This is a genomic window from Pseudaeromonas sp. HNCC25DJ180, assembly GCF_055413345.1.
In genome coordinates, this window is record NZ_JBVAYF010000007.1 from 1 (window position 1) to 57,671 (window position 57,671).

Annotated in this window: 46 protein-coding genes (1 of these 46 running past the window's edge); 26 read left to right on the top strand and 20 right to left on the bottom strand. The window is 54.8% G+C overall.

Annotated features, from left to right (window positions below; all coding sequences use genetic code 11):
- Positions 1 to 34 precede the first annotated feature (34 nt).
- From ACZYTD_RS07700 to ACZYTD_RS07725, 6 genes are all read right to left on the bottom strand, one after another.
- Positions 35 to 880 carry a TIR domain-containing protein gene (locus tag ACZYTD_RS07700; protein ID WP_463890926.1) on the bottom strand — a complete coding sequence of 282 codons (846 nt, stop codon included), beginning with the start codon at positions 878 to 880 and terminating at the stop codon, positions 35 to 37.
- A 102-nt stretch (positions 881 to 982) separates the two neighbouring features.
- Complete coding sequence (locus ACZYTD_RS07705; RefSeq protein WP_463890928.1) at positions 983 to 1,378, bottom strand: hypothetical protein; 396 nt, start codon at positions 1,376 to 1,378, stop codon at positions 983 to 985.
- A 400-nt stretch (positions 1,379 to 1,778) separates the two neighbouring features.
- Positions 1,779 to 2,372, bottom strand: coding sequence for a hypothetical protein (locus ACZYTD_RS07710; protein ID WP_463890930.1), 594 nt, complete (start codon positions 2,370 to 2,372; stop codon positions 1,779 to 1,781).
- 1,792 nt (positions 2,373 to 4,164) lie between these two features.
- A complete protein-coding gene (locus ACZYTD_RS07715) occupies positions 4,165 to 4,419 on the bottom strand; it encodes a hypothetical protein (RefSeq protein WP_463890937.1) in 255 nt (84 codons plus the stop codon).
- A gap of 176 nt (positions 4,420 to 4,595) precedes the next feature.
- Complete coding sequence (locus tag ACZYTD_RS07720) at positions 4,596 to 5,060, bottom strand: hypothetical protein (protein ID WP_463890939.1); 465 nt, start codon at positions 5,058 to 5,060, stop codon at positions 4,596 to 4,598.
- A gap of 848 nt (positions 5,061 to 5,908) precedes the next feature.
- Positions 5,909 to 6,364 (bottom strand): hypothetical protein, encoded by a 456-nt coding sequence (locus ACZYTD_RS07725; RefSeq protein WP_463890941.1) that lies wholly within the window; start codon positions 6,362 to 6,364, stop codon positions 5,909 to 5,911.
- A 243-nt stretch (positions 6,365 to 6,607) separates the two neighbouring features.
- Between ACZYTD_RS07725 and ACZYTD_RS07730 the strand changes: the two genes are divergently transcribed.
- From ACZYTD_RS07730 to urtE, 9 genes are all read left to right on the top strand, one after another.
- The gene (locus tag ACZYTD_RS07730) at positions 6,608 to 7,579 is read left to right on the top strand and encodes an integron integrase (protein WP_463890943.1); all 972 of its coding nucleotides are present in this window, start codon (positions 6,608 to 6,610) and stop codon (positions 7,577 to 7,579) included.
- Positions 7,580 to 8,048: 469 nt separating this feature from the next.
- Positions 8,049 to 9,839 carry an allophanate hydrolase gene (gene atzF / locus ACZYTD_RS07735; protein ID WP_463890946.1) on the top strand — a complete coding sequence of 597 codons (1,791 nt, stop codon included), beginning with the start codon at positions 8,049 to 8,051 and terminating at the stop codon, positions 9,837 to 9,839.
- Between the two features lie 64 nt (positions 9,840 to 9,903).
- On the top strand, positions 9,904 to 13,596 hold the full coding sequence (uca, locus tag ACZYTD_RS07740; protein WP_463890949.1) for an urea carboxylase: 3,693 nt from the start codon (positions 9,904 to 9,906) through the stop codon (positions 13,594 to 13,596).
- Positions 13,597 to 13,610: 14 nt separating this feature from the next.
- A complete protein-coding gene (locus ACZYTD_RS07745) occupies positions 13,611 to 14,378 on the top strand; it encodes a GntR family transcriptional regulator (protein ID WP_463890952.1) in 768 nt (255 codons plus the stop codon).
- A 133-nt stretch (positions 14,379 to 14,511) separates the two neighbouring features.
- Positions 14,512 to 15,801: an urea ABC transporter substrate-binding protein gene (gene urtA, locus ACZYTD_RS07750; RefSeq protein WP_463890955.1), complete on the top strand. Its 1,290-nt coding sequence runs from the start codon at positions 14,512 to 14,514 to the stop codon at positions 15,799 to 15,801.
- Between the two features lie 70 nt (positions 15,802 to 15,871).
- The gene (gene urtB / locus ACZYTD_RS07755; RefSeq protein ID WP_463890957.1) at positions 15,872 to 17,536 is read left to right on the top strand and encodes an urea ABC transporter permease subunit UrtB; all 1,665 of its coding nucleotides are present in this window, start codon (positions 15,872 to 15,874) and stop codon (positions 17,534 to 17,536) included.
- 3 nt (positions 17,537 to 17,539) lie between these two features.
- Positions 17,540 to 18,634, top strand: coding sequence for an urea ABC transporter permease subunit UrtC (gene urtC, locus ACZYTD_RS07760; protein ID WP_463890959.1), 1,095 nt, complete (start codon positions 17,540 to 17,542; stop codon positions 18,632 to 18,634).
- Positions 18,631 to 19,470, top strand: coding sequence for an urea ABC transporter ATP-binding protein UrtD (gene urtD / locus ACZYTD_RS07765; RefSeq protein ID WP_463890962.1), 840 nt, complete (start codon positions 18,631 to 18,633; stop codon positions 19,468 to 19,470). Before urtC ends, urtD begins: the two co-directional genes overlap by 4 nt.
- Positions 19,464 to 20,159, top strand: coding sequence for an urea ABC transporter ATP-binding subunit UrtE (urtE, locus tag ACZYTD_RS07770; RefSeq protein ID WP_463890965.1), 696 nt, complete (start codon positions 19,464 to 19,466; stop codon positions 20,157 to 20,159). Before urtD ends, urtE begins: the two co-directional genes overlap by 7 nt.
- Positions 20,160 to 20,247: 88 nt before the next feature.
- Here the strand turns inward: urtE and ACZYTD_RS07775 are convergent, their stop codons facing one another.
- From ACZYTD_RS07775 to ACZYTD_RS07785, 3 genes are all read right to left on the bottom strand, one after another.
- Positions 20,248 to 21,546, bottom strand: coding sequence for a dicarboxylate/amino acid:cation symporter (locus ACZYTD_RS07775; RefSeq protein WP_463890967.1), 1,299 nt, complete (start codon positions 21,544 to 21,546; stop codon positions 20,248 to 20,250).
- Positions 21,547 to 21,814: 268 nt separating this feature from the next.
- A complete protein-coding gene (fabA, locus tag ACZYTD_RS07780) occupies positions 21,815 to 22,372 on the bottom strand; it encodes a 3-hydroxyacyl-[acyl-carrier-protein] dehydratase FabA (RefSeq protein ID WP_463890970.1) in 558 nt (185 codons plus the stop codon).
- 64 nt (positions 22,373 to 22,436) lie between these two features.
- Complete coding sequence (locus ACZYTD_RS07785; RefSeq protein WP_463890972.1) at positions 22,437 to 24,425, bottom strand: Lon protease family protein; 1,989 nt, start codon at positions 24,423 to 24,425, stop codon at positions 22,437 to 22,439.
- Positions 24,426 to 24,780: 355 nt separating this feature from the next.
- On the opposite strand from ACZYTD_RS07785, the gene ACZYTD_RS07790 reads away from it, so the two are divergent.
- The 3 genes from ACZYTD_RS07790 to ACZYTD_RS07800 all read left to right on the top strand — a co-directional run bounded on the left by ACZYTD_RS07790 (position 24,781) and on the right by ACZYTD_RS07800 (position 27,807).
- Complete coding sequence (locus tag ACZYTD_RS07790) at positions 24,781 to 24,903, top strand: hypothetical protein (RefSeq protein ID WP_463890974.1); 123 nt, start codon at positions 24,781 to 24,783, stop codon at positions 24,901 to 24,903.
- A 227-nt stretch (positions 24,904 to 25,130) separates the two neighbouring features.
- Positions 25,131 to 25,895, top strand: coding sequence for a TSUP family transporter (locus ACZYTD_RS07795; RefSeq protein WP_463890976.1), 765 nt, complete (start codon positions 25,131 to 25,133; stop codon positions 25,893 to 25,895).
- Positions 25,896 to 26,163: 268 nt separating this feature from the next.
- Positions 26,164 to 27,807: a DUF2813 domain-containing protein gene (locus ACZYTD_RS07800; RefSeq protein ID WP_463890977.1), complete on the top strand. Its 1,644-nt coding sequence runs from the start codon at positions 26,164 to 26,166 to the stop codon at positions 27,805 to 27,807.
- A 3-nt stretch (positions 27,808 to 27,810) separates the two neighbouring features.
- Here the strand turns inward: ACZYTD_RS07800 and glgX are convergent, their stop codons facing one another.
- The 4 genes from glgX to paeA all read right to left on the bottom strand — a co-directional run bounded on the left by glgX (position 27,811) and on the right by paeA (position 35,263).
- A complete protein-coding gene (gene glgX, locus ACZYTD_RS07805) occupies positions 27,811 to 29,889 on the bottom strand; it encodes a glycogen debranching protein GlgX (RefSeq protein ID WP_463890980.1) in 2,079 nt (692 codons plus the stop codon).
- 140 nt (positions 29,890 to 30,029) lie between these two features.
- A complete protein-coding gene (lon, locus tag ACZYTD_RS07810; RefSeq protein WP_463890982.1) occupies positions 30,030 to 32,432 on the bottom strand; it encodes an endopeptidase La in 2,403 nt (800 codons plus the stop codon).
- Between the two features lie 194 nt (positions 32,433 to 32,626).
- Positions 32,627 to 33,910: an amidohydrolase gene (locus ACZYTD_RS07815; protein ID WP_463890984.1), complete on the bottom strand. Its 1,284-nt coding sequence runs from the start codon at positions 33,908 to 33,910 to the stop codon at positions 32,627 to 32,629.
- A gap of 42 nt (positions 33,911 to 33,952) precedes the next feature.
- On the bottom strand, positions 33,953 to 35,263 hold the full coding sequence (gene paeA / locus ACZYTD_RS07820) for a polyamine export protein PaeA (protein WP_463890986.1): 1,311 nt from the start codon (positions 35,261 to 35,263) through the stop codon (positions 33,953 to 33,955).
- Positions 35,264 to 36,383: 1,120 nt separating this feature from the next.
- On the opposite strand from paeA, the gene ACZYTD_RS07825 reads away from it, so the two are divergent.
- The 4 genes from ACZYTD_RS07825 to ACZYTD_RS07840 are packed head-to-tail and all read left to right on the top strand — an operon-like array spanning position 36,384 to position 38,583.
- The gene (locus ACZYTD_RS07825; RefSeq protein ID WP_463890988.1) at positions 36,384 to 36,518 is read left to right on the top strand and encodes a hypothetical protein; all 135 of its coding nucleotides are present in this window, start codon (positions 36,384 to 36,386) and stop codon (positions 36,516 to 36,518) included.
- A 31-nt stretch (positions 36,519 to 36,549) separates the two neighbouring features.
- Complete coding sequence (locus tag ACZYTD_RS07830; RefSeq protein ID WP_463890989.1) at positions 36,550 to 36,786, top strand: thioredoxin family protein; 237 nt, start codon at positions 36,550 to 36,552, stop codon at positions 36,784 to 36,786.
- Positions 36,787 to 36,806: 20 nt separating this feature from the next.
- Positions 36,807 to 37,193 carry a DUF2703 domain-containing protein gene (locus tag ACZYTD_RS07835; RefSeq protein ID WP_463890991.1) on the top strand — a complete coding sequence of 129 codons (387 nt, stop codon included), beginning with the start codon at positions 36,807 to 36,809 and terminating at the stop codon, positions 37,191 to 37,193.
- Between the two features lie 19 nt (positions 37,194 to 37,212).
- A complete protein-coding gene (locus ACZYTD_RS07840; RefSeq protein ID WP_463890994.1) occupies positions 37,213 to 38,583 on the top strand; it encodes a permease in 1,371 nt (456 codons plus the stop codon).
- 27 nt (positions 38,584 to 38,610) lie between these two features.
- Here ACZYTD_RS07840 and ACZYTD_RS07845 read toward each other — a convergent pair whose 3' ends face one another.
- Both ACZYTD_RS07845 and ACZYTD_RS07850 read right to left on the bottom strand, forming a co-directional pair.
- Entirely contained in the window at positions 38,611 to 38,871 is a 261-nt protein-coding gene (locus tag ACZYTD_RS07845; RefSeq protein WP_463890997.1) for a zinc ribbon domain-containing protein, read from the bottom strand.
- A 216-nt stretch (positions 38,872 to 39,087) separates the two neighbouring features.
- Positions 39,088 to 40,386: a tyrosine-type recombinase/integrase gene (locus tag ACZYTD_RS07850; protein WP_463890999.1), complete on the bottom strand. Its 1,299-nt coding sequence runs from the start codon at positions 40,384 to 40,386 to the stop codon at positions 39,088 to 39,090.
- A gap of 302 nt (positions 40,387 to 40,688) precedes the next feature.
- Between ACZYTD_RS07850 and ACZYTD_RS07855 the strand changes: the two genes are divergently transcribed.
- Both ACZYTD_RS07855 and queE read left to right on the top strand, forming a co-directional pair.
- The gene (locus tag ACZYTD_RS07855; protein ID WP_463891002.1) at positions 40,689 to 43,880 is read left to right on the top strand and encodes a diguanylate cyclase; all 3,192 of its coding nucleotides are present in this window, start codon (positions 40,689 to 40,691) and stop codon (positions 43,878 to 43,880) included.
- A 94-nt stretch (positions 43,881 to 43,974) separates the two neighbouring features.
- Positions 43,975 to 44,661, top strand: coding sequence for a 7-carboxy-7-deazaguanine synthase QueE (gene queE / locus ACZYTD_RS07860; RefSeq protein ID WP_463891004.1), 687 nt, complete (start codon positions 43,975 to 43,977; stop codon positions 44,659 to 44,661).
- A 72-nt stretch (positions 44,662 to 44,733) separates the two neighbouring features.
- Here queE and ACZYTD_RS07865 read toward each other — a convergent pair whose 3' ends face one another.
- Positions 44,734 to 46,395, bottom strand: a complete 1,662-nt coding sequence (locus tag ACZYTD_RS07865; protein WP_463891006.1) for a putative transporter — start codon at positions 46,393 to 46,395, stop codon at positions 44,734 to 44,736.
- 594 nt (positions 46,396 to 46,989) lie between these two features.
- Between ACZYTD_RS07865 and ACZYTD_RS07870 the strand changes: the two genes are divergently transcribed.
- From ACZYTD_RS07870 to ACZYTD_RS07880, 3 genes are all read left to right on the top strand, one after another.
- Positions 46,990 to 47,298 (top strand): YkgJ family cysteine cluster protein, encoded by a 309-nt coding sequence (locus ACZYTD_RS07870; RefSeq protein ID WP_463891009.1) that lies wholly within the window; start codon positions 46,990 to 46,992, stop codon positions 47,296 to 47,298.
- A gap of 112 nt (positions 47,299 to 47,410) precedes the next feature.
- Positions 47,411 to 48,001 (top strand): GDSL-type esterase/lipase family protein, encoded by a 591-nt coding sequence (locus ACZYTD_RS07875; RefSeq protein ID WP_463891012.1) that lies wholly within the window; start codon positions 47,411 to 47,413, stop codon positions 47,999 to 48,001.
- A 72-nt stretch (positions 48,002 to 48,073) separates the two neighbouring features.
- Positions 48,074 to 48,718, top strand: a complete 645-nt coding sequence (locus tag ACZYTD_RS07880) for an MBL fold metallo-hydrolase (RefSeq protein WP_463891015.1) — start codon at positions 48,074 to 48,076, stop codon at positions 48,716 to 48,718.
- Between the two features lie 69 nt (positions 48,719 to 48,787).
- On the opposite strand, the gene secF is transcribed toward ACZYTD_RS07880, so the two are convergent.
- The 3 genes from secF to ACZYTD_RS07895 all read right to left on the bottom strand — a co-directional run bounded on the left by secF (position 48,788) and on the right by ACZYTD_RS07895 (position 52,172).
- Positions 48,788 to 49,708, bottom strand: a complete 921-nt coding sequence (gene secF, locus ACZYTD_RS07885) for a protein translocase subunit SecF (RefSeq protein ID WP_463891017.1) — start codon at positions 49,706 to 49,708, stop codon at positions 48,788 to 48,790.
- A 2-nt stretch (positions 49,709 to 49,710) separates the two neighbouring features.
- Positions 49,711 to 51,510: a protein translocase subunit SecD gene (secD, locus tag ACZYTD_RS07890; protein WP_463891020.1), complete on the bottom strand. Its 1,800-nt coding sequence runs from the start codon at positions 51,508 to 51,510 to the stop codon at positions 49,711 to 49,713.
- A gap of 239 nt (positions 51,511 to 51,749) precedes the next feature.
- Positions 51,750 to 52,172: a hypothetical protein gene (locus ACZYTD_RS07895; protein ID WP_463891023.1), complete on the bottom strand. Its 423-nt coding sequence runs from the start codon at positions 52,170 to 52,172 to the stop codon at positions 51,750 to 51,752.
- Between the two features lie 214 nt (positions 52,173 to 52,386).
- Between ACZYTD_RS07895 and ACZYTD_RS07900 the strand changes: the two genes are divergently transcribed.
- Together ACZYTD_RS07900 and ACZYTD_RS07905 are read left to right on the top strand one after the other, a co-directional pair.
- Positions 52,387 to 53,232, top strand: a complete 846-nt coding sequence (locus tag ACZYTD_RS07900; protein WP_463891025.1) for a helix-turn-helix transcriptional regulator — start codon at positions 52,387 to 52,389, stop codon at positions 53,230 to 53,232.
- 140 nt (positions 53,233 to 53,372) lie between these two features.
- The gene (locus ACZYTD_RS07905; protein ID WP_463891027.1) at positions 53,373 to 53,948 is read left to right on the top strand and encodes a YbhB/YbcL family Raf kinase inhibitor-like protein; all 576 of its coding nucleotides are present in this window, start codon (positions 53,373 to 53,375) and stop codon (positions 53,946 to 53,948) included.
- Positions 53,949 to 54,021: 73 nt separating this feature from the next.
- Here ACZYTD_RS07905 and mscL read toward each other — a convergent pair whose 3' ends face one another.
- Positions 54,022 to 54,474, bottom strand: coding sequence for a large-conductance mechanosensitive channel protein MscL (gene mscL / locus ACZYTD_RS07910; RefSeq protein WP_463891029.1), 453 nt, complete (start codon positions 54,472 to 54,474; stop codon positions 54,022 to 54,024).
- Between the two features lie 195 nt (positions 54,475 to 54,669).
- Between mscL and phoP the strand changes: the two genes are divergently transcribed.
- The 3 genes from phoP to ACZYTD_RS07925 form a co-directional block, all read left to right on the top strand.
- Positions 54,670 to 55,344 (top strand): two-component system response regulator PhoP, encoded by a 675-nt coding sequence (gene phoP, locus ACZYTD_RS07915; RefSeq protein ID WP_463891031.1) that lies wholly within the window; start codon positions 54,670 to 54,672, stop codon positions 55,342 to 55,344.
- Positions 55,341 to 56,762 (top strand): two-component system sensor histidine kinase PhoQ, encoded by a 1,422-nt coding sequence (gene phoQ, locus ACZYTD_RS07920; protein ID WP_463891032.1) that lies wholly within the window; start codon positions 55,341 to 55,343, stop codon positions 56,760 to 56,762. Before phoP ends, phoQ begins: the two co-directional genes overlap by 4 nt.
- A 147-nt stretch (positions 56,763 to 56,909) precedes the next feature.
- Positions 56,910 to 57,671 carry the 5' portion of a Gfo/Idh/MocA family protein gene (locus ACZYTD_RS07925; protein ID WP_463891034.1) on the top strand. Its footprint extends 234 nt past the window's final position, so the window shows 762 of its 996 coding nt (coding positions 1-762); it begins with the start codon at positions 56,910 to 56,912; its stop codon lies off the right edge, out of view.

Sequence of the window (57,671 nt, forward strand, 5' to 3'; positions counted from 1 at the left end):
TTCGAATTGTGCGGTGGCTGAAAGCCATCCGACACTAATTTTTTGTTAGCTGCTGTTGCCAAGATTTATTAGCTATTGGTGTTGCTTCGCATAGTTTTTCGATGCGGTTTTGATGAGAAATGCAGCTGTCTATACCATATTCAGATAGTTTGAACGCAAAATATTCATTTCCGTTAAAATCAGAACAATTGGATTTCTCGATCATGCCTGCTCGAGTTAACTTAATTACCGCTAAATTTATTTGTGCGGTTGACATGTTGAATTTGTTTAATTTATTCGATAAATCCCAACTAGTGCACCCTTCAACATCGTTATTTAGAGATTCCAATAATGCTGACATCACAATTAAATCTATATCAGTCAATTGTGATAATACCTGATTTATATCGATACGTTGTTGAGGTGTATTGGCTTGTGCTGTGAGTAAGCCTTGTTGATTGAAGGCACGTTTAATTTGTGTGGCTGCATAATTTAAAGATGAAGATAAATCACCATCACGACGGTTTGCGTCATAATCTGTTGGTGTAATACCCAATAAGTCGCTAGGGAAATGTAACTCAACATCTCGAGGTTTAACAATAAAGCATCTTCGTTTGCCTATTGCACCAATAAACAAACCTAACTCGAAAACAACATTATCGCGAACAACATATTTTTCACGAGATCGCATAGTTGTTAGGTCGTCGGGCGAAAAGATGAAAATCGCAAAATCTACATATCTGGTTTTATCTATTAAATCATCAAGTGCATTACTTGCTAGATTGAAAGTGCCGGTACGCCAAACAGTAACTTCTGCATCGAACTCTAGATTTTCAGCAATGGCATCTGCGATTGGAAGACTCTCAACTGATGAGCCGATAAATACGCGAGGCTTCGTCATTCTTTCTCCATCAAGTTAAATATCTAATGTTGGTAAGCAGCTAACACTTTAGTTATGGGGCGCCGCTTGCGGCGTCCCAGTGAGCGAAGCGAACGACTTAAACTATTTGTTAGGTTGTTCTCGAATTCGATCTCGGATAAATGCAATTAATGATTCAGGCTCTTGGTATGCCCAAGGTGCAATGATAATTCTTTTACTGCCTTCATGAATGTGAATGCCATAACCAATAGTTTCAATTTTGGTGATATTACTCCATTTGATAACTGTTTTGTTCAATTTAATGTCATCACCGGTCACTAGAATTCTTGATGCAGAATGCACTGAGAAAATTGATCCGCCGATTGCAAGGCTAGCGAAAGACAGTAATATAGCTGCTGTCGGAGCATCTGTTGATTTAGAAATGGCATAATAAAAAAACAAACAGCCACTCGATGCACCAATTAATATTATGAAAGCTGCATATTTTTTGTTAAGTGATGGGTATTTCTCGATGTTCATTTATGCCGTTTCCATCTCGACTGTAACCGCCACATTGAAAAAATGGTGATTGGGTGCGTAATCCAAAGTGAATAAGTATGAATCTTGCTGTACCAAAAAAAGAGGCGACTTGTTTCGGTAAAACTGCCATGATTCGCAAGGAAATATCTTCCGTTAACAATTGTCCCGTTGACTGCATCACCTCCGGAATTTACAGCCACAATCATATACACAGCAAAGTTTACCAATCCAATGAAGATGAGTGCTACTAAATATTTAGTCTGTATTTTATGAGTACTGGTCATGGTTATGAAAAGCCTTGAGTTGCCAGCAAATCGACGAGCAGCCTAACATTTTAGTTATGGGGCGCGCGTGCTTTTTGCGCGTCCCAGTGAGCGAAGCGAACGACTTGAACTATTGGTTATAATTTTGTTAAGTGCCCCCAGTCACTCGATTGGGAAACATAATCTCTTAACCCATGATTGCCTTTTAATGGATCGCAATGTTTAACCAATTGTTCATAATTAACACTATCTAACGGACACTTATCATCTAACGTCCAGCACGCAAAACTATAAACAACCAATACTGAGCCAGAATGAAGGCCTATATCTGTTGAACTTTTTGCTGCATAAAAACTAGCATGAATTGAATTGTGCATCCCTAATGCATCACTGAAGCGATCTCTCCAATATCTCTCTTTGGATTTGCATACAAGCTTATACACATCAGATGTGATTAGTTCATAAATTTTCTTGTAGTTTTCAATTTCTCTCGCAGCATTAATCCAGTTGATTCGTACGGGTAGAGGTGGAACTTGATTATTACAATCAACAGTAAGTATATTGAATGCATTCTCTAGCGTTGAAAGAGCCTCTTCCGTATATTGTTTGTCATGTAATAATGATTTATCAAATGAGTTTTTCTTGTAAATAGCCAAAACCGTTGCTATTGCAACTATAGAAGTAATAACTGGAGCAATTACAGCAACAACACTTAACACATCGATTAACACATTGAACTCCAATAATTATAACATTTTAGTTATGGGGCGCGCGGCTTTATGCGCGTCCCAGTGAGCGAAGCGAACGACTTAAACTATTTGTTAAATGAACTTATGACCCGAACTCTGGGCTCACCTAAACAGAATATGGATACGCATTCACGATAGCCAGCAACCAAATATTCTTGGATGTTTATATCTTCATGTTTTGAATAAAAGTCGTCTCTTTGTGATTCGAAGTCGAACCACCCTCCACTTTGAACATGGAATAGCCAACTGGACGATAAGGATCCTTCTGGGGCAGACAACCAAAACGCCGCAATATCTAGCTCATTAAGTATTCTGACACCAATAGCACAATCAAACGTAACCTCAGCCCTCTCTTGTGTCTTACGAAGACATACCTCGACCCTAGTTTCATTTTCATCATCCCATTGAACCATACAGACCTTTATTGAGTTGTCATTAAATGGAACAGGGAGGGGTGCTATGTCCATAAAGCCTCGATGACAGTGAAATTGTACATTTAACGTCTATTTAACCGGCTGGCCTATGCCAACCTGTGAATGATAAACCGGACGCTTAAGGCCAGTCCGATTGAAATTTTTGTTGTGCGCTGAACCAAGGCTAACTACGCCAACCGCTTGAGCAACAGCGAAACCAGCTTGATGACCAGTAGAACCAGAACAACGCCAAGCTGAAAGAGGCGCTAAGGCTGGCGCTCAAGCCCAACAGGTTGGAACAAAGAACAAGCACCGGTGCCAATGCAACTGGCCAACCTGTTGGAACAGAGAAGGCGAGAGCGTCGAGGCCGATGAGCAAGGCTGGCCAGAACGAAGTCACCAAGATGCCGCTGACAACGTGCCGAACCGAAGTTCACGCCACAAGAGGCTGACGGTTCTCTAACACTTGGCCATTTCTTTGTAACTCACTACTGGCTGCTCTTGCCCTGGAACCACTCAACACTGGCAACACGCACAACGTCTTAGTTAACGGGAGCGCGGTTTTTATGCGCGTCCCGTTGAAATGTTTGTTGTGCGCTGAACCGAGGCTAACTACGCCAACCGCTTGGGCGGCAGCGAGATGAACCTGATTTTACCGCAGACTTAGTTGGAACAAAGAACAAGCGCTAGAGCCGGTGCCACAGGCCAACCTGTTGGAACAAAGCAGGCGAGGGCGCCGAGGCAGATGGCCAAGGCTGGCTAGAACAAAGCCACCAAGATGCCGCTGACAACGTGCCGAGCCGAAGTTCACGCCACAAGATGATGACGGTTCTCTAACACCGGGCCATTTCTCTGCGGCTGACTACTAGCTGCTCTTGCCCTGGAACCACTCATCACTGGCAACACGCACAACGTCTTAGTTAACGGGAGCGCGGCTTTTATGCGCGTCCCGTTGAAATATTTGTTGTGCGCTGAACCGAGGCTAACTACGCCAGCCGCTTGGGCAACGACGAAAACCAGCCTGATGGCTTGTTGAACCAGAACAACGCCAAGCAGAAAGGGGCGCTAAGGCTGGCATTCAAGCCTTACTGGTTGGAACAAAGAAGGCGAGGGCGCCGAGGCTGATAAGTAAAGTTGACCAGAACAAAGCCACCAAATGGCTGCAGATGAAGCGCCGAGCCCAAGTTCACGCCAGAAGAGGATGACGGTTCTCTAACACCTGACTATTTCTCTGCGGCCAACTACAAGCTGCTCTTGCCCTGGAACCACTCATCACTGGCAACACGCACAACATTTTAGTTATGGGGCGCGCGGCTTTTATGCGCGTCCCAGTGAGCGAAGCGAACGACTTAAACTATTTGTTAGAGGTCTGGTTCGCAGACTGGTTTATTTGGGCTTTCTTGAGTCGTAGCTATATCTACAAATATTTCTGATTTTGAGAATTTGAATCCATACCAACCGAGCCACAAGCAGCCATCTTTTTCAAACGGTTGCAGAACTGTGAATTTAGCTGCCATGGCCTGTACATTTTCTTTGGTTTTTCCAGCAAGAGCTTCTTTCAGTATGCCAATTGCTTGAGTATTGGAGCCGTTCAGCTCATAAAGCTCTTGTTCCATATATGATCGAGTGACTGCAGAGTCGACTGTTCTGTACAGCCAAAAGATATTACTCCCGACCAGCAGCAGGCTAAGAGTGACAATGATTATGCGAATTCTCACATTAACCTCTAACATTTTAGTTATGGGGCGCGCGGCTTTATGCGCGTCCCAGTGAGCGAAGCGAATGACATAAACTATTTGTTAGGTGTCATTCCTGTTGTTTTGATTGGATCACACGATAAAACGATAGAGTGTGCCACTGCATCTTTATCAAGAACGGTAGGCCAATAGACGTTAATTTCAATTTCTTCATTTGGTTCTAGCCAAATTCCAGCATGGTCGATTGTTTCTGATGCGATTGTGTTCTTGTATGCTCTTTGCAACTTCTGACCGTCAATCGATAACAAAACACCCTCAGTAGAAAATAATGCCTTTGTGGCTGAGCTGTTTTTGACGTGAAGCAATCCAAAGAGATAATTGCCACTATTAGATAATTGAAGGTTTTCCCAGAAGCGAAAATCTCTGGATTTTAATTCGATGAAAGCAGCGATGGTAACGTTGTTGGAGCAGATAGCCCTGACTTCACTTGAGAATACATTGACGCTCAATGATGATAGAAACACCAAGATAACGAATGATTTCGCGAGTGACTGACACATTTCTGATCACACCTAACGTCTGTTTAAGCGGCTGGCCAAGAACCAACCCCCTGATTTGGAAAACCGGACGCTTAAGGCCAGTCCGATTGAAATTTTTGTTGTGCGCTGAACCGGTGCTAACTACGCCCGCCGCTTGGGCAACAGCGAGACAAACCTGATTACACCGCAGACTTGGTTGGAACAAAGAACAAGCACCGGTGCCAATGCAACTGGCCAACCTGTTGGAACAAAGAAGGCGAGAGCATCGCGGCCGATGATAAAGTTGGCCTGAACAAAGCCACCAAGATGTTGCTGACAACGTGGTGAGCCTAAGTTCACGCCACAAGAGGATGACGGTTCTCTAACTCCTGGTCATTTCTCTGTGGACAACTACTGGCTGCTTTTGCCCTGGAGCCACTCAACACCGACAGCACGCACAACATTTTAGTTATGGGGCGCGCGGCTTTATGCGCGTCCCAGTGAGCGAAGCGAACGACTTAAACTATTTGTTATGAGATTTAAACTTGGAGCAAAACACACAATCCCCTGTGTTTATATCAAAGTACATCTCAATTGGATTATGAGGATCCAAGTCTTCAGCATATTTTACATCAGGGATATATGGGTACTTCGCGATGAACTGTTTATCAAGTAATACGTTTATCTTACCGCTCTGGGGCCAATGATGGCCTATCTGAATTACCTTGTTACCTGCTTGGTATTCAAGATTCACTATCGTCTTGAGGCCTTGTGGTAACTGATTAATCATTTTGATCTCATTGAGTCATAACATTTTAGTTATGGGGCGCGCGGCTTTTATGCGCGTCCCAGTGAGCGAAGCGAACGACTTAAACTATTTGTTAGCCATTTCACTGTGCCACGCTGACGAGATTGCGAGTATCAGAAAACGCCCGGATAAATGATGCCTCTGCTTCAGCTGGGAGATCAATGAGTATTGTCGCACTGCTATCCCAGCATACTATTTCAAAGAGTGCATCCTCTAATTGTGGCCGCACATCCTCTCCGCTCCAGTAACTCGGATTGTTGTAAACGTAAGGAGGCGTTTCGACAACGAAGTGAACCCCTTTGGGTAAGGCACTGAACACAGCCCAAATAAACTGAATATTGCTATTGTCTAGGAAATGTTGCAGATCTCGGCCAGAGATCCATCGGTTATCTTGAGAAAACATCGACTCTGAGCAATTTGTCTCAATGTCGCTAACGTACCAATCGTAATCTGCAGCAGAAATCCCTAAGGAATTGAACACTAGCGCCATGTCAGTGAAGAAACGAACTTGGTCTGTATTTTCTAGAATGAGGTTCACGTTGCATGATCCAAAATGGCTAACAATTTATTAGCCGGAACAAATCCGTAAAAGAGCGGGGAGTTGTGCGGCATAGTCTGAGTGGTTGAGGGTAGGGGATGGGAAAATCCCCATTTAAATCAACCTAATGGGTTGGGAGTGTAGACGATCTAAACGCGAAAGACGGAATATTTCCACATAGTTTGTAGTGGGACCTCCTCGGGTTTATGCTGTTTATATATACAGCTAAAGGCCGGAGGTATTATGCGCAAACCCAATTCTCCGTTTCTGGCTCATATCTATGAGCTAATGATCATGCTGCGTTATTCCATGGCAACAATTGAAGCCTACTTGCACTGGATTGTCGGCTTTATCCGCTATAACAATATGCGCCACCCCAGTGAACTGGGCGCAGAGCAGGTGGGCAACTATCTGAGTTATCTGGCTAATGAACGCCATGTAGCCGCCAAGACTCAGGCTCAGGCGCTCAATGCCCTGGTGTTTCTCTATAAGACAGTATTGCAGCAACCCCTGGTCATGGAGATCGCTTTTCGCCGCAGTCAGCGGGCGCCCAAACTGCCAACCGTACTGACTCAGGGGGAGGTGCGGGCTCTGCTGCTGGCCATGCCGGTGCATCTGCGCCTGCCCGCCCAGCTCATGTATGGCAGTGGCTTGCGTCTGATGGAGGCTATGCGGCTACGAGTGCAGGATCTGGATTTTCACTATCTCTGCATCATGGTCTGGAATGGTAAGGGGGGCAAACACAGGCGCGTCACCCTGGCGTCAGAGCTGGTGCAGTCATTGCGTGAGCAGATCAGCGCAGTGCAACGTTACTATCTGAGCGATCTGCAGGATGAACAGTATGCCGGTGTCTGGTTGCCCGATGCCCTGGCGCGCAAGTATCCGCAGGCCAACAAGGAGTTAGGTTGGCACTATCTCTTTCCTGCCACCCGGCTCAGTGCCGATCCCTCCGATGGTTTGATCCGTCGTCACCATCTGGACCCTTCCACAGTGCAAAAAGCGGTTCGGCAGACGGCCAGGCAGCTCAAGATCAATAAGCCCATCAGTTGCCACACCTTGCGTCACTCCTTTGCCACCCATCTGCTGGCCCGGGGGGCAGACATTCGCACTGTGCAAGAGCAGTTGGGCCATAGCGATGTACGTACCACACAAATTTATACCCATGTACTGCAACAGGGGGCCAACGGGGTGCGCAGTCCGTTATCCGACCTGTGAGCGCAGTGATGCCGAAGATAAGCACTCGGTTTAACAGGCAGGCTACCGCCCTGGGGGGGCCGATCCAGTGGCATGAGACGCTCACAACTCCATGTGAGCTAGCTATGGTAATGGAAGGGGCCGCATGAAGCTAATCCCTTAACCTGACAGATATCACAACTTGAGTTGACGCTCTAGTTTATGCCTTTGCGATGCAAAGCCTATGGCCGTCGGCTCGATCGAAGCTCGGGTCTGACATGCCCTGTTTTGCACCATAGCTTCTCCCCAGCTGGCTGCAACCTGGTGTGGTTTGGTGCAAGGCCTCACTATAGATAAGCTGCGCGTCTCTTATCTATCGCTCCGGCATATTCTGCGTAACAGATTAATTAATATGACTTTTATGATTTAAATCTGGCAGTAATCCCGGAGTGGCACAGCCCTTGATATACCAACTTGCATACAAGACAGGATGCAAGGCGAGAGCAACGGCATGGCGACAACAGGATGGACCATAGCAGCTTGGCAACAAGCGTACCGGGTAGCAGGTGACACACCAGAGCGTTTGCTGGGTACCTTGCTCGGCTCACTCAACCCCCAGGATCCGGCCTGGATCAGCCTGATCACCCCGGCCCAACTGGCCAGCCAGTTGGCGGCGTTAGCAACCCGCCCCGATGCCAAAGCGCTGCCGCTGTATGGAGTGCCTTTTGCGGTTAAAGACAATATTGATGTGGCCGAGCTTCCCACCACAGCGGCCTGCGCAGAGTTCGCCTATCGTCCGGCGCAAGATGCCCAGATTGTCGCCCGTCTGAAGGCGGCGGGGGCCATAGTGCTGGGTAAGACCAACCTGGATCAGTTTGCCACCGGTCTCGTGGGCACTCGTTCCCCCTATGGTGCCGTCCCTAACAGTTTTGATACCAGCTTTATCAGTGGCGGCTCCAGCTCAGGCTCGGCCTCTGTGGTGGCTCGTGGTCTGGTGCCGTTTGCGCTGGGCACCGATACCGCAGGCTCAGGCCGGGTGCCTGCCGGTTTCAATAACCTGGTGGGGTGGAAGCCAACACGCGGTGCCTTCAGTACCTCGGGTGTGGTTCCTGCCTGCCGTTCTCTCGATTGTGTCTCGCTCTTTACCCTGACGCTGGCCGATAGCCGTCTGCTGGCCACTCTGGTGACCAGCTTTGATGGTAGCGATAGCTACTCCCGCCCGGCGCCCGTGCCCTTGCCCCGCCAAGGACTAGGAAGCCGCCCCCGTCTGGCCATTCCCAGTGTCATGGCGTGGTTTGGCGATAGCGCGCAGCAGGCTGCCTTCGAGCAGAGCTGCCGTGAGCTGCAGGCCGCGGGAGCCCGCATCGAAGCCATCGACTTTTCACCCATGTATGCGCTGGCCAAGTTGCTCTATGAGGGGCCCTGGGTGGCCGAGCGCCATGCGGCCCTGGAAACCTTCATGATCGAGCACAAGTCGGCCATGGATCCGACAGTAGCGGCCATAGTCTCCACGGCCAGCCGACATAGTGCCACCAGTGCCTATCGCAGCGAATATCAGCGGATGGCGCTGCAGCGGCAGATTGCCAACATCTTTAACGAGTTTGACGCCCTGCTGGTGCCCACGGCCCCCTTGCTTCCGACCCGCCAGCAGGTGGCGCAAGAGCCGGTTCTGGTTAACTCCTGGCTCGGCACCTATACCAACTTTGTCAATCTGGCCGACTGCTCGGCCCTGGCGTTGCCTGTGGGCTTTCGCCGCGATGGCTTGCCCTTTGGCATCACCCTCATAGCACCCGCCTGGCATGAGATGGCGTTGGCCGACTGGGCGCTCACCTGGCAGCCACAACTGGCACTGCCCCTGGGGGCCACGACTCTGCCGGCACCGGCTGCAGCCACAAGCCACTCCGGCACATTAATTGGCGAGACACTGCCGCTGGCGGTAGTGGGGGCGCACCTTTCCGGCATGCCGCTCAACCATGAATTGACCAGCCGCGGCGCCCGTTTGCTGGAGCGCTGCCAGAGCGCGGATAACTACCGTCTCTATGCCCTGGCCAACTCTCAGCCAGCCAAACCGGCCCTGGTGCGCGATAGCCAGGGGCAGCCGATTGAGCTGGAGCTCTGGGCGCTGCCCAAGAGTGGTTGGGCCGACTTTCTGGCTGGCGTCCCCGCGCCGTTGGGGCTCGGCACCGTCACCCTGGCCGATGGCCGTCAGGTGAAGGGCTTTATCTGTGAGCCCTCGGCCCTGAACGGTGCACTGGATATTACCGAGTTTGGTGGTTGGCGAGCCTATCTGGCCTCCCGGTAAACCACCCGATACGCCTTGACCACGCAGGCTACTAGCGAATTTGTTTTAAGAAAGGGATCTTCACATGTTTGATAAAGTTTTGATCGCCAACCGGGGCGAGATCGCCGTCCGCATCATCCGTACCCTGCGCCAACTGGGCGTCAAGAGTGTGGCCGTCTACTCCGATGCCGACCGTCACTCGCTGGCGGTACAGCTGGCCGATGAGGCTATCGCCCTGGGGGGCGATTCGCCTGCCGAGAGCTACCTGCAAGGCGCCAAGATCCTCGCCGCGGCACAGGTCAGCGGCGCCCAGGCTATCATTCCCGGTTATGGCTTCCTTTCAGAAAATGCCGCTTTTGCCGAGCAGTGCGCCGCCGTGGGCATTACCTTTGTCGGCCCGACACCCACCCAGTTGCGCCAGTTTGGCTTGAAGCACGAGGCCCGCGCCCTGGCCGCCGCCGCCGGTGTGCCGTTGACGCCTGGCTCTAGTCTGCTCGACTCAGTCGAACATGCTCTACATGAAGCCGAGCGCGTCGGTTACCCCCTGATGCTCAAGAGCACAGCCGGGGGCGGCGGCATCGGTATGACCCGCTGCAACAGTGCCACCGAGCTGGCCGAGGCTTTTGCCACCGTCAAGCGGCAGGGGGAGCAATTCTTCAACGATGCCGGGATCTTCATCGAACGCTTCGTGGAAGAGGCGCGCCATGTGGAGGTGCAAATCGTCGGCGATGGCCGCGGCAAGGTGGTGGCGTTGGGCGAGCGTGACTGCTCCTTGCAGCGTCGTAACCAGAAGGTGGTGGAAGAGACACCGGCGCCTGGCCTGCCCGCCGCCACCCGTGCCCGCATGTTGGCCGCCGCCGTGGCGCTGGGTGAGTCGGTGGGCTACCAGTCCGTGGGGACGGTGGAGTTTATCTATGACGGCCTGCGCGATGACTTCTATTTCCTGGAGGTCAACACCCGCCTGCAGGTCGAGCACCCCATCACAGAGGCGGTGACCGGCATAGATCTAGTGGCCTGGATGCTGCAAATCGCCGCCGGTGAGCCGCCATTGATGACCCAGTTGCCAGTGCCGCAAGGGGCCGCCATGGAGGTGCGGATCTACGCCGAAGATCCCTTGAAGAATTTTCAGCCCTCGCCGGGCACGCTAACCGAGGTGCGCTTTCCCGATGCCGATTGGGTGCGGGTCGATGGCTGGGTCGAGCAGGGGAGTGAGGTCTCACCCCACTATGATCCCATGCTGGCCAAGCTGATAGTGCATGGCAAAGATAGAGCCGATGCGCTGGCCAAGTTGCAGCAGGCACTGGATCAGACCCAGCTGGCCGGTATTGCCACCAACCTGGAGTATCTGCGCCAGATCACCCGTTGGCAGCGTTTCCTCACAGGCGATGTGGCCACCCAGGCCCTCAACGGCTTTGATTTTCAACCGAGCGCCATCGAAGTGCTGGCCGCCGGCACCTACACGACAGTGCAGGATTACCCGGGCCGCGTCGGCTACTGGGATATAGGTGTCCCGCCCTCAGGCCCCATGGATGATCGCGCCTTCCGTCTGGCCAACCGCCTGGTGGGCAATAGCCCGGAGGCAGCCGGCCTGGAGTGCACCATACTGGGCCCCACCTTGCGTTTTCACAGCGACACAGTGATCGCCCTGACCGGTGCCCCCTGTGCTGCCCAGCTCGATGGCACTCCTGTGGCCATGCACAACTGCGTTGAGGTCAAGGCCGGACAACAACTGGTGCTGGGTAAGGTCACCCAGGGCTGCCGTACCTATCTGGCGGTGCGCGGCGGCCTCGATCTACCCCGTTATCTGGGCAGTCGCGCCACCTTTGCCTTGGGGCAGTTTGGTGGCCATGCCGGACGCCCACTGCGCAGCGGCGATGTGTTGCCCCTGGCAAGCGAAACGGAACAAGCCCCGCACCTGGGGGCGTTACCGCCCCAACTGGCGCCCGGCTTCGGCGAGTTTCCGCAGGCCCAGAGCGAAGGGGCCCTGTGGGAGATTGGTGTGCTGTATGGTCCCCATGGCGCCCCGGATTTCTTCACCCCGGAATCCATAGAGCAGTTTTTTGCTACCCCTTGGCAGGTGCACTACAACTCCAACCGTCTGGGTGTGCGTCTGGTGGGGCCCAAGCCGAGCTGGACCCGCAGTGATGGCGGTGAGGCGGGTCTGCACCCCTCCAACATTCACGACTGCGAATACGCCATCGGCAGCATCAACTTTACCGGCGACATGCCGGTGATCCTGACCCACGATGGCCCGAGCCTGGGGGGCTTTGTCTGCCCTGTCACCATAGCCAAAGCCGAGCTGTGGAAGGTGGGGCAGGTCAAACCGGGTGATCGCATCCACTTCAAGGCCATGAGCTTTGATGAGGCGCTGGCCCGGGAGTTGGCCTGGGATGCCGCCATAGCGCAGCTGAGTGCCCCGGTGCAGCTCAGTGCCACAGCGCAGCTGAGTGCCCCGGCGCTGCCAACTCATGGCACCGTCAGTTTGCTGCCCTCTACCACAGTCTCGGCCTGTGTGGTCAGCGCCTTGCCCGCCCAAGGGGAGCATCCCGGCGTGGCCTACCGTCAGGCGGGGGATAAATACCTGCTGCTGGAGTATGGCGAGAACGTGCTCGATCTGCGGCTGCGTATGCGCATCCATGCCCTGATGGAGTCGCTAAAGGCCGAGCCCATCAGCGGGGTAGCCGAGCTGGCGCCGGGCGTGCGCTCCTTGCAGATCCGCTATGACAGCCGGGTCATCCATCAGCGCGATCTCATCGCCGCCCTGTTGGCGCGCGAAGAGCAGCTACCCCCGGTCAGCACCCTGGAGGTGCCAAGTCGGGTGGTCTATCTGCCGCTGGCCTTTGAAGACAGCGCCACCCTGGATGCCGTCGCCCGCTATCGTCAGTCGGTGCGCGACACCGCCCCCTGGCTGCCCAACAACGTCGATTTTATCCAGCGTATCAACGGCCTGGAGAGCCGCGAGCAGGTGCGCGACATACTCTTTGACGCCAGCTACATGGTGCTGGGACTGGGGGATGTCTATCTGGGAGCGCCTTGCGCCGTGCCGGTGGATCCGCGCCATCGCCTGCTGACTTCCAAATACAATCCGGCCCGCACCTACACGGCCGAGGGGACAGTCGGCATAGGCGGCGTCTATATGTGCATCTATGGCATGGACTCCCCGGGCGGCTACCAGCTTGTCGGGCGCACCCTGCCTATCTGGAACAAGTTTTTGAAGAACCCGCAATTTGCCCCCGGCGCCCCCTGGTTGCTGCGCTTCTTCGATCAGGTGCGCTTCTACCCGGTCACCGAGGCAGAGCTGGATGTGCAGCGCGAGGCCTTCCGTCACGGCAAGGCGCAGATCCGCATCGAGGAGCAGACCTTCTCCCTGGCCCGTTACGAGCAGTTCCTGGCGGATAACGCCCAGAGCATTGCCGAGTTCAAGGCGCGTCAGCAGGTGGCATTTACTGCCGAGGTCGCCCTGTGGCAAGGGGAAGAGGCCCAGCTGGCCGAATTGGCCGAGCAGGTGAGCGACAACGAAGCGATCCCCGAGGGGCACCATCCGGTGGAGGCCGATATCAGCGGCAATATCTGGAAGCTGCTGGTCGAGCCGGGACAGGAGGTGAAGGCGGGCGAGCCCTTACTGATAGTCGAGGCGATGAAGATGGAGTTTGCCATCCATGCGCCCATGGATGGGGTGGTGCAGAGCATCAAGTGCAAGGCGGGTCGGCCGGTACAGGCGGGGGAAGCCCTGCTCTATATCGCGGCGACCGCAGCTTGTGAACCCGTCTGCAGCTAGCTCAGGAGGCCACTATGCCCGTAATTTCCCAGCACAAACATGAGGCGGAACGCCGCCTGGGGGCGCCTAAACAGCGCCCGACCAGCATGGCTGACCGCATCTATGCCGAGCTCAAGGAGCAGATCTTTGCCTTCTCCTTGCTGCCGGGGGATCGCTTCAGTGAGAACGAGGTGGCCGAGCGTATGGCGGCCAGCCGCACCCCGGTGCGCGATGCCCTCTATCGCCTGCAGCAAGAGGGGTATGTGGAGGTCTATTTTCGCAGCGGCTGGCAGGTCAGGCCCTTCGATTTCAAGTATTTCGAAGATCTCTACGACGTGCGCATCGTGCTGGAGGAGGCGGCCATACGGCGATTGTGTGATGGCCAACCTCAGGGGGCGGCCATAGCCGAGCTCAAGGCCACCTGGCTGATAGATGATGACGCGCGTTTGGATGATGGTCAGCAGGTGAGTGCCCTGGATGAGCGTTTTCACTGCCTGCTGGTCGAGGCGTGCGGTAACCAGGAGATGGCCGCCATCCACAAGGGGGTCAGCGAGCGCATTCGCATCATTCGTCGCCTGGACTTCACTCAGGGGCCTCGTATCGATGCTACCTACAACGAACATGGCGCCATCTTGCGCGCCGTGCTCAAACGCCGCAGCGAAGAGGCGCTGCGGTTACTGAAGTCGCACATCGAGGCCAGCAAGGCTGAGGTGCGCAAAATCACCCTGCACATGCTGCACTCCGCCCGGGAGCGGAGCCAGCGGCAGGGGGGAACCAGCACTGTCACTCGGCCCCATGAGTAAAACGTGTGGCCAGGCAGTGAGTTACATGCAGTCAACATCAGTTGGACAGGCAGGTTGTCAATGTAACAACCGTCATCAAAAACCTAAGGCAATAACAGCAAGCAATAACGTCGTCTTAACAAGGAGAAGTTTCATGACATCATCCACAGTAAAGCAGGTTACCCGTTTGTCTTTGTTGGCTCTGGCCATGGCCTCCGCCAGCGTGGCCGCCGCAGAGGAGACCATCAAGGTTGGGGTATTGCACTCCCTCTCCGGCACCATGGCCATCTCCGAGACCACACTCAAAGACACCATGCTGATGCTCATTGACGAGCAGAACAAGAAGGGTGGGGTACTGGGCAAGAAGCTCGAAGCTGTGGTCGTGGATCCGGCCTCTAACTGGCCGCTGTTTGCGGAAAAAGCCCGTGAGCTGATCCAGAAGGATAAGGTCTCGGCAATCTTTGGCTGCTGGACCTCCGTTTCTCGCAAGTCTGTACTGCCAGTGGTCGAAGAGCTCAACAGCGTGCTCTTCTATCCGGTGCAATATGAGGGCGAAGAGTCCTCCAAGAACGTCTTCTACACTGGGGCGGCACCAAACCAGCAAGCCATTCCGGCCGTGGATTATCTGATGGAGAACGGGGTCAAGCGCTGGGCCCTGCTGGGGACGGACTACGTCTACCCACGCACCACCAACAAGATCCTCGAAGCCTATCTGAAGTCCAAGGGCGTCGCTGCGGCGGACATCATGGTCAACTACACCCCCTTCGGCCACTCCGATTGGCAATCCATAGTCGCGGATGTGAAGAAGTTTGGCTCGGCAGGCAAGAAAACCGCCGTGGTCTCCACCATCAACGGCGATGCCAACGTGCCCTTCTACAAGGAGCTGGGTAATCAGGGGCTCTCCGCCAAGGATATTCCGGTCGTCGCCTTCTCTGTGGGGGAAGAGGAGCTCTCCGGCATCGACACCAAACCTCTGGTCGGGCATCTGGCCGCCTGGAACTACTTCCAGAGCGTAGAAAACCCGGTGAACCAGGCCTTTATCGACAAGTGGCACAAGTTCACCGGCAAGGCTGAGCGCGTGACCAATGACCCGATGGAAGCCACCTATATCGGCTTTAACATGTGGATCAAGGCCATCGAGAAGGCCGGCACCACAGATCCGGCCAAGGTGCAGGATGCGCTGATCGGTGTGAGCGTTCCCAACCTGACCGGGGGCTATGCCGCCATGATGCCGAACCACCACATCACCAAGCCGGTGCTGATCGGTGAGATCCAGGACGATGGCCAGTTTGAAGTGGTCTCTGAAACCCCAGGTACTGTGGTGGGCGACGAGTGGTCAGACTATCTGCCTGGCTCCAAGGATCTCATCTCCGATTGGCGTAAGCCCCTTGCCTGCGGCAACTTCAACGTGAAAACCGGTAAGTGCGGTGGTAGCAGCAAATAGGGTGTTTTAAGCCCCCCAAGCTGCCTGGCCATCTCTCCATCGGCCAGGCGGTGTAAAGCGGAGGTGGGGCATGATGCCCCACCTCCTGGTTTCACCTCATACCAAGGATGTCATGATGCCCAAGTCTGCCCATCTGTACTCCCGGATCAAACGCATCCAGCACGGGATCGGCTCCCTGCTGGCCCTGCTGTTTATGCTCTGGAGTGCGCAACTGCAGGCCATGACGGAGCCAGAAGCCCTGGCTGTGTTGACCAGCAAGGACTTTAGCGCCAAAGAAGCGGCCATTGTTACGCTAGCCCAGAGTCATCAACCCTATGTGGCCCCGCTGCTCAGAGCCCTGCAGCAGGGGGATCTCTTCTATCGCAAGAGCGACAAACAGCTGGTGATCCGCCAGGGACAGAGCTTTGTCTCGGCCACCGACAACCAGCCGCTCCCCGGCGCAAGCCAAGAATTCAAACGGGTAGGGCTCAACAATGCCCTGCGTGATCAATTAGCCCGCCTGGCGGCCAATCTGGCGCTGGATGCCCCCGAGCCCGCCCAGCGTCTGGCGGCCGTCAAATCTCTGCTGGGGCAAGCCAGCCCCGAGCAGCTGGCCGATCTGCAGGCGCGTCAGGCCAAAGAGTCCGATCCAGGTGTGCAGCAAGCCTATGGTGAGGTGCTGGCCCTGCTGGCCAGTCAATCCACGGAGAGTGAGATGCGACTGCAGGCCATTCCAAAGCTGGCCGAGGCTCGTAACCCGCAGATCCTGGCGCGCCTGAAGCAGCTTGCCGCCAGCGACCCCGATGCCAAGGTGCAGCAACAAGCCAGCCTGGCCCTGAAGGGGATAGAGCGCAGTCAACGCTTCTTTGCCGGGGTCGAAACCCTCTATTTTGGCATCAGCCTGGGCTCGGTGCTGGTGCTGGCCGGTATTGGGCTCGCCATCACCTTCGGCGTCATGGGGGTCATCAACATGGCCCACGGCGAGCTGATGATGCTGGGCGCCTATACCACCTTTGTGCTGCAAAAATGGTTGCCGGGTCAACCCGGTCTGGCCCTGCTGCTCTCCATTCCCGCTGCCTTCCTGGTCTCCGGCGCCGTGGGCATCCTCATAGAGCGGGGGGTTATCCGCTTCCTCTATGGTCGGCCGCTGGAGACGCTGCTGGCCACCTTTGGCATCAGCCTGCTGCTGCAACAGGCGGTGCGCTCTATCTTCTCGCCCCTGAACCAGAGTGTGATCATGCCCAGCTGGATGTCCGGCACCTGGGTCATCAACGACTTTCTCGCCCTGACCCTCAATCGCCTGGTCATCATCTTCTTCACCCTGCTGCTCTTTGCCGGGCTCATGTGGCTGCTCAAGCGCAGTCGCCTGGGGCTGGAGGTGCGTGCCGTCTCCCAGAATCGCGCCATGGCCCGCAACATGGGCGTGCGCTCGGCCCGGGTCAATGCGCTCACCTTCGGTCTGGGGTCGGGCATTGCCGGTATAGCCGGTGTGGCCCTCTCCCAGCTCACTAACGTGGGGCCCAATCTGGGGCAGGGTTACATCATAGATGCCTTCATGGTGGTGGTCTTCGGCGGGGTAGGCAACCTGTGGGGCACGCTGGTCGCCGGCTTGACCCTGGGAGTCGTCAACAAGCTGCTGGAGCCGGTCGCCGGCGCCATGTTGGCCAAGATACTGATCCTCATCGCCATTATTCTGTTTATTCAAAAGCGGCCACGCGGGCTCTTCCCGCAACGTGGTCGCGCAGTGGAGGGCTAAGCCATGAGCGGCTCATTTATCAAAACAACCTTGTGGCAGGATAAGCGCGGTCTGAGCGTCTTTGCCCTGCTCTGGCTCGGCGTACTGCTGGCCCTTGGCGCCAACCTGCTGCCGCAAGAGAGCGCCCTCTATGTGGGCAGCAACACCATCACACTGCTGGGCAAGTATCTCTGTTTCGCCCTGTTGGCGGTGGCGCTGGATCTCATCTGGGGTTATCTGGGGATCCTGAGTCTCGGCCATGCCGCCTTTTTCGCCCTGGGGGGCTATGCCATGGGCATGTACCTGATGCGCCAGATTGGCGATCGCGGTGTCTATGGCAACGCCGAGTTACCCGATTTCATGGTGTTCCTCAATTGGCAGGAGCTGCCCTGGTTCTGGCAGGGGTTCAATCACTTTCCCTTTGCCCTGCTGATGGTGGTGCTGGTGCCAGGGCTGCTGGCTTTTGCCTTCGGTTTTCTGGCCTTCCGCTCCCGGGTCACGGGGGTCTACCTCTCCATCATGACCCAGGCGCTGACCTACGCCCTGATGCTGGCCTTCTTCCGCAACGAGATGGGCTTTGGCGGCAACAACGGCCTCACCGATTTCAAGGATCTGCTGGGCTTCTCCCTGACCGCCGATAGTACCCGGCTGGCGCTGTTCGTGCTGTCGGCGCTGGCGCTCACCCTGGGTTACCTGGCGTGCCGCCTCATCATGGCCTCCCGGCTGGGGCGGGTTGCCATCGCCATCCGCGACACCGAGATGCGTACCCGCTTCATCGGCTACCGGGTGGAGTGGTTCAAGCTGGCGCTCTTTGTCTTCTCGGCCATGCTGGCCGGCATAGCCGGGGCTCTCTATGTGCCGCAAGTGGGGATCATCAACCCGGGCGAGTTTTCACCGCTCAACTCCATCGAGCTGGTGATCTGGGTCGCCGTGGGCGGACGCGGCACTCTGTATGGTGCCGTGATCGGCGCCCTGCTGGTCAACTATGCCAAAACCGTCTTTACCGGCGTACTGCCTGATGAGTGGCTCTACGCCCTGGGGGCCCTCTTCGTGCTGGTGACCCTCTTTCTGCCTCGTGGCGTCATGGGGCTGTTTCAACGCAAGGAGATAGCCGCATGACCATGTTTGCCAACACCCGGGAGTTGTTTACTCCAGATTACTGGCACGAGCGCTTCTCTCCACGCCAGCAGCCGGATCTCAACCTGACCCACGGCATGATCCTCTATCTGGAGGGGATCAGCGTCAGCTTCGATGGCTTCAAGGCGCTCAATAACCTCAATCTCTACATCAAGGCTGGCGAGCTGCGCTGCATCATAGGCCCCAATGGTGCAGGCAAAAGCACCATGATGGATGTGATCACCGGCAAGACCCGGCCTGACTGCGGCACGGCCTGGTTTGGTCAGAATATCGATCTCTTAAGTCTGGATGAGCCCGCCATTGCCCAGGTCGGCATAGGCCGCAAGTTTCAAAAACCCACCGTCTTTGAGCCGCTGACGGTGGAAGAGAACCTGGAGCTGGCACTGGCTGGCCCCAAGGGGGTATGGCGGACGCTGCGTGCCCGGTTGCAGGGGGAGGACAGAGACTATCTGGATCAGGTGCTGCTGCTGATAGGTCTGGTCAGCGAGCGCAAGCGCCTGGCTGGCGTGCTCTCCCATGGTCAGAAGCAGTGGCTGGAGATCGGCATGTTGCTGATGCAACGACCCCAGCTGCTGCTAGTCGATGAACCGGTGGCGGGGATGACCCACCAGGAGATGGAGCGCACCGCCGAGCTGCTCACCTCGCTGGCCGGCGAGCACTCGGTCGTGGTGGTGGAGCACGATATGGATTTTGTTCGCAGCATAGCCCAGCATGTGACCGTGCTGCATCAGGGCGCTGTGCTGGCCGAAGGGAGCATGGCCCAGGTCCAGGCCAACCCCAAGGTGGTGGAAGTCTATCTGGGAGAGCCAGTATGTTAGTTGTCGACACCCTCAATCAATTCTATGGCCAATCCCACACCCTGCGTGACTTGAGCCTGCAGGTAAACCAGGGAGAGTGCCTCTGTCTGATGGGGCGTAACGGCGTGGGCAAGACCACGCTGCTCAATGCCATCATGGGGCAGTTGCCACTCAAGGCCGGTCGTATCGAGTTTGCCGGTCAGGAGATACAGGATCTCGCCGTCGAGCAACGGGCCGAGCTGGGCATTGGCTATGTGCCGCAGGGGCGGCAGATCTTTCCGCTGCTGACGGTGGAGGAGAACCTGCGTATTGGCCTGCCGGCGCGCCGTGACAAGCTGCGGCAGATACCTGAGTTCATCTATGAGCTGTTTCCCGTGCTCAAGGAGATGAAGCACAGACGAGGCGGCGACCTCTCGGGTGGCCAGCAGCAACAACTGGCCATAGGGCGCGCCCTGGTGCTCGATCCCAAGCTGCTGATCCTGGATGAACCCACTGAGGGCATTCAACCCAATGTGGTGGCGGATATTGGCGCCATCATACGGCGGCTCAATCGGGAGATGGGGCTGACGGTGTTACTGGTGGAGCAGAAGTTGCCCTTTGCCCGCAAGGTGGGGGATCGCTTCTGCCTGCTGGATCGGGGCCATGCTGTGGCGCAAGGGGCCATGAGCGAGCTGGATGAGTCGCTGATCCGCACCTATCTGACGGTGTAAACGAACGGCGCTGTTGCATGATGCTTCATTGCCAAGAACATCTCGAACGGCCCCCTTGCCGAAGGGGCCGTTTGGGTTAACCGGGCTCTTACTCGTAGGCGGGAGCGGCTGAGGCCGGTGCCGCGCTATTCAGAGCCAGTATCTCCTCCTGACTCAGGGCCTCGGTAAGCCCACCTTCACTCTTGGCCACCACAGAGGCGGCAAGGGCATTGCCCAGCACATTGGTGGCGGAGCGCCCCATATCCAGGAAGTGGTCAATCCCCAGCAAGAGCAGTATGCCTGCCTCGGGAATATGGAACTGACTCAGGGTCGCGGCAATCACCACCAGGGAGGCGCGCGGCACCCCCGCCATTCCCTTGGAGGTCACCATCAACAACAGCAACATGGTGATCTGTTGGCCGAAGCTGAGATCGATGCCATACGCCTGGGCAATAAACAGGGTGGCAAAGGTGCAGTACATCATGGAGCCATCCAGGTTGAAGGAGTAGCCCATGGGCAGCACGAAACTGGCAATCCGTTTCGGGCAACCAAAGTGCTCCAGCCGCTCCAGCGTTTTGGGATAGGCCGCTTCGGAGCTAGCGGTGGAGAAGGCCAGCAGGGCGGGTTCCCGCACGGCCCTGAGTAACTCCAGCACTCGCTTACCCAGAAAGAGCGAGCCTAACCCCAACAACAGCAGCCACAGGGTGCCGATGGAGAGATAGAACTGAGCCATGAAGCTGCCATAGGTCCCCAGTATCCCCATCCCCTCTTTTGCCACCATGGCGGCGATGGCAGCAAAGACCGCCAGGGGCGCAAAGCCCATCACAAAGCCAGTGACCTTCAACATAATATCGGCGGTAGCGTTGAGCAGCGTGACCACCGGCTTGGCGCGCTCGCCGACGGCGGCGGCCGCCAGACCAAAGAAGAGCGAGAAGATCACAATTTGCAGGATTTCATTGTTGGCCATGGCCTCGACCACACTCTTGGGAATGGCGTGGCTGATGAAATCCTTCAGGGTGATGGCGCCTTTAGCCAGGCCGGTATCGGCTGTCACCTCGGGCACCACCAGGTCCAACCCCACACCCGGTTTAAGCAGGGTGACCATGACCAGTCCCAAGCTCAAGGAGAGCAGGGAAGCGGTCATAAACCATCCCATGGTTTTCATACCAATACGGCCTACCGTTTTGGTATCCCCCATCTTGGCAATGCCCACCGTCAGGGTGGTGAAGACCAGGGGCGCGATGATCATCTTGATAAGCCGCAAGAAGATGTCGGTGAGCAGGGTAATATTGTCCACAAAACTGGCTATGGCAGCCGGGTCTGTAGCCAGGGAGCGAACCAATTGCCCCACCAGTATCCCTAACAACATCCCGATCAGGATGGCAATCGTCAATCGATTCATTTTCATAGGCGCAAGATCTCACTTGTAGAGCAGCAAACTCAACTGAGCCAAATGTCATTTATCATGTGAATGACACGATTCACTATTATTAATATTTGGTAAAAAACAACCAGAACAGCAGATATGCACTGCATGTGTTGAGGAAGGATGCCTAAATCCCTACTGCAGATCCAGGAAAAACATGCTGATAGATACAATGGTCTGGGATCAACAAATAAAAAAGCCTGAACCACTAAAGTTCAGGCTTTTGGCAAATCAGTCGACTAGCGACGAGTTAGAAGGACGAGGTATCGGTAAACAGACCCACCTTCAGATCGCTGGCAGCATAAATAGGACGGCCATCGACTTCCACCACGCCATCGGCGATCCCCATGATCAGTTTACGCCAAATAAGGCGCTTCATCTGGATCTTGTAGGTGACCTTTTTGGCGGTCGGCAGTATCTGGCCGGTGAATTTGACTTCACCCACACCCAGAGCACGCCCCTTACCAGGGCCACCCTTCCAACCCAAGTAGAAGCCGACTAACTGCCACATGGCATCCAGGCCCAGGCAACCAGGCATCACAGGGTCACCCGGGAAGTGGCAGCCGAAGAACCACAGATCCGGAGTGATATCCAGCTCGGCGATGATTTCACCCTTGTCGAACAGGCCGCCCACCGCGCTGATCTTGGCGATACGATCCATCATCAGCATGTTAGGTGCTGGCAACTGGCTGTTACCCGGGCCAAACAGTTCACCACGGCTGCACGCTAGCAGATCCTCACGGCTGAAAGCATTCTTCCCTTGTTCACACAAAGAGGGGAGTTCGACTACGGAGTTGTTATCCAACACGCTTGTTATCCTATGTCATATGATAATTTTTTTAGCTGCGCCCAATTTAGCGAACAGGTGTGCGCTAAACAACTCCGATCACTTGTCCCAGACGTGTAAAGAGTGATCTGAGTAACCCTTTTGAACGGGCAGAGCCATTCAACTCGTCCAGCCGCTCGCGAATTCGGCCAAATAGCGTCTGCTCATCATCTATGTCGCCCGCTTTACAACCCGTCAGTAATTCGATGGCCTCATTGACGTGTTCAACGGCATAGATATGGAATTGTCCCGCGCGAACCGCCTCGATCACCTCATCAGAGAGCACCAGCTGTAGCTGATTGGTGGCCGGTATTATGACCCCCTGCTTGCCAGTCAAGCCATGGATGTGACAGATGCGGAAGAAGCCCTCAATCTTCTCATTGAGTCCCCCGACCGGTTGCACATTGCCGAACTGATCGACGGCGCCTGTCACGGCAAAGTGTTGGTATATGGGTTGCTGAGCCAGAGCCGAGAGCAGGGCGCACAGGCCAGTCAGTGAAGCGCTGTCACCGTCGATTTCATGGTAGGACTGCTCGAACACCAGATTGGCCGAAAGTGGCGAGGGATTTTCGGCCCCAAACTGAGTGGATATATAGCCGTGGATGATCATCATCGCCTTGGCATGGATATGTCCTGCCAGCTCGGCCTTACGCTCGATATCAGCCACATCGCCATCGCCCAGATGCACTGTGGCCGTCAGCCGTACCGGTTCACCGAAGTCATAGGGGTGCCCCATGATCTCGATGACAGAAAGACCATTGATCTGACCAATCACCTCACCATCGGTCTGCAACAGCACCTGGCCATCCACCACCCCCTGATCCGATTGCTCTACCACATAGTTGAGCCGATACTCCTGCTCGGCCAGGGCCGCATCGACCTCGGCTTTGCTGATCAACTCTTTTTGCTCTTCACGGGCTACGCTGTCGGCCAGCCGCATCAGGGCACCGATCTGAGTCTCCGCTATCGCCAGTATCTGTTGGTGTTCACACAAACGACAGGCAAAGCGGCAGAGGGCATAGATGGCGGACTCATCAAAATCCAGCAGTTTTTCCTGTTCGCGGATGCCGCTCAGTAAGCCGATAAACAGCTCGAAGCCCTCTTCTATGGGCAGCTCTGAGACTAAGTCGGTGCGCAGGAAAATTCGTTCGGCAATCTCCCGATCCAGCAGACTAAACTCGGCAGTGGTGAGGCGATCACCCACCAGAATGAGTTTAAGTTTGATAGGCGTCGGCTCTGGACGGAAGAAGGGCGTCACCAACTGATTATCAACCGGATTGCTCCAATCCAGAAAGCCCGTCTCCAGCGTATTGCGCAGCTTGAACCAGAGGGCGGGGTCATCCATCAACTCTTCCAGTGGCAGGATCAGGAAGCCACCGTTGGCCTCGCGCAATAGACCGGGCTCCAGCAGGTGATGATGGCTAAAGACTGTGCCTTGCTCGGTTTGGAAGTTAAGCTCACCAAACAGGGTAGGCCAGTCGAGATCGCGGCCATAGATGACGGGCGGGGTCTCTGTCTCATGGTGGATCATCAGATTGATGAGGATAGGGTGGCTAAAGGTTCCCCCCTGAGCCACATGGATGGCCAATTGGCTCAGGTAAGTGGCAATTTTCTCATCCTGATCCTGTTTTTTCAGGATGCGCGTCACTACGGCTTCGGCATCCAAGTGATGACTGAGTAAACGCAGCAGATCCCCGATCAATTCGCAAAATTCGATGCCACTCCCTGGCTTGAGCTTGAGCCAGAGTGGACGGAACGGGTCTTCCAGATTTTCGGCATAACAGAGATCGAACAATTCACCATTATCGGGTGAACAGTCATCAATCAAGTCGATCACTGTTTGCTCATAATCAACACCGGGAAAACCACTCAGCAGTAGGGTATCCCCACCGCGGCGCATACTGATAAGCCGACTGATGGCTGATGCGGCTCTAGGCTGAGCATCAGAAAAGCGAAGGGGCTCGTACGCAGACAAGGTGGTCTTGGTGAGAGCAGGAAAGAGCGGCAATAAATTTTCTAATTTAAATTCAATCACTTATTATTTTCTACTGCGATGCTTTGTCTGATCATTCAATTATAACGCAAGGCAGGAGAGGGTGGCAGCGCCAGTTTGCAGCCATCTGAGCTGGCGCACACTGGCGAGGCAAAGCCCATAAACAAGCAATGTAATTACATTTCATTACTGTAGGTGTTTATCAGTAATTTAATCAAAAACCCCACTGCGAAAACCAATATAAGCCTCATTCAAACCCACTTGCGTTATATTAAAGTCATTATGATGAAAATTTATTACACCACCAGTAGACAAAAGTGTGACGAAGATCAACAATGCACCACAGCAAAATGAGTGGTCAGCTAAACCTGGTCGCAACTAAGGCAAGGAGAGTCATATGAGTTTCAAGGATCTGAAACACTATCTGAAAGGGCAAGAGGATCTGGCCAAGATCCGTCGCATGACAGAACGGGCTTTTGGCAAACGCCGTGCTCATTACCATTTTGAGTATCTGGACTAACCGGGTACTTCCAGTTTCCTTATGTTGTTGTTTGTGCCTGGCAGAGCGGTGCTGTTCACCCCACACCGTGATGTGTAAGTGGCTTTTATTTCTGACTTAAGTGTCAGCTCCTTTTCGGCAGCCTTTTAGGCTGCCTTTTTTATATTCCTCCCCAACCGCCATTGACAGCCCATATCCCGACTGGTAGCTGTAAGTGTTGCGGCCGAGGCGCTAGAGATTGAGGCTCTATGGAATTTGAATTGACCACCCTGGCCGGCTTGGCGCTCAGCGCCCTGGTGGCAGGGTTTATCGACGCCATTGCCGGGGGCGGCGGGCTCATCACGCTGCCCGCTCTGTTGGCAGCCGGGCTGACGCCAGCCCAGGCACTGGGTACCAACAAGCTGCAGAGCTCGTTCGGCAGTTTCTCGGCCACGTGGTACTTTGCGCGCCGAGGCTACATAGAGTTCAGGCAGATGCGTTTGGCTATTTTGCTCACCTTCACGGGGAGCGCCTTGGGGACTCTGGTGGTACAAAGGCTGGATGCCAGCGCGCTGTCGCGGGCTATCCCCTTTTTACTGATCGGCTTTGCGCTCTATTTTTTACTCTCGCCCAGAGTGGGCGATACCGATAGCCAACGGCGCCTCTCCATTCCGGCGTTCGCCTTTACCATTGGGTTGGGCGTCGGTTTCTACGATGGTTTCTTCGGTCCAGGTACCGGCTCCTTCTTCGCGTTAGGCTTTGTCGCCCTGGCAGGGTGCAATCTGGCTAAGGCCACCGCCCACAGCAAGCTGCTCAACTTCACCTCCAACCTGGCTTCTTTGCTCTTTTTCGCCTTAGGGGGCAAGATCGTCTGGGTGGTAGGCTTCTCCATGGCGCTGGGGCAGTTGATCGGGGCTCGGTTGGGATCAAAAATGGTGGTCAAACAGGGGGGAAAACTCATCAAGCCGCTGATTGTCACCATGTCGTTGCTGATGTGTGCCAAGTTGCTCTATCAGCAATATGGCCTGTCATAAAGAATTCATCGAGCCTACCTTGAACTGACCCATCAGTAGTCCAAGGTAAGGGGATAACAGCTAACGAGGTTACCCCATGAAAGTGAAAAGACGTGCCGCCCGCCATCGCCATCTTTGGTTTTCCGTCTGGAATCAAGATCAGCTGGTCAATGCTGATGTTCACCAAGAAAAACCGGCTAAAGTCAGCGGCCGCTAACACAATTTATCCCGGTCGCTGGCAAAAGGCGTAAGCCTTTGCCACCATGAAAAAAAACCAGCGGCCGTTGCTATGTATCTGGAACATGTAGATATTCGTGGTTTTCGTGGCATTAACCGACTCTCAATCGGTTTGCAGCAAACGACTGCCCTGATCGGCGAAAACGCCTGGGGTAAAACCAGTCTGCTACGCGCCCTCTGGTGCCTGCTGGGGCAGGGAGAGGTGCCTTACCAATTTGCGGTTGATGATTTTCACCATCCGGCAGAGCCGGATCACCCAGCCGCAACCCACCTGCAAATTATCCTCACCTTCAGTGAATATCGTCCAGATATGAGCTCCCACTCGGGTCGGCTGTCGCGGCTGGCCGCCGTCTGGGTGCGACATCGTGACGGTTTTCATCGTATCCACTACCGGGCGGCAGCGGAACTCACCCTCCAAGGCGAGATCCTCTCGGAGCACGGTTTTCTGGATGAGAATGGTCACGAGCTGCCGCTGCCGGAGGTGAAGAGTACACTGCACCAGTTAATGCTGATGAACCCTGTACTGCGCCTGCGTGACGCCCGCGCCACCCGCACCGGCGATATGGACACAGGCGATGGGTGGGAAAAGACTCTGGATAGTTTCTCTTCCCAACTGATGGATGATGAGAGTCAGATCATCGACCCCTCCAGGCTACGAACCGGGGTCCAGGCGGTGCAACACCTGATGGCCCACTACCTGAACAGTGTGCCCCCAATCAAACCGCGGCCGCGCAGCGCCCGGGATATAGTGACGAAACCCGCGAACCTGCGAGGGCTCGGGGATCTCCATGCGCTACTGCGTAGCGCCGATCACCATGCGGTACAACTGGCCATGGCTGGACTCGGCGCCGCCTTATTGCAGGCCCGCGGCGACAGGGAAATCGAGGCCGAGGCCAGACCCATATTGATACTGGAAGATCCAGAAAGTCGACTGCATCCGACCATGCTGGCCCTGGCCTGGGGCTTGCTCGAACAGCTGCCGGGCCAAAAAATCCTGACCACCAACTCGGGCGACTTGCTGGCGTCCATGCCACTGGGCCAGATCCGGCGTCTGGTTCGCCATAGCAATGAAACCCGCTGCTACCGACTCAATGATGAACAACTGAGTTCCGATGATCTACGGCGTATCGCCTTTCATGTCCGCATCAACCGGCCCATGTCGCTGTTTGCCCGTTGTTGGCTACTCGTCGAGGGGGAGACCGAAATATGGTTGCTCTCCGAGTTGGCCCATATCAGTGGCATTAACTTACGGGGGGAAGGGATCCGTATCATCGAATTTGCCCAGTGTGGTACCGGCCCGCTCATCAAGGCGGCCCGTGACTTTGGCATTCAGTGGCACCTGTTGGCCGATGGCGATGAGGCTGGCAGCAAATACGCCAGCGGCGTGCGCAGCCAGTTACGCGGTGATGATGAGCGAGAGCGCCTGACCCTCTTGCCCGCCAAAGATATCGAACACTTTCTGTTTCATCACGGCTTTGATGAGGTTTACCGCCGGGAGGCGGGCAACAATCGCAATAACCGCAACCCCTGGCTATCGGCAACTAAGCTCATCGACCGCGCCATCAGCCATCGCAGTAAACCAGGTATGGCGCTGGCCATAGTGGAAGAGGCTGAGCGGCGGGGGCAAGAAGCCATTCCGTTGTTGCTACGGCAAATGTTCAGCAAGATATTGGCCCTGGCTCGCAGCCAGGGCTAGCAACTAATTTTTGCCATGGAAAGCGCCACAGACAAACAGGCAGGCGGAGCGAGGCGCCGCCGTATAGTTGGTATCCACTATCTGCAGGGGCTCGCCCAACGGGACTATGTCGTTAGGGGGGGCTAGCGCCGTGTCGAGGATCCGGCACCAATTGCCTTCAATATCCGGCGGCGGCAAGGGCAGGGTGAAGGTCAAGGGCTCCCAATAGCTATTGAAGATGAGATAGATGGCCACCTTAACGTCCAACGAAATGGCCGACATGGCCAGGGCGTGGGAGTTAGCATTCCAATCAGGGGTATAGGCGCGAACCCCATGCCAACAGATCTCGGCACGGTGCAAGATCTCGGCCAGCGACATCATTAGCCCCATGTCCCGATTGCGGCTAAACAGATACTTGCGGTATTTGATGAGCTCGGTGACAAAGCGCAGCATGTGCAGGGAATTGGGTGTCTGATGCCAATTGACCCAGCTCAAGGCATTGTTCTGGCAATAGGCGTTGTTATTGCCATGCTGGGTGCGTAGCACCTCGTCCCCCATCAGCAACATGGGCGTACCGATGGAGAGCAGGGTTGCCGTAAGCATATTCTTACACTGGCGCTGCCGGATACTTTGCACCTCGCGATTAGGGGTATCGCCCTCATGCCCATGATTCCAACTGTGGTTGTCGGACATGCCATCCCGGTTATCTTCGCCGTTGGCATAGTTATGTTTCTGGTTATAACTGACCAGATCCCACAGGGTGAAACCATCATGGCAGGTGACAAAGTTGATGCTCTTCTCCGGGTCGGCATGGTTGTATTGGTAAATGTCCGGGCTACCTATCATACGATTGGCAAAATTGGCTATGGTGCCCTCATCTCCTTTGACAAAGCGCCGCACATCATCCCGGAATTGCCCATTCCACTCCCGCCAGCGGGAGCCCGCCAGTGAACCGACTTGATACAGGCCACCCGCATCCCACGCCTCGGCGATCATCTTGCAGTCGGCCAACACTGGATCGGTATCTATGGCCAGCAGGGTCGGCGGATAGACCAGGGGCTTACCATCTTCATCCCGCGAGAGGATCGAGGCGAGATCAAAACGGAAACCATCCACATGCATGTGTTCGCGCCAGTAGCGCAGGCTGTCGATGATGAGATGTTTAGTGACGGCATGTGAGCCGTTCAGCGTGTTACCACAACCTGAGTAGTTGGTGTTGCTGCGCGTGACCGGATCAAGAATGTAATAGGCTTCATGATCTATACCCCGGAAGCAGAAGAGCGGGCCATCATCCCCCCCTTCGGCGGTATGGTTATAGACCACATCCAGGATCACCTCGATACCGGCAGCATGCAGCGCCTTGACCATGTCCCGGAACTCATTGAGTGGCCCCTTGATCCGTTTGTCGCTGGCGTAACCGCAATGGGGTGCAAAGAAGGACATGGGGCTGTATCCCCAATAGTTATCCTTACCACTGGGCGCATCCTGAGGGTCAAACTGGAAGATGGGCAACAGCTCCACTGCGGTAATGCCGAGGGATTGCAGATAGGGGATCTTCTCTATGAGACCGGCATAGGTGCCACGTAGATCCTTGCTCAGGCCACTAGAGGGGTCTTTGGTAAATCCCCCCACATGCATCTCATAAATGATAGAGCGGGACATGGGATGCGAGGGCGATTGATCCTCTCCCCACTCATAGGTGGATAAATCCACCACCGCACTCTTGGCGCAACAGTGTAGGTTGCTACCGGGGCGGCTGGCAGCCCAGCGATCATAGTGATCACCCAGCACCACTTCTCGGCCATAGGGATCGAGCATCACTTTTTCCGGATCGAAGCGCGTACCCTCGTAGGGACGCCAAGGGCCATTGATGCGCCAACCATAAAGCTGACCATCACCGACATCTTCGACGAATACATGCCAATAGTAGGCAGTCCGGTTTTGCAGCGGAGAGAGGCGAATAACCTTGGGTTGCTGGTCATCGGCCGAGCGGAAGAGCAGTAGCTCGACGCCACTCGCCAAACGCGCCCAGATGGCGAAATTGACGCCATCGCCCTCCAGGGTGGCGCCTAATACCCTGCAGTGTCCTTTGCGTACTATCATAATGGCTCCATTTATCCTGCCATGGCACACGCATCGGCTGCGCAACAGCGCACTACCGACTACCTCATTGGCAAGCCTATTGCTTGTCTGGTTTTAGCTCTTTGCCCCTAAGCATAGTGAAAAGCTTGTGATTTGGCTCATCAGTTCCGCTCGGGAAAGAGTAATTTAGCGACTTCTCTATACTGACTGGCAAAATGAAAGGTTACGCCTTCGCGCACATTCTCGGGCAGCTCATCCACCTCGCCGCGGTTCGCGTCAGGCACAATCAGTTGGCGAATACCTTGACGCTTGGCGGCAATGACCTTTTCGCGCACCCCGCCAATGGCCAATATGTGGCCGGTTAGGGTTAGCTCACCGGTCATGGCATAGCCCTTGGTCGGCGCCATGCCGAGTGCCAGGGAAAGTAGGGCGCTGGCCATGGTGATGCCGGCACTGGGGCCGTCCTTTGGCGTGGCCCCTTCTGGCACATGTAGATGGATCATGGCTTGATCAAAATAGTGACTATCTGCGCTATAGCTTTTGAGGTTGGCGCTGAGATAGCTGTAGGCTAACTCGGCCGACTCGCGCATCACATCACCCAACTGACCTGTGAGCTTGAGGCCGCGACTCTGTTGATGCACCAAGGTCGCTTCAACGGGCAGCGTGGCCCCGCCGAGTGCCGTCCAAGCCAAACCTGTCACTATCCCCACCCCAGCCAGGGCGCGCTCTTTACGATAGAGTGCCGCTCCGAGCAATGGCTCCAGATCGCTGGCCTTGATGTTCAGGGCATCACTCTTCTGCTCCTCCAGCAAAGAAACCACAGATTTGCGGATTATCTTGGCCAACTGTTTCTCCAGGTTACGGACACCGGCTTCTCGGGCATAACCATCAATGATCCCCTTAATGGCACCATCACTGATCTTGAGTTGTTCCTTGCTAACGCCCGCCCGCTCTAACTGGCGTGGCCAGAGGTGGTGCTTGGCAATCGCTAGCTTCTCCTGGGGCAGGTAACCGGAAAGACGGATCACATCCATTCGATCCAGCAGAGGGGAGGGAATGGAGTCCAGGGTATTGGCGGTACAGATAAACAGGCACTTGGAGAGATCAAGCCGCAAGTCCAGATAGTGATCCAGAAAATTGATATTCTGTTCGGGATCCAGAGTTTCAAGCAGGGCCGATGCCGGGTCGCCTTGATGGCTGATCCCTAACTTATCGATTTCATCGAGCATGATCACCGGGTTCATCACCTTAGACTCTTTCAATGCCTGCACCAATTTGCCAGGCAAGGCCCCTATATAGGTGCGTCTATGACCCTTGATCTCCGCTTCGTCACGCATCCCTCCGACACTGAAGCGGTAAAATGGCCTACCCAGCGCATCGGCGATTGAGTGACCTATGGATGTCTTGCCGACCCCGGGTGGCCCCACCAACAACATGATGGCACCACTGATGTCGCTCTTGTAGGCCCCCACAGCCAGAAACTCTATGATGCGTTGCTTCACATCGTCCAGACCATCATGATCCCGATCCAGTATCTTGCGCGAGCGCTTCAAATCCACCTTATCCTGGTGGTAAAGACCCCAGGGCACCTGACTGATCCAATCCAGGTAGTTCCGTGTGACCGCATATTCCGGGGAGCCGGACTCCAGGATCTGTAACTTCTTCAACTCTTCATCGAAGCGCTGTTGCACCGCCTCCGGGATCTTCCGGTTAGCCATCCGCTCGCGAAAGGCCTCGACTTCGGCCGTTTTATCATCCTTCTCCAGCCCCAGCTCTTTTTGGATCACCTTAAGCTGCTCATGGAGGAAAAACTCCCGCTGCCGGGCATTGATATTGCGATCTACCTCATCGCGGATCTGATCTTGTAGCTTGGCAACCTCGATCTCTTTTTTCAGCAGCGCCAAGACCTTCTTCAGGCGTGGCAGCAGGGAAGGGGTGTCGAGAATATCCTGCAGTTCATCCCCGCTTGAGGTGGTAATTGCCGCACCGCAATCAGCCAAGGGGGAGGGATCATTTGGATTAAAACGGTTCAGATACTGCTTCAACTCTTCACTGTAGAGCGGGTTGATGGGCAGTAACTCCTTAATGGCCGTGATCAGCGCCATGGCATACGCCTTGATCTCGGTCTCGAGTGCGGGCACGCCACTCTGCTCATCCGGATAGCGCACCTCGACCAGGTAGGGTGGCTTCTGGGTCAACCAGTTGACGATCTCGACCCGCTGGATACCTTCGGCCACAAACTGCAGCTCATTAGGGCTGGAGCTAGCCTGCAACAGACGGACGGCACAGCCGGTTCTCGGCGTTACCTCCTGCAAGGGCAGATCGCGATCCTTGTCGTCAGCAATACGAAACAACGCCAACATCTTATGGCTCGTCTTGACCACCCGCTCTATGGTATGGCTCCACGGCTCCACCTTGAGCTGAACCGGCAGTATCTGGGAGGGTAAAAAGGGGCGCCCATAAACGGGGATCACATAGAGTTGGGTCGGTCTCTCTTGCCCAGCAACAATCAAGCCGGTGGCATCATGCGTTTGCGCTTCGGAATGCTCGTGATCACTACTCATCCTGCTCACCCTCTTACCGAGTTAAGATGGGGTTACGGTCGCGGAGTGTTTAAATGACCGCCCATACCCGTAAGTAAAGCAGTCAGGAGCGGGAGTAAGCGGGAGATGGCGCATAATTATGAGCGATAGCGGCTACCTAGGCGACTGAGCGGGGTGGGCAACGTCTGTGTATCTTGCCGTTGACCGAGCAGAGCTCACTCCGCGGTAGTGGGCTCTGCCGTCAACTCAGCCGGCGTTAGCGCCTCGATAAAGAGCGCCTCTAGCAGCGCCACGGCCCGCTCCATCACCCGTTCATCAAAATCAAAGCGGTCAGTATGGTGTCCAGCAGCCAGATCGGCCCCCAGTACCAGATAGGCGGCTTGACCACCGCGTTTTTGCACACGCTCGACCATGAAACCCGCATCATCACTGGCGCCAAAGGGCCGCGAGTGAACAACGTTGAAACCAAGGCGGTCAGCCGTCAGGGTAACGGCATGAACGAGGGCAGGGGTGTTATTGATGGAGATAGCTTCGCCCTGGCGACGAATATGGTAATCCACGTCATAGGCCAGACCAGCCGCCTGCACTATGCGTTGCACCGCCGAAAATACATAGTCATTAAGTTGAGGCGTGGCGCCACGACTCTCGCCCTTCAACAGGGCAAAGGCCGGGATCACATTACGCTCAGCCCCTGCATTAAGCTGGCCTATGTTGATCCGGGTCATGCCATCTCTATGGGGGGGAATGGCCAGCATCTGATTCACCGCCTGGCAAGCGGCGGCGAGGGCATTCGCTCCTGCATTGGGCTCCAGTCCGGCATGGGCCGCTCGACCGATAAACTCCACATCAAATTTGGTAGAGCTGAGAAACGCTTCGGGACAGACCACCAACTCACCACTTTGGGCATGAATGCCCAAGTGTATGGCATAGAAGAGATCGACATCATCTAACTGTCCACCCTGGGCCAGCGCCTTGCCACCACGGCACCCCTCTTCAGCTGGCTGAAAGATGAGTTTGATCCGGCCACAGAGCTGCTCTTTATGACGAATTAACTGCTTACCTAAGACCAGAGCAATGGCGGCATGACCGTCATGACCACAGGCATGCATGGCGTGACTATTTTGCGATGCAAAGTTGGCTTGCTGGGGAAAATGCTGTTCACTCTCTGACTCTTGCAGATGCACAGCATCCAGATCAACACGCAGCGCCACACAGGGGCCTGGGCGGCCTGTATCCAGCAGGGCAATCAGGCCGGTAAGACGTTGAGCCTCTAGCCAGTGAGGGTCTGCCCCTTGGCTCATCGCCCGCTGTTTTTCTGCAACCTCATCGATTTGCCGCCCCATAACCGCCGATGCCGAGAAGATCTGATCACCCAGCAGGATCTGATAACCCTCTTTGGCCAGCTCGGCCGCGATAAGGCTAGTGGTGCGGTACTCTGTCCAGGCGGTTTCCGGGAAACGGTGAAAATCACGACGCCAATGTTGCAACAAATCAAGCATAATTATTCATCAATCCTAATGGGAGAGGGCGATCTACTGCCTTTATGCCAACTCGTTATCCGGGGTGATGATCTGGATGCGCGTCACTAATAACTGATCGATCTTGTAGTTATCAATATCCACCACCTCGAACTTGAAACCCGCAAAATTAACCGAGTCCGTCCGTTTGGGAATTTTGCGCAACACATACATCATGAAACCAGCAATGGTCTCGTAATTTTCCACATCAGGGAACGCATCAATTTCCAACGCCCGCATGACATCATCGATGGGAGCCGCGCCATCGATAAGCCAGGAGAACTCATCCCGGCGTACTATCTGCTCTTCAATATTGTGTTGTGTAACCAGATCACCCATCAACGTATTCATCACATCATTGAGCGTGATAATACCAACTACAAGTGCATATTCATTCAAAACGATGGCAAAGTCCTGGCGATTGGCATTGAAACTATCCAGCGTCTCAGAAAGGGTGAGCGAGTCGGGGATCATCAAGGGTGCCTTGACCAGCGCTTCATTATTCAGGGCAACTGGCTGCTGCTGGATGATTCGCAGCAGTATGTCTTTGGTATCCACAAAACCGATGACATTATCAATAGCATCCGCGCAGACTAGAAACTTGGAATGGGGATTGAGCGCTATCTTCTGCTTTATTACGTCTTCACCATCGCGGCGATCGAAGTAAATGATGCTGTCACGCGCCGTCATGGCCGATGGTACCGTCTTGGTATCCAACTCAAATACGTTTTCGATGAGCTGATGTTCCTGCTTGCGCAGTAGCCCGGCCTGGGCACCGGCACTGACCATGGCATACACATCATCTGAGGTGAGCACTTCCTTGTATTGCGTCGGGACATTGAATAAACGGAACACTAAATTAGCCGCACCATTGAACAACCAGACCAGTGGTTTGAACAGTATCAAGCAGAACGACATGGGCCGGACAATAATCATGGCCATGCGCTCAGGCGCCATCATGGCCAGACGCTTCGGGATAAGATCCGCAAACAGTATGAAGAGCGAGGTCACGATAACGAAGGAGCAGACAAAGCTGATGGTTTCCACCAACTTAGGCTCCAGCCAGTTACTGAGCAACGAGGTGAAGTATGGCGTCAGAGCCGACTCACCGACAATACCACCCAAAATGGCCACGGCGTTGAGGCCAATTTGTACCACGGTAAAGAAGTGGCCAGGTTGCTCTTGTAACTGCATGATTTTCTTTGCAGGCAACAAACCATCATCAGCTAGCTGCTGTAGCTTGAGTCGGCGAGATGCCGCCAGAGAAATTTCAGAAACTGAAAAAAAGGAGCTCGCGGCAATTAACGCAAGAATAGCTAGGAGACTGTTTGTCATAATAAACCCGTGTGATGTCTAGATACGCACATGCCATGTGGTAACAGTGTTCGAAACGCCATAGTGGCACTCGGTAGAAAGAATACGGCGTTTATCTGGTGTAAATATTACAAGCCTGGAGCTGAGTATCAAGGATACTACCATATTCAAGATATAAGAGGTAATTTCGCATAATGTATATTATGTTAAATTGCATAATCGGATGCATGTAAACACCGGGGCTTTTGTCATTTCAAGTTGAGACTGAGATCTGATCTCATGATCGTTTTCATCGCCAAACCCTGCTGTGGAAAGGCTTGGCGGCTAATTTAGTAACATCTAATGAATGTGGTTTTAAAATCAGTAGTGAGACTTCCAGCAATCAGTGTTCTGCCGTCAGAGCCTCTTCTTTCGTAACAGAGATGCCGTTATCGAGGCATAAAAGTCGCCATTACCAGAGATTGGCTGGTGTGCAATGGTCGAATTCTTCCGGCCACGACCTCACACCGAAGACGTTGAGCTTGCGCACCAGCTTGAACGTCATGCTATGCGCGCTCTTTACCGACGCTAGCGTGATGCCTCAGGTGACGGTCTCAAAATCGTTGTCAGTTCGTTCGAAGCGTTCCGGCTGTCGGGCGTAAACTAGGAAAGGTTTACCTGTGTCAGTCGTCATGGCTGGCAAAACGACTGAGAACACCGCGCAATTGAAAGCATCCCCTAGTCAATCCTCACTGTGTTAACTTCTGTCGGATCGGGTCAACTCACACCACCGCCTGGACAGCAGGCAGAATGCCGATAAATTGCATTATCGGCATTAAATGAGTTTTGCCCATGAGTTATGAAATAGCTTGCCATTTTTGAGTGGAAAACATCCAAAAACAAAGTGTGCTCCCGCCCTGGGTATAAATGACTAACTAGCAGCCTCCAACACTTGGACGCATAGACAAACTATGAGTTACAGGCCAGCGCTGTAGCGCTAGCAAAGGTGCTTAAATGGCACCCACTCGCTTGTTCCATTTGTGTATACCAAAAGCTTACACAGAAAAACAATTCTTAGCATGCCATCCATAGTCGATCGTAGCTCAACACAAGTACCCTCCCCTCCATTCATTCCCACCGAGTTTGAGTTGGGACTTTTGTGATGGCGGTAATTGCCCTCTCTCTTCCCGAAATGGTCATTCTGCGCAACATACTCAGACCAGGATGGATTGCCACTTTTGTGGCCGTGCTATCCAGCGGCATCCTGTTGGTGGGCTATATCTTCAATGCAGTGTGATAGCCGCTATTCTTAAACCAGAGGTGACATGATGAAAAACATTAAAGTATTGGGTCCGGGCTGTGCCAATTGTAAAACCGTTGCCAAATTGATTACCGCTGTGGCGGTGGAAAAGGGTATTGCCATCGAGCTGGAGAAGGTTGAGGAGATCCGCGAGATCATGAGTTTCGGCATTCTCTCCACGCCCGGCGTGGTGGTGGATGGCCAGGTGGTGCACTCCGGTGGCATCCCCTCGCGTGACAAAATTGAACAGTGGTTGACGGCCTGAGCATCGCTTTAGGAGGCGTTATGCAAACCCTAGTGATTCTCTGGCAACGACTACTCAGCTTGCAGGGGCAGACCTGTGATCGCTGTGCCGCGACCGAACTTGCCTTACAACAGGCGCTCGAGACCCTGCAACAGGTAGTGGCACCGCTACAGATGCAGGTGGTGTTGCACCGTCAGGCCCTGACCCTGGAGCAGTTTAACCAGGATCCGGGAGCCTCCAACCGGATCTGGATCGCCGACAAACCGCTCGAGGAGTGGCTAGGTGCCAGCACCGGCTCGAGCCTTTGTTGTTCGGTCTGTGGGGATGCTCAGTGCCGCACCTTGGAATGCAACCACCAGAGTTACGAGGCCATCCCCCCGGAATTGATCATCAAGGCCGGTTTGCTGGCCGCAGCCCAACAGCTATGACGGCTTAGACGGAGGATCTATGGAGTGGATTGTCGCAATACCCCATCTGCTATCAAGCGGTGTGGGGAACCTGGCCTCCTACCTGGCAGCTCATGTGTTGTTGTGCCTGTTACCGGCATTTTATATTGCCGGAGCCATGACCGCCCTGATCCCCAAGCCGGTGATCACCCGATTCCTGGGGCGTAATCGCCCACGCTACATCTCCTATCCCGCCGCCGCGCTGGCTGGGTCAGTGCTCGCCGTCTGCTCTTGCACCATAGTGCCGCTATTTGCCGGTATCTATAAGAAGGGGGCTGGCTTAGGACCGGCCATCACATTTCTATTCTTTGCTCCGGCAGCCAATGTGTTGGCACTGATCTATACCGGAGGCATCCTGGGCCCAGATCTAGCCATAGCCCGACTGGTGTTATCCCTGCTCTTCGGGATCAGCATTGGCATCTTGATGGCCGCGATATTCTGGCGCGACGACCAGGCCCATGACGAACAAACCGATCTGCTCTTTGCCGGTGAAGGCCGTATGCAGCCCGCCGCATTGGCCTTTTTGCTGCTGCTCATCACTCTGCTGCTTTGCGGTACCTTGAAAGTGGCCTTGCTCACGACCACCTATTGGAGTGTGACTATCCCCTGGGGCGGCGTCGATCAGTTACAGAGCCAGCTTGCGCAACTGATACCCTTTGATCCGCGCCGGGGCACAGAAGGGCTATCAGCCCAAGGGGCGTTACTCATACTGCTACTCGGGCTGGTTGGTCTGGCCTCATGGCGGGGGATTGAGAACATCTTTGAAGGCTGGAATCGCTGGACCACCGGCTCCCTGCTGCTACTTGGCCTCACGTTAGTGATGGCGGCGGTGGGGATTCAACCCAATGCTCACAGCGTGGAGCTGTTGATCAATGGTCGTGCGCTCGGGGTTTTCACGGCATTTATCCTCCTGGCCTGGCTGCTCAAATACCATCTCCCAGAAGAGCAGCAATGCAACTTCCTCTGGGAATCCTGGAAATTCGTCAAACAGATATTCCCGCTGCTGATCATCGGGGTATTTCTGGTGGGGATCCTGCGGGAGCTGATCAAGCCTGAGTGGATCGAAGCGGTTGCCGGTAACAATACGCTGTCAGGTAATCTGGCTGGTGTCGCTTTTGGCGTATTTATGTATTTTCCGACGTTGGTCGAAGTGCCGATCGCCCAGATGTTCCTGAGCCTGGGCATGCATCGTGGCCCGCTGCTGGCCTACCTGATGGCCGATCCCGAGCTCAGCTTGCAGAGCATCCTCATCACAGCTGCCATCATAGGCCATCTCAAGACCTGGACCTATGTCGCCTGGGTCGCCCTGTTCAGCACGCTGGCCGGGCTCTTGTATGGCTTCTGGATCGATGGCGTATTGTGGCTTGGTTGATAAAAACCGACAGGCTTACGAAGAACCCTATGATGCCGTCCCCGAACCTTCGGTATCGCCTGAAACCTGGGTAAGCCTGAACTCGACTTGCCGCTTGGACATCAGTGAATTGCAGTGGTTACAGAAAAAATTGATGGCACAGCACTGTAATTTTTCCAGCTCTGAGTGACAGGTCGGGCAATAACCAACGATTTGGAATGTCTTCCCACAACGCGGACAAGCACTCGGGCTGTATCGAGGATCAATAGCCTCCAGATGACAGGCCGGACAACTAATGAAGAAGGTCATCTTCTCTCCTTACTGCAACACGCAACCTTTCGAGAAATCCCTAATCCAAGTGTAGCGAGAATCCCAATGCATCTAGGTAAAACCGTTTCGAGCTGTCATCCGCCAGCGCTCACTCCCCCACAGTGAGCACAGAGTCTATCCCCATAGCGGGAGGCAGTCGCCTCCCCTTGGCTTATTGGGCGCAGTAGATATCACCAACAACAGCCGTGTCAGGGGTTACCCCACCCCCTTGAGTCGATCCAGCGGTTTGCGGGCCGCCGACTCATGGCGCTCTACCCGGCTGGTATGCAGATACTGAGAGGTGGTGTCGATACTGTCATGGCCGGCATCCGCCTGAACATGGGATAACGGGCGGCCATTGAGGTTGATGTCATGGCTAATGCCGGTGTGACGAATGCTATGGGGAGTCATGTTCCGCATCTCCTGGGCATCCAGATCGAAACCATCGGCCAACGCGGCATCCGCCGCCAGCTCGAATAACCCGTAGATCATCTCACGTAACTGACGAATCCCCAGATTGGCATTAAGCAGCCCACTCTGACGACCCCGACCAGCCGGTCGATGCCGAATAAACAGCGGGTTGTTTTCTCCTGAACTGGGTAACCGGCTCAGACCAAGGTGGCCGCGATAACGCTCCAGTGCCGCCAGCAATTGATCTGAGACCGCCACCGTTCGCCGCTTCCCCCCTTTGCTCAGTGGAATGTGAAATCCCCAGACCCCACTCTTTTGATCGCGCCGAAATTGCCCCATGACAGGGGAAAAGCCAGGCCTGGCCGCGACTTCGGAAATGCGCAGATAGCAGCCATACATCAGGCTGAGTAAAAACAGCGACCGCTCATGCTGCTCCGGATCGGTATCGGCTAATTTCTCAACGGTCGTCATAACATAAGACCATTGCAGCTCACTGAATGACGCCATGACCTCATCCCAATCCCCCGCTTGTTGGATCACAGGAGTAGCGTGGCCCGCTTTCATCAACATGATCGCCGGATTACGCTCGGTATACTCTTCGGCAATCAGGTAGTGATAAAACGCCGAAAGGATCGCCAGCTTGGTCTGTAGTGAATTGTCGTTCAACTGATAGGGCTGTATCTCCCCTAGCTGTTTTTTACCTAAAAATGGTCGCCAGGCCGGGTTGGCCATGCGCTCACCGCCCGCCTTTTCGTTCCGAAATTGCGCCACATTGTGGTAAGCGATCAGCTCTGAAGGGGGATGCTGGCAATAGTCAAAATATCGGACCAAGACCCGCCGACTGACCGCCGCCAGCGAGACCTGCTCTACATCGAAGCACCAGTGCAAAAATGTGGTTAATTCGCTGCGATAGCTCTTGTAGTTATTTTCCCTATGTCGCTGCTCAGACAACCAAGCAACGGCATATTCGTAGACCAGTGCCGCATCAGGAACAACATTGAGTGTTATGTTAGTAATGTGCTGATTAACTTGATGATTTCCATCTTCTAACAGATGAATGGCATCAAAGAGTGGCATGACGGGTGGCATCGACTCGAGCGACATCAATAATTCCTGCAGGGGTCATCCCTGTTCCTGCTCTCGATAGACATCAGAGCTTGATAAACAATGCGTACGGTTCTCTGGTTACGAGAGTTGGACACAGTCGAAAACAACTGATTATACATACAGTTAATCAGCTAGGGTAGCGACAACGGTTCTGGGCTGGGGAATTCGATCTAGCTCACTGTTAGCGATATTTTTTGTTTTTCATTACCAGGGGTGTGAGCCATTTCCTTTTAAAAACATCTAGTTACTCTATAGGATAGGGATTGGCGAAGCGGAAGCTGAGGCGTTGATAATCCAGAATGCAGACCACTCCCCCCCATTTTGACTCTTGGCTGGAAAAGCGATGGCACCGCAGCTCATCCAGTGCGGATTGTCTGCTCATCCCCTCGCACTCTGACGCCTTGTTCAGGGAGACACTGGAACGTTTCTGTCGTGAGCGCCAGATTTCACCTGTCTGCTGGCAAATGAGCGAGGCCGATCACAGCGAGCCCTACTCCCCACTCCTTCCCATTTTGCGGCAACTATTGCTGCAGCAAGAAGCCAACTGGCCCCATGTGCGAGCCAGACTATCCCAGTGTGGCATTGAACAGGATTTGTTTGAATACTACTTTCGCGGTACCCAAACCCATAGGGATGAGTTTCCCCTGCCCGACGACCTGGATTTTCAGGTCAAGAAAATGGTTGGCCTCATACTGGATCTGCTGGATGCGTTAACCCAGGAGGCCCCCCGTGTCATTCTCATCAGCGGCGTACAATTTGCGGGGTCATCCAGCCTGAATGTACTGCGGCAATTGCTGAGCGCATCCCGGCCTGGCCATTTTTTACTGGTATTGGGGCTGAACCCGGATCATCAGCATGAAGAGGAACATAGGCAATCCGAATGGGAAGCCTGGCTGGAGTTTGCTGAAGACAGCGCCATCATCTTTCCGCAACCCCTGACCGGAGTGGCGGCCAAGGCTCCTCACTGGCCCAGACTCGAGATAGAGCCCAATCAGTGCCCGTTGGCCAAGAGTTCACGTGCCGAGCAACTCCTCAATATGCTCTGTTTCACCGAAGCCATAGCGCTGGCTCGCTCGGCCATCATCCAGTTGCCCACGGAAACAGAGGCGCCCTCACCCCTGTATGCCCGCCTGCTGGTGTGCCTGGGTAAGGCTCTGCTACTGGTGGGTGAACACGACGAAGCCGTCGCCACTTTTGATAAAATCATAGCGCTGTTTCAAAACACAGCGCATACGGTGCAGCTGAGTCTCGGATACCGGGAGTTGGCCATGGCCCACATCTTTCGTTCCGATTTTGACTCCGCCCAGCACTGCGCCCAGTTAGCGGTCAAGTTGAGCCGCCAGGAGGCCAACGACAAGGAGTATACCCTCGCCCTGCTGGTACACTTCATCGCATGCGATAAGGCCAATACCCATTTCCGCCTGAAAAAATTACAGAATCTGCGCACTCTGCTGGAGCAACATCAGCTCATCGCCGGGCAGATTTACCTTCTGCGCAATCTGTTTGCCCAACTGCCTTTCGAGCCCGAGCTGGATCATGCCGCTGTGCTGCTTGCCTGCCGCCAGGCTGTGGCACTGGCGCGCCAATATGGTCATACGGTGGATCTGGCGGCGACCTTCCATAGTCGCGCCGTCGTTTTCAATCAACTCCATAAATACACCACGGCACTCCGCTGTTTCCGGATCAGTGAACGTTTGCGGGAAAAACAGGGGGTACCGCGGGAGCTGGCCCGCATTCGCAATGGGATAGGTTTTTTCCTGTGCCAACAGGAGGAGTTTGTTGAAGCGCATCGCTACTATCTGAGTGCCTTGAATATAGTCCTGCAGCTCCATGACTTTTCCGAAGTCACCATCAGCCTCTATAACCTGGGTTGGCTCTATGTCCAGGTGCAGGAGTTTGAGCATGCCAGCCTGGTGCTAAAGAGCCTGCGCGATATGTTGCGCATCCGCGGCTCCACCCATTTCCCTTTCCGCAATATCCATGATGTGCTGCTATTACAAGGCATGATCCACATCCACCAGAGCGAGTGGAGTCGAGCCGAGCAGGATCTGGAGCGCAGTAACAATCTGGAGATTTTGCTTTCTGGTGAGGGGCAGTTCATGCGCCCCCTGCTGAAATCCCTGATTGAGAGCCATCAAAACAACCATGCACGGGCCTTGGCTCTGTTGCAACAGGCCAGCGCAGCCTGTCAGCAGGTTCAGGATGCCAGCGTCCAGCAGCAATTGTTGCTGCATGAAGCCGCCATCCGTATCTATCAGCAACAGCACGACGGTAAAGGCGCTTATGAACACCTGCGACAAGCCGTTCATTTGTGCCGTCATCATGGCTTCCAGGTTGCCGAGCAAAAAATTGTCCAGGCCTGGCAACAGCTCCCGACCAGACTCTCGTTGCCACACTTTAGCTTGCCAGAGCTGGAGTTGAATCAACTGATCTACCAGGTTCAGCAAGAGCAGCGGGTGAATCAACTCTGGTCACAAGTCCGAGAGATGCGGCTGTTGGCCACGCTGCAGCAGTTGGCACACGAACAACACCTGGCGACGCAGCTGGCTGAAGAGACCCTTAGATTGATTTGTGCCCACTTTAATACGCAAGCGGGCCTGGTACTCCTGGGTTCGGGAGCGGCCAGCCATGAATTGGCCCAATACAACCAGGCCGAAGAGCGTTCCATAGAGAGTTCGCGACTCATAGCGTGGCTGCAGACTCAGCACAACCACCCCACCCTCTATTACGGTGACGCAGCGCCTAAGCACCCAACCCATCCCTACTCCTCCATTCTTGTCATTCAATTGTGGGATACCGGCCAGCAGATGGGCGCCATGCTACTGCTGACCTACGCCGATAGCCCTCCGATTGCCAAGGGGGACAAGGAGATACTGCAGTTCATCGGTAACCAACTGAGTAGTCAGCTGATCAACTTACGCCAGCGCGACCAGTTGATCACCATGAGTAATACGGATGTGCTCACCGGATTGTGCAATCGCCACTCTTTGCAGCACACCTTGCTGACCGAGTTGGAGCGGCAAATGCGCTATGGCGATAGTAATACCACCTTGGCCCTGGCCTTTATCGATCTGGATAACTTCAAATATTACAACGATACCTTCGGTCATGGCGCCGGAGATCATGTGCTGTGCTGGTTTGCCGAGTTGCTCCGAACTCAACTTCGCCAGTTTGATATCGCCTGCCGCTGGGGGGGCGATGAATTCGTCCTGATATTTCCCCATACCACGGTCAACGCCGCGATAGTGGCTCTGGCCAGGGTTATCGAGACGCTCAAGGGCGAGCGGGGCTATCAGCAGGCATTGTCCTGTCTGCTGGGACGAACGACGACACTGCCTGAATCGGCTTGGCTGGGCTGCTCCGTGGGGGTAGCTGACTCACGCCAACTTACAAATCCTCGGGATGATGCGGAGTTGCTACGGCTGGCCGATCAGGCGCTTTATCAGGTTAAACGGTCGGGCAAAGGCACTATCCTGGTCTCGGGTCGCTAAGCGCTCGAATTGCTGCTTTTCCCTCGTCCCGGCTTTTGCTAACCTTGCCGCCCCGTAACCTGGCCCCGCCCCCAAGCTAACACTGGATGACATCATGGCACACACTCCTCTCACCTATCCGGTCAATGAGATCTTTCAAAGCATACAGGGTGAGGGATTCTTTACCGGCGTACCCGCCATCTTCATTCGTCTGCAAGGCTGTCCTGTGGGCTGCCCTTGGTGCGACACCCGGCATACCTGGGTGGTCGATCCACAGCAGCAAGTTCCTGCCGCACAAGTGCTGGATCGCTCCAATGCCTCCTCCTGCTGGGCCCCCATGACGGCCGAGGCCATGCTCAAAGCATTTCGTCAGTTGGGCTACCAGGCCCGCCATATAGTGCTGACCGGCGGTGAGCCCTGTCTCTATGATCTGCGCGAACTGACCCGCGCCCTGCTGGAGCAAGGCTACCAGATCCAGATTGAAACCAGTGGCACCCATGAGATCCAGGCTGATTCCAGCTGCTGGGTCACCCTTTCCCCAAAGTTGGAGATGAAGGGCGGATATGAGGTACTGGACAGTGCGTTGACCCGAGCCAACGAGATCAAGCATCCCGTGGCCATGGAAAAACATATTGCACAACTGGATGGGCTACTGGCGCGCTGTCATCAGGGCAAGGGGAAGATCATCGCCCTGCAACCTATCAGTCAGCAACCTCGCGCCACGGCACTGGCCCTGAAAGTCTGCCTGGAGCGCAACTGGCGCCTCTCGGTGCAGTTGCACAAGTACCTGGCCGTCGACTAAACCTGCCGCTAAAAGCCAAGGGCCACATCCTGGATGTGGCCCTTGGCTATTTGGCTATTTTGGTTAGAGGCTTCAACTGCCCACCCAGAGCAGGATTGCCAGTAACTGGGGGGAGAGAATCCGCAAAAACATCACCAGCGGATAGACGGTGGCATAAGAGAGCGCCGACGCCTCACTATTGGTGTGCAAGGCATTGGCAAAGGCCAAAGCGGGCGGATCCGTCATGGAGCCAGCCAGCAGGCCGCATAGCGTCAGGTAATTCATCTTGGCAAATACGCGGGCCAGAATGCCCACCGTCAGCAACGGGATCAGCGTGATCAGGATGCCATAGCCCATCCAGCTGAGACCGTCCCCCTCCACCAAGGTGTCAACGAAGCGTCCCCCAGAGAGCAGCCCCACCACAGAGAGAAACAGTACTATGCCCAGCTCGCGCAGCGCCAGGTTGGCGCTCGGCGGCATAAACCAATACAGATGACCAATGCTGCCAATGCGCGAGAGGAGGAGTGCTACCACCAAGGGGCCGCCGGCGAGACCTAACTTCAGGGCAGCCGGGAAACCAGGTATGTAAAACGGCACCGAGCCTAACAACACCCCCAAGCCGATACCGATGAACACCGGCAGCATCTGGACTTGTTGTAATTTTTGTTGGGCATTACCCACTATGCTGCTGACCGACTCTATGGCTTCTGGGCGCCCTACCAGGTTGAGAATATCGCCAAACTGCAGGGTAGAGTGGTTACCTGGCACCAGTTCAACCCCGGCCCGGTTGAGACGGGAGACCACCACATCATATTTCTCCTTCAACTCCAGCTCCTGGATCGACTTGCCCAGTACCTGCTCGTTGGTCACCACCACCCGTACTACCCGCAAATCTGTGCCCTGGGTCGAGAGTGACGTTTCCACTTCCTCCCCGATCACCAGTTGCACCCGCTTCAACACACTGGCTTCCCCCACCAGATGCAGCAGATCGTTTAACTGCACGCGGGTGGTGGCTCGAGGCACCATCAGGGCTTCCCCACGCTTGAGTCTGGAGCAGACGACCTGACCATCTTCCAGGTTGGGGATCTCCTGCAACATGAGGCCATCAAGATTAGGATTGCGAATGGCGATGTTGACCGTGTGCAGGTTACTGCGGCGCTGACCACTCTGCTGTTCAAAATCTCGCGCCTCGCGCTCGATATTGATGCGAAAGAAGAGCCGCACCAACCACATGGTGAGCAAAATGCCACAGATACCGAAGGGATAGGCCACCGCATAGCCCATGCCCATGGTGCCAACCTGTTCAGCCGGCGCCCCTAACTCCGCCAGGATCTGCTGGCCCGCCCCCAGAGAGGGGGTATTGGTGACGGCCCCCGAATAGGTGCCGAGAATGGCGGGTAACGGGACATCAAACAGCTTGTATAAGATAAAGGCGACGACAAACCCCATCACCACCAACAGGGCGGCAAAGGCATTGAGTTTCAAGCCTGAGGTACGCAACGACGAAAAAAACCCCGGCCCGACCTGGATGCCTATGGTGTAGACAAACAGGATCAAGCCAAACTCCTGGATGAAGTGCAGGGTATGGGTGTCCAGTTGCAGGTTATAGCGACCCACGAAGTGGCCGATTATGATGCCACCGAACAGCACACCGCCAATGCCCAACCCCACCCCGTAGATACGCCAGGAACCAATCCATAACCCCAAGACGGCAACCAGTGCCAATAGGCTGGTTGATAATGCGACATCACTCATGATTCATCCCTTATCAGGTTAAGGCGAACAGACCACAGCAGAGACCACCCTGAATGACCTCATTAATATCTAGGCTAGCAGTCACCTCGGCCGACAACTGGGCTTTAATACACAGATTACAAGGGTAAGGGGTGTCAATCGTCACAGAGCAATTCATTATTGCCAGCTGACGCTGTGGGGATCCGGCCAATATTGGCGTATGCTATTAGCATGGTGCTGTATAAGCCCCATGCTCCTGAACAATCAGCTGGGAGTGAGTAACACGACATCCGGTTCAGATACTCTCTGAATCAATCAGCCACTGAGCAGGCTCAGCCGATCAGTCGCGACCTTGTGTTGACCGACCGACGTTTGCTCATACCGGAGCAACATGATGAGTAAGGCACACCACGCAACACGCGAAGATAAGAAAAAACCAACCCGTTCATTTAAAGAAAAACGTGCAGAAAAGCGTCATAAGGACGACCCAAAATCTGCCGTAGCAAATTTAAACTGACGAATTGGTCTATACGTCTTAAGGCCGCTACGGCGGCCTCTACTCTTTTCTTGGCCAGCCGCAACACTGAGTCAGGACGTTACCCATATAGAGAACTCATGTCACATATCAACAGCGGCACTCCTCCGCTCTCTGCCGAGATCACCTGCGCGAATTGTTCAGCCTGCTGCTGTCGCATGCCCGTGCTGGTGATTTGCGACCCACTGGTACCCGAACGCTTCATCATTGATGATGCCAGTGGCCTCTCTTTCATGGCAAAAGGGGAAGATGGCTGGTGTGTTGCCCTGGATCGCAACACCATGCTCTGTACCATCTATGAGCAAAGACCCCAGATCTGTCGTGATTTTGCCATGGGGGGATATGAGTGCCAGCAGGCACGAGAGGAAGAACGCCCTGACTACGAGTAAACCGCGAAGATTCAGCTTACGCCTGATAACGATTGTATCTGATCCAAATTAAAGACGGGCTCACCACTTCTGACTTAGAGTACCCCTTCTCCTATCCAGCCTGAAAATGACCATGCTGCTCTGTTTTGGCGATTCCAATACCTGGGGCTTCAACCCCGCAGGCGGCCGTTATGCCGCCGATATCCGCTGGCCAAACTGCTTGGCCGCCCTTCTCCACTGCTCGCTACAAGCCGAGGGAAAACCCGGGCGCACCCTGCTGGCTGAACGCCCGGAGCAAGGGCTATGCAGTGGTCTCAGGGAGTGGCAACAGGCACTGGCTCAACAGCCAGAGTTCATAGTGCTCGCGCTGGGGATCAATGATCTGGCGGCCGGCAGCACAGCCCAGCAAGCCGTGGAGACATTGGCTCACTATCTTCAGCTCTGGCAACAACTCAGCCCCGCTAGCCGCCTGGTGCTGCTGACCCCCTCACCTTTGGGTCAGTTGCAAGCTGGGTGGCAGACGCTCTTTGCCGGCACTCAAACCGAAGCACAGCAACTGCCTGCCCTATGGCTGGCCGCCGCTAAGCAGTGGCATCTTCCCGCTGTGGATCCTACCACCCTGTTGCTGAGTTTGCCCGATGGGCTGCACTGGTGTGCCGAGAGCCATGGCCAAGTGGCACAGGCTTTGGCTCATGCCTTTGAACGTAGATCGTTGACCCTATAACACAACTACAGTCCAGGGTCATTGCAAGGTAGAATCCGCCATGACCTCCCTATTTTTTGCTCAGGAACCGCCATGCTCAAGTATCAAATACTTCCCGTGACCCAGTTTATGCAAAACTGCACCCTGCTTTGGTGTGATGAAACCAACGAAGCGGCACTGGTCGATCCGGGCGGCGAAACCCAGCGCCTGCTGGCTGAGGTGAAAAAGCGCGGGCTCACTCTAAAACAGCTACTGCTCACCCACGGTCATCTGGATCATGTGGGCGCGGCCGATGAGTTGCGCCAGCAAAGCGGCGCAGCCATTGTCGGGCCCCAGCAGGCCGATGCCTTCTGGCTGCAAGCCCTGCCCGCCCAATCGGAGATGTTTGGTTTTCCGCTGACCGAAGCCTTCAGCCCGGATCGCTGGTTAAGCGAAGGGGAGCAAGTGCAGATCGGTAACCAGACTCTGCAGGTACTCCACTGCCCAGGTCATACCCCGGGTCATGTGGTGTTTTACAGCCAGGCTAGCAAGCTGGCACTGGTCGGCGATGTATTATTCCAGGGCTCTATCGGCCGCACTGACTTTCCCCAAGGCAACCATGCCGAGCTGCTGCGCTCCATCAATGAGAAGTTGCTCCCCTTGGGCGATGAGATCACCTTTATTCCCGGCCACGGCCCCAACTCCACCTTCGGGCGGGAGCGCCTAAGCAACCCTTTCCTGACCCAACCCATCTGGTAAGCTGATCAGCCTAGCGGATCAAAAAAGGGGCTCATAATGAGCCCCTTTTGCTTGTCGGTCGCACTCCGACTACATCACTTCGACCTCTGAAACAGGGATCTGCTCCTTATCATAGGCGCGGGTCGACAGCCCCAGCAGCTCCTGCACCGTAGAGGCTATGGTGATGGAAGAGAGCGTTCCCACCAGAATGCCCACAAACAGCGTGAAGGAGAAACCATACAGCGCCTCGCCACCAAACAACAGTAGGGCCCCAACCGTGAATAGGGTCGTCCCCGAGGTGATCAGGGTCCGCGTGAAGGTAGCCTTGATGGCCCGATCCGAGCAGGCGTAGATATCGCCACTGGCCTTGGCCCGAAGCAGATCACGCAAGCGATCGGAGATCACTATGCTGTCGTTGAGTGAATAACCTATCACCGCCATCAAACCTGCTATCACATTGAGATCAAACTCGATCTGCAGCAGAGACAATAAACCCAACGCTACCAGGGCATCATGGATCACAGACAACAGCACCCCCATGGCCTGACGCCACTCAAAACGCAGCGCCAGATAGCCCGAAATCGCCAAAGAGGCCACCAGAAGAGCCAGCATCCCCTGCTCAAACAGTTCGGCGCCTACCTGAGGCCCCACCATGGTGGTACGAGAGAGCTCCACCGGCAGAGCCAGCTCCTGGCTCAGCTGCTGAACCAGCTCACTGGCATTGTAGATCAGCTCCTGGGGTGGCAGCTTGATCAGCCACTCACCAGGCATACCCGCCGGTTGCAGCTGGATGAGTTGCGCCAGGGCGGGAGAGAGCATCCCATTGAGTTCGGCGGCAGAGCTTAGTGTCTGGATCTTCATCTCCAGCAGTATGCCACCGGTGAAATCCAACCCCAGATGCAGCCCCTTGGTCGCCAAGATCCAGATGCAAGCCAGGGTTAAAAGGGCCGAAAGAGCCAAACCCAGATAGCGCCAACGCGTCAAACTGATCTGCAATAACTTATTAATCATGATCATACCCTCAACAGCTTGCGGGTACTCTGACCCCAGATTGGATTAATGATGGCGCGGGTACCCCAAATGCCGGTGATCATGCTGGAAAGCAGACCTAGGATCAGCGTAATGGAGAAGCCCTGCAGGGGGCCGGAGCCGATGGCGTAGAGCACTACGGCACAGATCAGGGTGGTGATGTTGGCATCAAAGATAGTGCCAAAGGCCGAGCGATAACCAAAGTCGATGGCATTGGCCAGACTCCCCCCTTCACGCAAGCGATCATGGATACGCTCGAAGATCAGCACATTGGTATCAACCGCCATGCCCACAGTCAGCACCAGACCGGCGATACCGGGAAGCGTCAAGACAGCCCCAGGCAGCAGCGCCAGCAAGCCGACTTGCATCAAGAGATTGGCCACCAGGCCTATGATCGCCACCCAACCAAACTTGCGATACCAGAGCAACATGAAGATCATCATGCCCGCCATGCCAAACAGCAGGGCGCTAAAACCGGCCTCGATATTCTGCATCCCCAGGGTCGGCCCAATGGAGCGCTCCTCCATTATCTTAAGCGGAGCCGTCAGTGCGCCTGCTCGCAACAAGAGGGCCAGCTCCTGAGCTTCACCCAAACTATTGAGCCCTGTGATGCGAAACTGATTACCCAGTGCCGTCTGGATGGTGGCAACATTGATCACTTCACTCTGGGCCTGCAAGGGACCACCCGCCTCACTCAAATATTCGGTGAAGACGGTGGCCATGGCCTGCCCCACATTGCCACGGCTAAATTGGCTCATTTTGGCGCCGCCTAGCCTATCCAGCGTGATGCTGACCTGAGGCTGACCCATCTCCCCCATGCTGGCACGCGCATCGACTATGTGTTCACCGCTGAGTACCGCTTGCCGAACCATGGAGACAGGACGCCCCTGCCGATCCGTAAGGGAGAAGGCATTGGCCGAGGGGGAGCTGGCATCGCGAGCCTGATGGAAAGCCAGCGAAGCGGTGGCCCCTATCACCTCTTTAGCCTGTTTAGGGTTATGTACCCCGGGTAATTCGATGCGGATCCCCTCCTGGCCCTGGCGCTGCACCGAGGCTTCGGTGATACCAAGCTCGTTGATCCGCTTCTTCAATATGGCCAGATTCTGGGTGACCCCATTGTTGATCAGCTGGTTACGTTCCGCCTCGGTCAGGCTCAGGGTTAGCTTGTTGCCGCTACGCTGCAACTTCCACACTTCCGGTTGCCCCCCGGTATGCTGACGCACCTGCTCCAGCCAAGGCCCCAAGTCGTCACTATCGGGAAGGGTGAGCTGAACCTGGCCACTTGGCAGCCGCGTGATGGTCGAGCCACGCAGTTTGGCCTCCCGGAATTGGCTACGCAGGGTATCCATCAGATTGCGGGTTTGCGCCTCTATGATGAAGTCGCTATCGACCCCGATCAGCAGCTGGGAGCCACCGCGCAGATCCAACCCCAACTTGATGGGCGCCGCCCCCAGGCTCTGGATCCAGCCTGGCGCATTGGCATGATACTCCAGGGTGATGCTACTGCCTGGTGGCAGAGCAGACTCCAGTATGGGCTTGGCACGCTGCTGCTCATCCTGGCTGGCAAATACCAGTTGCACCTTGCCTGGGCTGGTAATGACTCTTTGCGGCACTATGCCCTGCTCGGCCAGGCGTTGGGCATCGCTAGCAATCCAGGGTGAGCGCTCTTGCTCCTGGCCAGCATGAAGCCCCAGGGCCGGCTGCTCACCAAAGAAGGTGGGCAAGGAGTAAAAACTGAAGGTAAACAACATCAACAGCAACAGAGCGTATTGCCACCGGCTCATGCGATTTAACCGGGCAACTCGTGGTTTTTTGAATGTCATGGTCTTGTCCATGTAAAAAACAGAAGGCACGGCGCCCCCAAAGCACAGAGATGGGCGCCAGAACAAGAGGCAGGAGAAAAAGCAGATCCGGTGCAGACTCAGCCAAAACGCATGTTGCGTCTTGGCGTTGTTAACTCAGAGGTTGCAGAGCAATCACCCAGAGAGTGGCACGACCAAACCAACTCCTGCCAACAGCAGGCTCAGAGGCTTGCGTGACAGAAGCGGTATTGCAGATGTTTAGGATTCCAGTGCCAGGCCGTGAACTGACTAAAGCAGTTCTGGAAAGCCTGTTTCTGGTAGATAAGGGGAAGAGAGAGGGCTAAACCGCATAGCAGCAAGAGCACCAGGCTCATCGACCACTCATGCAGCAAGAGATAAGGCGCAGGCAGCTCACCGCTTCTGGTGCGGAGCAGTGGCTCACCCCGCCAGGCACGCAGGCCATTAGCCAGATGCAGCGCAGCCGGGCCAGCGGCGATAAGCAGCTCTTGAGACGAGGACGAGGGCACAGAGTAGTGCTGCTCGCTCTCGCCAGGCGCTATGTGCTGCAGAGCGTGGGTTGGCGATAGGGCTGAAAGTGGGCGCGCAGCGTCATCAGAATAGCCATCTGATAAAAGCAGGAGCAACACCATGACACATGATGCCAGAAACCATTTAGCCGCACAGGATATCGCCAAAGCACCACTCTATGAGTTGAATTGACTAAAAGGCTACCATGAATGGCCTGCAGGGGCAAACCGGGGGCTTGGATAGACTGTTACCGGCCAGGGAGCGACCAGCCTGGCATCAGGCCCCATTCCTTGTTACCGTCCAAGCCATTCGCCTCTGGATAACACAGCTATGCCCCAGCACACCACATCGCCGCACACGGTTCACTTTCGCTTTGAGGCCCGGCAATATCAGCGTCTGCACCGGGTCACCTTTATGGCGCCTACCCTCATCTGGGTGCGACAAGGCACCAAGCAGTTGCAGACTCACGGCACCCCGCTGCGTTGCGAGGAGGGCGCGTGTCTCTGTCTGCCCGCCTGTGAAGCCTTCGAGATGGAGAATCTGCCCGGCTTAAGGGATCACTATCTGGCGGATATCTTTGTACCCCCTCGACGCTGGTGTGAGCGCTTCTTGCAGCACTATGCCCCGGCTCTGCCCGATCATTGGCAAGCCGAGCCCAGTTTCCGTTGCTCGCCAGATCTAGCCCAAGCCCTACAGGGCGTGATCCGCAGTCAGAGTGGGCGTTCCCCCCTTGCCCAGGCTCAAACCGAACACGCCTGGCAGGGCGTCTTGTTGACCCTGGCCGCCCAAGGTCTGGCGGCCCCTATGTTTAACCTGCAACCCTTGACCCTGACGCAAAAAGTGCAAACGCTGCTCTATCTGGATCTGGCCCGCCCCTGGCAAGCCCAGGAAGTAGCTCAGCGCCTGGGAATGAGCGAGTCAACCCTGCGACGCGGCCTGCGCCAGGAGGAGAGCAGTTTTAGCGAGCTGCTCAGTGAGCTGCGCATGAATGAGGCCTTCAGCCGGGTGATGACCAGTGAGCAGCCCCTGCTGCAGGTGGCCCTGGAGTGCGGCTTTCACTCGCCATCTCGCTTTAGTCAGAACTTTCGCCAGCGCTATGGCATGAGCCCCAGCGCCCTGCGCCAGGATCGCGGTTTGCTCAACGAGGAGCTTGAGGCCGTCACGGCGGATCTCTAGCTGGGTGAACGCTGAGCCGACTAGGACAAAGCGTCCACTTGACCGTTTGCGCACAGCCTATGACCGTTTGCGGACAGCACCCGTCTGCCCGTTGCGGCATACTTAGGCTTCACCCATCAGGGAAGATCTGGAGCATCAGAATGTCGACACGCCGCACCACCACTAACCCACTCGCCCTACTGCTGGGCTGCCTGCTGGCAAGCAGCAGCCAAGCCGCCGAGTCTCCCACCACGTTCACCCTCAGCAGCCCGGATATCAAGGCCGAGAGCCACTTGACCAACAAGCAGGTGTTCAACGGCTTTGGTTGCAGTGGTGACAATATTTCCCCGGCTTTGAGCTGGCACGGGGCTCCCAAGGGCACCCAGAGCTATGCATTGACCGTCTATGATCCAGACGCCCCCACCGGCAGCGGTTGGTGGCACTGGGTGGTATTCAATATTCCGGCCAAGAGCAACGCCCTGCCTGCCCATATTCAAGGCGATGGCAAGGGCCTACCTGACGGCGCGATACAGAGTCTTACTGACTTTGGTCCGCCCGGCTTTGGCGGTGCCTGCCCCCCCGTGGGAGATAAACCCCACCGCTACCAGTTCACCCTGCATGCGCTCAAGGTCCCCGCTCTGGATCTACCCGCCAGCAGCATGCCCGCTCTGGTCGGCTTTATGATCCATGCCAACGAGCTGGCCAGCACCCGCTTCACTGCCTATTACGGTCGTTAATAGCTAAAACAAAGGGCGGTCATCAGACCGCCCTCATTACTCACCATTTTTGACAATCTGCCGTCGATTCAGCTCAAAGCAGTTCAGATGTGCAATGTGGACAACGCTTGGCGTTCAAAGGGATGTCGCTGCAGCAGTGCGGACAGGCTTTAGTCGTAACCACTACCGCTGCCTCGGCCTTGTCCATTCGCAACTTGTTCATGGCCTTAACGACCATAAACAGAGCAAACGCGACTATGGTAAAACTGATCACCGAGTTAACGAACAGGCCAATGTTGAGGGTAACCGCCCCTGCCGCTTTGGCATCAGCGAGGGTGTGGTAGGGGGCAATGGCTTTAGCGCCCTCTTTGAGTACGATGAAAAAATCCGAGAAATCTACCCCACCGAGCACCAGACCAATCGGTGGCATCAAGACATCATCCACCAAGCTCTTGACTATGGTGCCAAATGCACCACCAATCACGATACCCACCGCCATATCGACCACATTGCCACGCATGGCAAACTCTTTAAATTCTTTAATCATGGTGCACTCCTACTCCTTGGTACGCAAAGACATGTATATCTTCTAGCAAAGCCAGATGCCGATGTAAATTGCTCGAATGCCAATTATATGAATGATTTAGTGTCCGTTTAGACTGATTGTGAAAATATATTGCCTAGGGTTGTCAGCCATGGTTGCATGATGATAGCCGCCCTCACGACATCTGGAACCCTTGCTATGCGAATTTTACTGGTCGAAGACAATCTGCTCTTGCGCCATCACCTATCAGTACAACTGCAGGATGCGGGGCACCTAGTAGATAGTGCGGCGGATGCCAAAGAGGCTGACTATTTTTGTCAGGAGCATGAATTGGATCTGGCCATAGTTGATTTAGGCTTGCCCGATGAAGATGGCTTGACGCTCATTCGCCGTTGGCGTGCAAGAGGCGCTACGCTCCCCATCCTGATCTTGACGGCACGGGATGCTTGGGAAGACAAGGTCCAAGGGCTTGAGGCTGGGGCCGATGACTATGTTACCAAACCCTTTCATCTTGAAGAGGTGATCGCCCGGATCCAGGCGTTGGTGCGACGAGCCAGTGGTCTCGCTTCATCCACCATTCAGGCCCCCCCCTACCAGCTGGATCTCAATCGTAAAGAGCTTTCCATGCATGGCAAACCGGTCAAGCTGACCGCCTTCGAGTACCAAATCCTGGAATACCTGATGCGGCGCGCGGGTGAGGTGGTCAGCAAAGAGACCCTAATGTTTCAGTTATATGCCGATGCCGAATTAAAAGAGTCCCATACCATTGATGTATTGATCGGCCGCCTGCGTCGCAAAATTCAAGTCGATGAGTTAGATGACCCCATCCAGACCGTGCGGGGGCAAGGTTACCGATTCGATACTCCAAAATGAAGTTGACGCCTCACTCACTCAGGCTGCGGTTCATCCTCGGCACATCCTTGGCGCTGGTGATCATCTCCATGATCTATGCAACCAGCATGGTCATTAGCAGCAATAGGCTGGCCCTGCAAAACACACAGAGTCAGATGGCTCAAGAAATTGAGTTATTTATGACCTTTGTCGATTACCAGCAGGGAAAACTGCAAGTTAATGCCCCCACCCGGAAATTGCGGAAAAAAAATTTCTCAATTTGGATTTATGCCACCAATAATAAACTGCTATGGACATCCGATTATCTCCCCTCCTTCACCAGACAGATCTCCAACCACTGGCTGAATAATGAGGGCTTTTATGAAATTGAAAGTCCCACCCCGTTACAAGGCTCGAATAGTGTAGATGGTAAACCGCTGCCAGCCGAATCAGATAATATATTCAAACCACTGGATGAATATACGTATTCTCTGGTTGTGAGTCACTATGGTGCCAATCCTGATGTTCCCATATTCAGAGTCGTGATCATTGATACCGTTCCTCAGGAAAAACAGGATAACAGTGTTGTTTGGGATACCTTTAAAGGCGTCACCCTTCTCAATCTTTTCATTATGTTACCCATTGTCTGGTTAGTTGCCCAATGGAGTCTTAGACCCATAGATAAGCTGGCCTTGGCCGTTCTTAAATTAGAGCGCACCAACAGCAATACACTGGAATATATTCCACCACGAGAGTTAACTCGCCTGGTCAACAATTTAAATGCGCTGTTACAGCAACAAAGCTCCGTTGTTACTCGCTATCGGCACGGCCTCTCTGACTTAGCGCACAGCATAAAAACCCCGCTGGCTGTTCTGCAAACCACATTTCGGACGCTACGCGGCAATCCACAGTTGATGGCGGAGCAAGAGCCCTTGATGCAAGAGCAGATAAGCCGGATCTCTCAACAAATTGGCTATCATTTGCGACGCGTGGTCAGTGGGCCTGATTTGGGCTTTAGCCGGCAGATCCACTCAGTAAGTGGCTTATTGGATCCGCTCTGCAATGCACTACGCAAGGTGTACGATCGTAAAGGCGTGGACATCCAATTAGATGTCAGCCCTGAGATTACTTTCGCCGGAGACAAAAATGACTTTCTGGAGGTGGTAGGTAATGTCATTGAAAATGCATGTAAATACTGCCTCGAATTCGTCGAAATTCAGGTGCATTGTGCCAACGATTTATTAACCATTACTGTGGATGATGATGGCCCGGGCGTGCCCGATAATCGACGTCAGCTAATACTACAGCGTGGCGTGCGTATGGATACACTTCGTCCCGGTCAAGGCATTGGCTTAGCGGTAGCAGTAGAAATTATTCATGCCTATAAAGGGCATATCATCATAGAGTCCAGTCCATTAGGAGGGGCCCGTTTCTGTCTTGTATTTGGTCATCAAACTTAACGAGATATCCGGACGAAGCCACAACAGCAAAGAAGTGTAAAGAATAAAGCTTTTACTTGAAATCGTAACTTGCTGCCATTAACATTTAGGCTCATATAAATCCATTTATATGGTAGAGGTGCATATAAGCGCCCATATGGAGCACAAATGTTTAATTTTCAACGGGATGAAATAAAAGCCGGCGTTGTTGGTACCAATTGGGGGCGCGTGCATATAGCGGGCTTGCGGCAAGCAGGCTGTCAAGTGAGCACCCTCATGGCGCAGGATAAACAACTCGTCACTCGGATCGCGGGGGAAGAGCAGATCCCCAGCTCAGGCACAGAACTCTCTCTGTTAGCCCCCTGCGATCTGGTCACCATTGCCACCCCCACCTCGACTCACCTTGGCTATTTGCAAGCAATTCAGCATAAAGCTGTACTCTGTGAAAAACCTCTGGGCCTGACGCCTGATAACCGGGGACAATTTAATGCCCTGCGACATGATTGCCTGTATATCAGCTATCCATTCCCCCACTTGGATACGGCTCAACGGCTTAGTCAGGAGATCCGCTCTGGTCATCTGGGAGAATTAAATCGGATCTGTTTAGTCGTCGGAGTGAATTTACCCTATCCGAAAACACCGGTGGAATGGTTTGTTGAAGATGTCGTCCATCCATTTTCGTTTTTATACACGCTGTTTGATGATTTTCAATGGCAGGGCGTGCAATTCGGTCAGGGTAATAGTCTATCGGTGCAACTCACTTGCCAGGGAGCGCTGTTTGATATCTTGCTCTGTGACTGGCCTATGCCTGGATTACATTTTGATCTGACTATCGTCGGCAACAAAAATGCCTATCAGTTAAGAGGAGGTTTCCGCCCTGAACGTGGATGGTGGTTCGATCCTCTATTAGCCGATGCGCAAGCGATCACC

What these genes read in the sequence shown, in the direction of transcription:
- ACZYTD_RS07700 (WP_463890926.1), bottom strand. Translation starts at nt 880, where the DNA reads ATGACGAAGCCTCGCGTATTTATCGGCTCATCAGTTGAGAGTCTTCCA.
- ACZYTD_RS07705 (WP_463890928.1), bottom strand. Translation starts at nt 1,378, where the DNA reads ATGAACATCGAGAAATACCCATCACTTAACAAAAAATATGCAGCTTTC.
- ACZYTD_RS07715 (WP_463890937.1), bottom strand. Translation starts at nt 4,419, where the DNA reads ATGGAACAAGAGCTTTATGAGCTGAACGGCTCCAATACTCAAGCAATT.
- ACZYTD_RS07720 (WP_463890939.1), bottom strand. Translation starts at nt 5,060, where the DNA reads ATGTGTCAGTCACTCGCGAAATCATTCGTTATCTTGGTGTTTCTATCA.
- ACZYTD_RS07730 (WP_463890943.1), top strand. Translation starts at nt 6,608, where the DNA reads ATGCGCAAACCCAATTCTCCGTTTCTGGCTCATATCTATGAGCTAATG.
- atzF (WP_463890946.1), top strand. Translation starts at nt 8,049, where the DNA reads ATGGCGACAACAGGATGGACCATAGCAGCTTGGCAACAAGCGTACCGG.
- uca (WP_463890949.1), top strand. Translation starts at nt 9,904, where the DNA reads ATGTTTGATAAAGTTTTGATCGCCAACCGGGGCGAGATCGCCGTCCGC.
- ACZYTD_RS07745 (WP_463890952.1), top strand. Translation starts at nt 13,611, where the DNA reads ATGCCCGTAATTTCCCAGCACAAACATGAGGCGGAACGCCGCCTGGGG.
- urtA (WP_463890955.1), top strand. Translation starts at nt 14,512, where the DNA reads ATGACATCATCCACAGTAAAGCAGGTTACCCGTTTGTCTTTGTTGGCT.
- urtB (WP_463890957.1), top strand. Translation starts at nt 15,872, where the DNA reads ATGATGCCCCACCTCCTGGTTTCACCTCATACCAAGGATGTCATGATG.
- urtC (WP_463890959.1), top strand. Translation starts at nt 17,540, where the DNA reads ATGAGCGGCTCATTTATCAAAACAACCTTGTGGCAGGATAAGCGCGGT.
- urtD (WP_463890962.1), top strand. Translation starts at nt 18,631, where the DNA reads ATGACCATGTTTGCCAACACCCGGGAGTTGTTTACTCCAGATTACTGG.
- urtE (WP_463890965.1), top strand. Translation starts at nt 19,464, where the DNA reads ATGTTAGTTGTCGACACCCTCAATCAATTCTATGGCCAATCCCACACC.
- ACZYTD_RS07775 (WP_463890967.1), bottom strand. Translation starts at nt 21,546, where the DNA reads ATGAAAATGAATCGATTGACGATTGCCATCCTGATCGGGATGTTGTTA.
- ACZYTD_RS07790 (WP_463890974.1), top strand. Translation starts at nt 24,781, where the DNA reads ATGAGTTTCAAGGATCTGAAACACTATCTGAAAGGGCAAGAGGATCTG.
- ACZYTD_RS07795 (WP_463890976.1), top strand. Translation starts at nt 25,131, where the DNA reads ATGGAATTTGAATTGACCACCCTGGCCGGCTTGGCGCTCAGCGCCCTG.
- ACZYTD_RS07800 (WP_463890977.1), top strand. Translation starts at nt 26,164, where the DNA reads ATGTATCTGGAACATGTAGATATTCGTGGTTTTCGTGGCATTAACCGA.
- glgX (WP_463890980.1), bottom strand. Translation starts at nt 29,889, where the DNA reads ATGATAGTACGCAAAGGACACTGCAGGGTATTAGGCGCCACCCTGGAG.
- lon (WP_463890982.1), bottom strand. Translation starts at nt 32,432, where the DNA reads ATGAGTAGTGATCACGAGCATTCCGAAGCGCAAACGCATGATGCCACC.
- ACZYTD_RS07815 (WP_463890984.1), bottom strand. Translation starts at nt 33,910, where the DNA reads ATGCTTGATTTGTTGCAACATTGGCGTCGTGATTTTCACCGTTTCCCG.
- paeA (WP_463890986.1), bottom strand. Translation starts at nt 35,263, where the DNA reads ATGACAAACAGTCTCCTAGCTATTCTTGCGTTAATTGCCGCGAGCTCC.
- ACZYTD_RS07825 (WP_463890988.1), top strand. Translation starts at nt 36,384, where the DNA reads ATGGCGGTAATTGCCCTCTCTCTTCCCGAAATGGTCATTCTGCGCAAC.
- ACZYTD_RS07830 (WP_463890989.1), top strand. Translation starts at nt 36,550, where the DNA reads ATGAAAAACATTAAAGTATTGGGTCCGGGCTGTGCCAATTGTAAAACC.
- ACZYTD_RS07835 (WP_463890991.1), top strand. Translation starts at nt 36,807, where the DNA reads ATGCAAACCCTAGTGATTCTCTGGCAACGACTACTCAGCTTGCAGGGG.
- ACZYTD_RS07840 (WP_463890994.1), top strand. Translation starts at nt 37,213, where the DNA reads ATGGAGTGGATTGTCGCAATACCCCATCTGCTATCAAGCGGTGTGGGG.
- ACZYTD_RS07845 (WP_463890997.1), bottom strand. Translation starts at nt 38,871, where the DNA reads ATGACCTTCTTCATTAGTTGTCCGGCCTGTCATCTGGAGGCTATTGAT.
- ACZYTD_RS07850 (WP_463890999.1), bottom strand. Translation starts at nt 40,386, where the DNA reads ATGTCGCTCGAGTCGATGCCACCCGTCATGCCACTCTTTGATGCCATT.
- ACZYTD_RS07855 (WP_463891002.1), top strand. Translation starts at nt 40,689, where the DNA reads ATGCAGACCACTCCCCCCCATTTTGACTCTTGGCTGGAAAAGCGATGG.
- queE (WP_463891004.1), top strand. Translation starts at nt 43,975, where the DNA reads ATGGCACACACTCCTCTCACCTATCCGGTCAATGAGATCTTTCAAAGC.
- ACZYTD_RS07865 (WP_463891006.1), bottom strand. Translation starts at nt 46,395, where the DNA reads ATGAGTGATGTCGCATTATCAACCAGCCTATTGGCACTGGTTGCCGTC.
- ACZYTD_RS07870 (WP_463891009.1), top strand. Translation starts at nt 46,990, where the DNA reads ATGTCACATATCAACAGCGGCACTCCTCCGCTCTCTGCCGAGATCACC.
- ACZYTD_RS07875 (WP_463891012.1), top strand. Translation starts at nt 47,411, where the DNA reads ATGCTGCTCTGTTTTGGCGATTCCAATACCTGGGGCTTCAACCCCGCA.
- ACZYTD_RS07880 (WP_463891015.1), top strand. Translation starts at nt 48,074, where the DNA reads ATGCTCAAGTATCAAATACTTCCCGTGACCCAGTTTATGCAAAACTGC.
- secF (WP_463891017.1), bottom strand. Translation starts at nt 49,708, where the DNA reads ATGATTAATAAGTTATTGCAGATCAGTTTGACGCGTTGGCGCTATCTG.
- secD (WP_463891020.1), bottom strand. Translation starts at nt 51,510, where the DNA reads ATGAGCCGGTGGCAATACGCTCTGTTGCTGTTGATGTTGTTTACCTTC.
- ACZYTD_RS07900 (WP_463891025.1), top strand. Translation starts at nt 52,387, where the DNA reads ATGCCCCAGCACACCACATCGCCGCACACGGTTCACTTTCGCTTTGAG.
- ACZYTD_RS07905 (WP_463891027.1), top strand. Translation starts at nt 53,373, where the DNA reads ATGTCGACACGCCGCACCACCACTAACCCACTCGCCCTACTGCTGGGC.
- mscL (WP_463891029.1), bottom strand. Translation starts at nt 54,474, where the DNA reads ATGATTAAAGAATTTAAAGAGTTTGCCATGCGTGGCAATGTGGTCGAT.
- phoP (WP_463891031.1), top strand. Translation starts at nt 54,670, where the DNA reads ATGCGAATTTTACTGGTCGAAGACAATCTGCTCTTGCGCCATCACCTA.
- phoQ (WP_463891032.1), top strand. Translation starts at nt 55,341, where the DNA reads ATGAAGTTGACGCCTCACTCACTCAGGCTGCGGTTCATCCTCGGCACA.